General features: G+C 45.5%; 41 protein-coding genes and 1 pseudogene. 21 read left to right on the forward strand and 21 right to left on the reverse strand.

What is annotated here, in order from left to right:
* Positions 1-349: 349 nt before the first annotated feature.
* Together QUA62_RS22520 and QUA62_RS22525 are read left to right on the forward strand one after the other, a co-directional pair.
* Positions 350-2,419 (forward strand): Eco57I restriction-modification methylase domain-containing protein, encoded by a 2,070-nt coding sequence (locus QUA62_RS22520; RefSeq protein ID WP_333406841.1) that lies wholly within the window; start codon positions 350-352, stop codon positions 2,417-2,419.
* A 128-nt stretch (positions 2,420-2,547) separates the two neighbouring features.
* Positions 2,548-3,912, forward strand: coding sequence for an MFS transporter (locus QUA62_RS22525; protein WP_333406843.1), 1,365 nt, complete (start codon positions 2,548-2,550; stop codon positions 3,910-3,912).
* Positions 3,913-4,124: 212 nt separating this feature from the next.
* Here the strand turns inward: QUA62_RS22525 and QUA62_RS22530 are convergent, their stop codons facing one another.
* Together QUA62_RS22530 and QUA62_RS22535 are read right to left on the reverse strand one after the other, a co-directional pair.
* Positions 4,125-5,483, reverse strand: coding sequence for a calcium-binding protein (locus tag QUA62_RS22530; RefSeq protein WP_333406845.1), 1,359 nt, complete (start codon positions 5,481-5,483; stop codon positions 4,125-4,127).
* Between the two features lie 214 nt (positions 5,484-5,697).
* Entirely contained in the window at positions 5,698-7,059 is a 1,362-nt protein-coding gene (locus tag QUA62_RS22535) for a calcium-binding protein (RefSeq protein ID WP_333406847.1), read from the reverse strand.
* 135 nt (positions 7,060-7,194) lie between these two features.
* Between QUA62_RS22535 and QUA62_RS22540 the strand changes: the two genes are divergently transcribed.
* The 4 genes and pseudogenes from QUA62_RS22540 (at position 7,195) to QUA62_RS22555 (ending at position 9,967) form a co-directional block, all read left to right on the forward strand.
* Positions 7,195-7,398, forward strand: coding sequence for a hypothetical protein (locus QUA62_RS22540; RefSeq protein WP_190663521.1), 204 nt, complete (start codon positions 7,195-7,197; stop codon positions 7,396-7,398).
* A 4-nt stretch (positions 7,399-7,402) separates the two neighbouring features.
* Positions 7,403-7,939, forward strand: coding sequence for a GNAT family N-acetyltransferase (locus tag QUA62_RS22545; RefSeq protein WP_333284453.1), 537 nt, complete (start codon positions 7,403-7,405; stop codon positions 7,937-7,939).
* Between the two features lie 337 nt (positions 7,940-8,276).
* Complete coding sequence (locus QUA62_RS22550) at positions 8,277-9,023, forward strand: HEAT repeat domain-containing protein (RefSeq protein WP_333284451.1); 747 nt, start codon at positions 8,277-8,279, stop codon at positions 9,021-9,023.
* A 41-nt stretch (positions 9,024-9,064) separates the two neighbouring features.
* Positions 9,065-9,967, forward strand: a pseudogene (locus QUA62_RS22555) (Rpn family recombination-promoting nuclease/putative transposase).
* A gap of 125 nt (positions 9,968-10,092) precedes the next feature.
* On the opposite strand, the gene QUA62_RS22565 reads toward QUA62_RS22555, so the two are convergent.
* The 6 genes from QUA62_RS22565 to QUA62_RS22590 form a co-directional block, all read right to left on the reverse strand.
* On the reverse strand, positions 10,093-10,866 hold the full coding sequence (locus tag QUA62_RS22565; protein WP_333406849.1) for a class II aldolase/adducin family protein: 774 nt from the start codon (positions 10,864-10,866) through the stop codon (positions 10,093-10,095).
* Positions 10,867-10,998: 132 nt separating this feature from the next.
* Entirely contained in the window at positions 10,999-11,733 is a 735-nt protein-coding gene (locus QUA62_RS22570) for a hypothetical protein (protein ID WP_333406851.1), read from the reverse strand.
* A gap of 61 nt (positions 11,734-11,794) precedes the next feature.
* Complete coding sequence (locus tag QUA62_RS22575; RefSeq protein ID WP_333406853.1) at positions 11,795-13,054, reverse strand: NAD(P)/FAD-dependent oxidoreductase; 1,260 nt, start codon at positions 13,052-13,054, stop codon at positions 11,795-11,797.
* Positions 13,055-13,066: 12 nt separating this feature from the next.
* On the reverse strand, positions 13,067-13,225 hold the full coding sequence (gene rd / locus QUA62_RS22580; RefSeq protein ID WP_333406855.1) for a rubredoxin: 159 nt from the start codon (positions 13,223-13,225) through the stop codon (positions 13,067-13,069).
* A 337-nt stretch (positions 13,226-13,562) separates the two neighbouring features.
* Positions 13,563-14,330, reverse strand: a complete 768-nt coding sequence (locus QUA62_RS22585) for a ChaB family protein (RefSeq protein WP_190739058.1) — start codon at positions 14,328-14,330, stop codon at positions 13,563-13,565.
* A 379-nt stretch (positions 14,331-14,709) separates the two neighbouring features.
* Positions 14,710-14,844 carry a hypothetical protein gene (locus tag QUA62_RS22590; RefSeq protein WP_333284441.1) on the reverse strand — a complete coding sequence of 45 codons (135 nt, stop codon included), beginning with the start codon at positions 14,842-14,844 and terminating at the stop codon, positions 14,710-14,712.
* A 79-nt stretch (positions 14,845-14,923) separates the two neighbouring features.
* On the opposite strand from QUA62_RS22590, the gene QUA62_RS22595 reads away from it, so the two are divergent.
* From QUA62_RS22595 to QUA62_RS22610, 4 genes are all read left to right on the forward strand, one after another.
* On the forward strand, positions 14,924-15,598 hold the full coding sequence (locus QUA62_RS22595; protein WP_333406857.1) for a polysaccharide deacetylase family protein: 675 nt from the start codon (positions 14,924-14,926) through the stop codon (positions 15,596-15,598).
* 133 nt (positions 15,599-15,731) lie between these two features.
* Positions 15,732-17,837, forward strand: a complete 2,106-nt coding sequence (locus QUA62_RS22600; protein ID WP_333406859.1) for a M10 family metallopeptidase C-terminal domain-containing protein — start codon at positions 15,732-15,734, stop codon at positions 17,835-17,837.
* 185 nt (positions 17,838-18,022) lie between these two features.
* On the forward strand, positions 18,023-19,504 hold the full coding sequence (locus QUA62_RS22605; protein ID WP_333406861.1) for an S-layer homology domain-containing protein: 1,482 nt from the start codon (positions 18,023-18,025) through the stop codon (positions 19,502-19,504).
* A 629-nt stretch (positions 19,505-20,133) separates the two neighbouring features.
* Positions 20,134-20,808 carry an acetoacetate decarboxylase family protein gene (locus QUA62_RS22610; RefSeq protein ID WP_333284433.1) on the forward strand — a complete coding sequence of 225 codons (675 nt, stop codon included), beginning with the start codon at positions 20,134-20,136 and terminating at the stop codon, positions 20,806-20,808.
* A 225-nt stretch (positions 20,809-21,033) separates the two neighbouring features.
* Here the strand turns inward: QUA62_RS22610 and QUA62_RS22615 are convergent, their stop codons facing one another.
* Positions 21,034-21,513 carry an orange carotenoid protein N-terminal domain-containing protein gene (locus QUA62_RS22615; protein WP_190663533.1) on the reverse strand — a complete coding sequence of 160 codons (480 nt, stop codon included), beginning with the start codon at positions 21,511-21,513 and terminating at the stop codon, positions 21,034-21,036.
* 285 nt (positions 21,514-21,798) lie between these two features.
* On the opposite strand from QUA62_RS22615, the gene QUA62_RS22620 reads away from it, so the two are divergent.
* Positions 21,799-22,386: a Uma2 family endonuclease gene (locus QUA62_RS22620; RefSeq protein ID WP_172186032.1), complete on the forward strand. Its 588-nt coding sequence runs from the start codon at positions 21,799-21,801 to the stop codon at positions 22,384-22,386.
* Positions 22,387-22,472: 86 nt separating this feature from the next.
* Here the strand turns inward: QUA62_RS22620 and QUA62_RS22625 are convergent, their stop codons facing one another.
* Positions 22,473-25,604: an MFS transporter gene (locus tag QUA62_RS22625; RefSeq protein ID WP_333406863.1), complete on the reverse strand. Its 3,132-nt coding sequence runs from the start codon at positions 25,602-25,604 to the stop codon at positions 22,473-22,475.
* 515 nt (positions 25,605-26,119) lie between these two features.
* Complete coding sequence (locus QUA62_RS22630; protein WP_333284427.1) at positions 26,120-26,425, reverse strand: hypothetical protein; 306 nt, start codon at positions 26,423-26,425, stop codon at positions 26,120-26,122.
* Between the two features lie 85 nt (positions 26,426-26,510).
* Here QUA62_RS22630 and proS point away from each other — a divergent pair, with 85 nt between their 5' ends.
* From proS to QUA62_RS22645, 3 genes are all read left to right on the forward strand, one after another.
* On the forward strand, positions 26,511-28,316 hold the full coding sequence (proS, locus tag QUA62_RS22635; protein WP_333406865.1) for a proline--tRNA ligase: 1,806 nt from the start codon (positions 26,511-26,513) through the stop codon (positions 28,314-28,316).
* Between the two features lie 358 nt (positions 28,317-28,674).
* The gene (locus QUA62_RS22640; RefSeq protein ID WP_333406867.1) at positions 28,675-31,647 is read left to right on the forward strand and encodes an adenylate/guanylate cyclase domain-containing protein; all 2,973 of its coding nucleotides are present in this window, start codon (positions 28,675-28,677) and stop codon (positions 31,645-31,647) included.
* A gap of 115 nt (positions 31,648-31,762) precedes the next feature.
* Entirely contained in the window at positions 31,763-33,823 is a 2,061-nt protein-coding gene (locus QUA62_RS22645) for an adenylate/guanylate cyclase domain-containing protein (protein ID WP_333406869.1), read from the forward strand.
* An 84-nt stretch (positions 33,824-33,907) separates the two neighbouring features.
* On the opposite strand, the gene rpmB is transcribed toward QUA62_RS22645, so the two are convergent.
* From rpmB to rppA, 5 genes are all read right to left on the reverse strand, one after another.
* A complete protein-coding gene (gene rpmB / locus QUA62_RS22650; protein ID WP_015177569.1) occupies positions 33,908-34,144 on the reverse strand; it encodes a 50S ribosomal protein L28 in 237 nt (78 codons plus the stop codon).
* 172 nt (positions 34,145-34,316) lie between these two features.
* Positions 34,317-36,305, reverse strand: coding sequence for a molecular chaperone HtpG (htpG, locus tag QUA62_RS22655; RefSeq protein WP_333406870.1), 1,989 nt, complete (start codon positions 36,303-36,305; stop codon positions 34,317-34,319).
* Positions 36,306-36,571: 266 nt separating this feature from the next.
* Positions 36,572-37,903 carry a two-component system sensor histidine kinase RppB gene (rppB, locus tag QUA62_RS22660; RefSeq protein WP_333406872.1) on the reverse strand — a complete coding sequence of 444 codons (1,332 nt, stop codon included), beginning with the start codon at positions 37,901-37,903 and terminating at the stop codon, positions 36,572-36,574.
* 192 nt (positions 37,904-38,095) lie between these two features.
* The gene (locus QUA62_RS22665; RefSeq protein WP_333406874.1) at positions 38,096-38,329 is read right to left on the reverse strand and encodes a hypothetical protein; all 234 of its coding nucleotides are present in this window, start codon (positions 38,327-38,329) and stop codon (positions 38,096-38,098) included.
* A 138-nt stretch (positions 38,330-38,467) separates the two neighbouring features.
* Complete coding sequence (rppA, locus tag QUA62_RS22670) at positions 38,468-39,157, reverse strand: two-component system response regulator RppA (protein ID WP_333284413.1); 690 nt, start codon at positions 39,155-39,157, stop codon at positions 38,468-38,470.
* A 206-nt stretch (positions 39,158-39,363) separates the two neighbouring features.
* Between rppA and QUA62_RS22675 the strand changes: the two genes are divergently transcribed.
* The 3 genes from QUA62_RS22675 to QUA62_RS22685 all read left to right on the forward strand — a co-directional run bounded on the left by QUA62_RS22675 (position 39,364) and on the right by QUA62_RS22685 (position 42,588).
* A complete protein-coding gene (locus tag QUA62_RS22675) occupies positions 39,364-40,368 on the forward strand; it encodes a multicopper oxidase domain-containing protein (protein WP_333406876.1) in 1,005 nt (334 codons plus the stop codon).
* A gap of 160 nt (positions 40,369-40,528) precedes the next feature.
* Entirely contained in the window at positions 40,529-41,557 is a 1,029-nt protein-coding gene (locus QUA62_RS22680) for a helix-hairpin-helix domain-containing protein (RefSeq protein ID WP_333406878.1), read from the forward strand.
* 77 nt (positions 41,558-41,634) lie between these two features.
* The gene (locus QUA62_RS22685) at positions 41,635-42,588 is read left to right on the forward strand and encodes an FTR1 family protein (RefSeq protein WP_333406880.1); all 954 of its coding nucleotides are present in this window, start codon (positions 41,635-41,637) and stop codon (positions 42,586-42,588) included.
* A gap of 106 nt (positions 42,589-42,694) precedes the next feature.
* Here QUA62_RS22685 and QUA62_RS22690 read toward each other — a convergent pair whose 3' ends face one another.
* From QUA62_RS22690 to QUA62_RS22705, 4 genes are all read right to left on the reverse strand, one after another.
* Entirely contained in the window at positions 42,695-43,174 is a 480-nt protein-coding gene (locus QUA62_RS22690) for a hypothetical protein (protein WP_333406881.1), read from the reverse strand.
* Positions 43,175-43,213: 39 nt separating this feature from the next.
* Positions 43,214-46,327, reverse strand: coding sequence for an efflux RND transporter permease subunit (locus QUA62_RS22695; protein ID WP_333406883.1), 3,114 nt, complete (start codon positions 46,325-46,327; stop codon positions 43,214-43,216).
* A gap of 90 nt (positions 46,328-46,417) precedes the next feature.
* Complete coding sequence (locus tag QUA62_RS22700) at positions 46,418-48,364, reverse strand: efflux RND transporter periplasmic adaptor subunit (protein WP_333406885.1); 1,947 nt, start codon at positions 48,362-48,364, stop codon at positions 46,418-46,420.
* 313 nt (positions 48,365-48,677) lie between these two features.
* Positions 48,678-49,409, reverse strand: coding sequence for a DUF305 domain-containing protein (locus QUA62_RS22705; RefSeq protein ID WP_333406887.1), 732 nt, complete (start codon positions 49,407-49,409; stop codon positions 48,678-48,680).
* Positions 49,410-49,732: 323 nt separating this feature from the next.
* Between QUA62_RS22705 and QUA62_RS22710 the strand changes: the two genes are divergently transcribed.
* The 4 genes from QUA62_RS22710 (at position 49,733) to gloA (ending at position 53,085) form a co-directional block, all read left to right on the forward strand.
* Positions 49,733-49,927 carry a heavy-metal-associated domain-containing protein gene (locus QUA62_RS22710; RefSeq protein WP_333406889.1) on the forward strand — a complete coding sequence of 65 codons (195 nt, stop codon included), beginning with the start codon at positions 49,733-49,735 and terminating at the stop codon, positions 49,925-49,927.
* A 36-nt stretch (positions 49,928-49,963) separates the two neighbouring features.
* On the forward strand, positions 49,964-52,219 hold the full coding sequence (locus QUA62_RS22715; RefSeq protein ID WP_333406892.1) for a heavy metal translocating P-type ATPase: 2,256 nt from the start codon (positions 49,964-49,966) through the stop codon (positions 52,217-52,219).
* Positions 52,220-52,345: 126 nt separating this feature from the next.
* The gene (locus QUA62_RS22720) at positions 52,346-52,582 is read left to right on the forward strand and encodes a hypothetical protein (RefSeq protein ID WP_333406893.1); all 237 of its coding nucleotides are present in this window, start codon (positions 52,346-52,348) and stop codon (positions 52,580-52,582) included.
* Positions 52,583-52,656: 74 nt separating this feature from the next.
* Positions 52,657-53,085, forward strand: a complete 429-nt coding sequence (gene gloA, locus QUA62_RS22725; protein ID WP_333406895.1) for a lactoylglutathione lyase — start codon at positions 52,657-52,659, stop codon at positions 53,083-53,085.
* A 111-nt stretch (positions 53,086-53,196) separates the two neighbouring features.
* On the opposite strand, the gene QUA62_RS22730 is transcribed toward gloA, so the two are convergent.
* Positions 53,197-54,972: a hypothetical protein gene (locus QUA62_RS22730; RefSeq protein ID WP_333406897.1), complete on the reverse strand. Its 1,776-nt coding sequence runs from the start codon at positions 54,970-54,972 to the stop codon at positions 53,197-53,199.
* Between the last annotated feature and the right edge of the window lie 308 nt (positions 54,973-55,280).

Consider the following 55,280-nt stretch of genomic DNA (forward strand, 5'->3'; position numbering starts at 1 on the left):
CTTTCTTTTTCATTTTGATTGGCTTCCATTTGCTTTCTTTCCTTTCATTTATTATCAAACTTTCCTATTTTACCATAGAAATTTATATTTACATCTCAAATGGAATTGCTATACTATCTAAAACTTCATTCCAGTTGATAGTTGTCATAACTTACACCTAGAGACTTAAGTAAAATCATAACGCTTGGTTTGAGTTTGTGTCATCCTTAGCTACCTCCCGCTCTAGCTATATGAACAGTCAACATACTTTTGGATAAGTTATATATTTTATAGTCCGCTTGACATTTTTGCACATCGGTGAAATTTTGGGCGAAAATACACTGAACTCGCGATCGCACTTTTTGAACAAATGATAGTACAGAACTTTCAAACCCTAGCCCTTCCGGGTAACAGCTACTCAACTGCAAGCAATTTACTCGATCGAGTAGATGGCTGGCGCCAAGAAGCAACCCGAAAGTTGCAGCAAAGCCAGAGAGGAGAAAAAGGACAATTTTTAACACCTTCCTCAGTGGCAAGTTTGATGGCGGGAATGTTTGAATTTAACTGTCCCGATATATCGCTTTTAGATGCCGGTGCAGGAAGTGGTTCGCTGTTAGCAGCAGTTGTTTGCGAACTTTGTCAGCGCCCAAACAAACCGCGCAGCCTGCACGTTACAGCTTATGAAATTGACCTTATTTTGATTGAATACCTCAAGCAAACTTTAGAATTGTGCAGTATTGAATGTCAGCGTTGGGGGATATCTTTTACCTGTGAGATTCGCGAAATAGATTTCATTCAAGACAGCGCCGATATGTTGCAGCCCAATCTATTTACACAACCAGCAAAACGGGAATTTACCCATGCAATTATCAATCCTCCCTATGCCAAAATAGACGCTAAATCCAAAGCCCGAACCTTGCTGCGTTCTATAGGACTAGAAACCAGCAATCTCTACGCTGGCTTCACAGTTGCAGCAGCTCACCTGCTCAAACCAAACGGTGAATTAGTGTCGATTACTCCCCGCAGCTTTTGCAACGGTTTATACTTTCGAGATTTCCGCAAAGTATTCCTTCAAATGATGGCTTTACGCCAAGTACACATCTTTGAATCCCGACAGTTGCCATTTCGCGATGATGCGGTGCTGCAAGAAACTATTATTGTGCGCGCCACCAAACAAATAGAACAGCCAGATACTGTACTAATTACCTCAAGCAGCAGCGTGGGCGACGACCTGGTATTGTCTCACCAACTGCCGTATACCGCCCTAATTAATCCCAATGATTCCGAGCAATTTATTCGGATTCTACCGGATTCGGTCAGCCAGAAAGTAGTCGATCAAATGGCTCAATTTATTTGCACCCTAGAGGAATTAGGTTTAACAGTTTCTACCGGGAAAGTTGTAGATTTTCGTGTTCGCTCTGACTTGCGGCTAAAACCTGAGAACGGTACAGTTCCGCTGATTTATCCCGCACACTTCTCGGCTGGCGGTGTTGAATATCCCACAGCAACGAGAAAGCATCAAGCTTTAGCTGTCACGGCAAAAACTGCTGCACTCCTCGTACCTAACGAACATTATGTTTTGAGCAAGCGCTTCTCCTCAAAGGAAGAGAAAAAGCGAATTGTTGCAGTTGTCTGGGATGCCAATAAGATTAATAGTTCTAGCGTTGGTTTTGAGAACCATTTGAATTACTTTCACCAACAGGGACGCGGATTAGACCTCACCCTCGCGCGGGGATTGGCCGTTTATCTAAATTCGAGTTTGGTAGATGCGTTTTTTCGACTGTTCAACGGACACACTCAAGTTAATGCTACGGATTTACGCAATTTGAAGTATCCTAATCTAGAGCAATTACTTTTACTTGGCGCTCAAATTGGAGAAATATTTCCTACACAGCGGGAGATCGATCAACTCGTCGAGACACAACTGCTTAACGCGACCAATCCGTTAGAAAATAGCCCAATGACAATCAAGAACCGTATTGATGAATCTCTAGAAATACTTGCAGCGCTGGGTTTTCCAAAAGGTCAGCTTAACGAACGTTCCGCCTTAACCCTTCTGGCTTTGCTTGACCTCAAGCCAAAGGAAGCTTGGGAATTGGCAAAATCTCCACTTCGGGGAATCACACCAATTATGGAATTTATGGAGGAGGAGTACAGTAAAAAATATGCACCAAATACGCGGGAAACTGTGCGTCGCCAGACTGTGCATCAGTTTCTAGATGCAGGTTTAATTGTTGTTAATCCTGACAGTCCAGAACGTCCGGTGAATAGTCCAAAAACTGCATATCAGATAGAAGAAAGTGCTTTGGAACTACTGCGAACCTATGGCACTTATGATTGGGACAAGAATGTTCGCGCTTACCTCGTTCATTTTAACGGAGAAAATTTTTTGCAGGGTTATTCCAAAAATAGAAATATTTGTGAGTCAGAAGGCTGCTAAAATACACTGTTTATATGGCTGCCGCTGGGATCGGAATGACATATACTGTGATGCAAGCGGTTTAATTGACCGGAATTGTCGATCGCACTCAGTAAATCAAATAAGTAACTAGGTAAAATATCTCTGCAATGGAAAAAAAGCATAACGCTGGATTGTGGGTATCAGTATTATACTTCGCTCAAGGTCTCCCTTACACCGTCGTTAATTTAATGTCGGTGATTTTTTTGAAAGGTATGGGAACCAGCAACGAACTCATCGGATTAACAAGTCTGTTGTCTTTTCCTTGGGTTTTAAAAGGTTTGTGGGGGCCCGTCGTTGATTTGTATTCCACCAAACGCAAATGGATTTTAACAACCGAAATCATTTGTGCTTTTCTGTTTGCTTTCCTAGCTTTTGGCGTATTAACGCCGGCACCGATTATTATATCGCTTGTTATCTTTACGGCGATCGCCTTTGTGTCAGCTACTCACGACATCGCCATTGACGGATTTTATTTAAACACTCTCAATAAAGACCAGCAAGCCTTGTTTGTCGGGGTTCGCAACACGGCTTATAGAGGTGCTGTCATTGCCGGTAGCGGTGTATTGGTGTTCTTAGCCGGGAAACTGGCCGAACAGCATTTAGTCACCGGAAGTACAGGCGACACCAAAATATATCAAAACATTCCACTGTCACTTTTCGGTTCGGATTTTAGCGTGTCTGCGCTTAACTACGGATGGGCGACAGCCTTTGGCATTTGTGCGATTATGTTTGTGCTGATATATCTCTTTCAGCGGTGGTATCTTCCCTATCCTAGAAATTACGATCTAGAATCCGGCGCCCCCCAGCAAACAACAAGCTTTATCGAAGCATTTAAAACTTATTTTCAGCAAGATAAAATTGGTTGGATTGTGACTTATGTCTTGATTTTTCGCTTGGGCGATGCCTTGACGTTTAAAATGGCTCCGCCATTTTTAATGGATAAAGTGGAGAAAGGAGGATTAGCAGTTTCTACATCGGACATGGGTCTGTTATCGGGTACGATCGGGGTAATTTTTCTGTTAATAGGAGGGTTACTAGGCGGCTATTTGATTGCCAAACAAGGATTGAAAAAATGGATGTGGCCGACGGCAATTCTGCAAAATTCGACTAACGTGCTGTATTGGCTGTTGGCAATAAATCAACCGGGGATTGAATGGGCTTATGCTGTAAATTCGATCGAGCAATTTACTTACGGACTTGGCGTAGCTGCCTATACAGTCTTCTTGATGCGGACTGTCCGCCCTGAATACGAAGCATCTCACTATGCAATTACAACGGCTTTTATGGCTGCAGGAGTGCTGATTCCGGGCGTTTTTAGCGGCTACTTGCAGGCGAATCTCGGCTATCAAAATTATTTTTTGATGAGCGCGCTGGCTGTGATTCCCGGTATGCTAACCATTTTCTTTCTGCCCCTAGAAGATGAGAAAAAATTAGCATCCATGCCCAGGCCTGGACTGGACGATTTCGATTAATATCAAGTCTAGTCGTTATAACTATAAGATTCGGGCGGGGGTGGGTTGAGCAATATCTGCACTACTTTTTCGATATTCAGCCGAACCTGCCCCTACAGGAATATGGATGTTTTTAATCGCTAACTGGTATAAATTGTGCGTGCCTTCATAAAATAAAATAAGGACACAACAATGTTGTGTCCCTACGGAATATCTGTATTGCCAGCGCCCAACTAAATCGCAATAAAATCAGTGGCTGTTAGCGGACTACTTAGAATGCTAGGAATACTGGCAAGAAGTTCGCCGTTACGGGCAATTTCAATCGTCGTTGAAAAATCGCCTTCAGTAACTCTCAGTTGGTTGAAGGTCAAACCTCCGCTCAAACCGATTAAATCTTGACCCTTTTGAAAGTCTACAAGTGTATCTGTACCGGCACCTACTCCTAACACCAATACGTCGCGTCCAGCGCCACCAATTAAGAGATCTGTACCCCCTGCGCCCATGAGCGTATCGTCTCCTTCTCCCCCGATCAAATTGTCATCGCCTTTGCCACCTAATAGCAGATCGTTGCCGGTGCCACCGCTGATAATATCGTTGCCTTTGTTGCCGCTGAGAGTGTCGTTTCCCCCATTGCCAGTGATAATATCGTCCGCTGCCAAACCTGATGCTGTATTGTTGGCATCGTCGCCGACTAAATTATTAATTTGGGATACATCGAGAGCAGTTTTCATTGCTACAACGTTTCCTAAAAAGGAGGTTCCCGGAGTGGTTCTTAATTGCTCTAAACTGCTGCGCGATTCCAGCGATGTTCCCAAGGCTGGCAGTGCAAAATCTAAGCCCGCTAACAGCTCTAAATAATCGGAATCTGTGAAAGTGAAATCCGGGCGGTTCAACTGGTCTACAGAGATTTCAGTCTGAGTCAAGCCGGGAGGAGGAGAACTTAACAAACCGCTTTGGGTGTGCTTGTCTAAGACAAGTAGCGGGTCAATAATCGGGTTAGTAAATGTTTGAAGAACTACTTTTCCTGGGAGAAAAGCTTCACCTCCCAAACTCACAAAATCGCCGCTAACGATGTAGTGAGTTACATTTTTTCCGGCACCGACTTTCTGCTTGAATGTATTGACAGTGTTTTGATCAACTCCGGGAGAATTGAAGGTGACAACATCTCCGATAGTAGAGGTAAATTCAGTGGCGGCTAGTTGCGTTATGGCGCCGCCCAAGCTGTGTCCCAGAAGGTCTGGTGGCAAGCGGCTGGGGTTTTTTGCTGTATCTTGACTGATTTGTGTCAGCCAATTTCCTAAGGCTTGTTTGTTGGCTTCAAATTGGTTGAAACCGGCGCCGCGCTGGTCTGCGTTGGCAAGATCGTCTACGGGCGAGTCGGTGCCGCGAAATACTAAAACCGGCGGTTTGTCTGGGGTGGTGGAAATTAAGCCGATCGCGTGAAATCCAGTCGCGGGATCGTCAAAAGTGCGATCGATTTGGTAGCCAGCAGCGCTCAAACCTGTTTGAACTAAGGTTTGGGACTGGGGGTTGTTATCTATGTAAACAAGTTGCTTGGCTATAGTTTCGTAAGCGGCGGGGGATGAGGGCATATTTTTTTATTTCCTGTCGTTTGATGGGGAATTAGTTTTTCAGCTACTTAACTAAGTTTACAATAAACTTCGTTTATTAACCATATTAATTGGTCATTTTTAGTGGCTTTTTAGGGGTAATTTAAGCGCTATTTTTTTGTTACAAACAACAAATACCCTACCAAACCAACCCTGTTTAGCGGCACCAAAACTATACAGTTTTATCGCTCTCAAGCTATACAAAATCTACCCGCGTAATATCGCTTGCCACTACCCCTCTGAGAGTAGCAAGAACTTCACCAGTAATCGGGATAGTAATTAAAGCTCCGTCACCCGCTTGGGTTACTCTAATTTGAGGAAAAGTTAGACCCCGCGACAGTGTAATTAAATCTGCACTATCTTGAAAATCTACAATCACATCGGCCCCGCCGCCGGATTCCAATACAAAGCGATCGCGCCCCGCGCCGCCCATTAAAAAATCGTTGCCAAACTCGCCGGAAATCAAATCATTTCCGTCGCCACCGTCAAAATAATCGTTATCTCTGCCGCCGTACAAGAAGTCGTCGCCATCACCACCGGTGATGCTGTCATTACCTCGATTGCCTCTGAGAGTATCGTTACCGCGATTGCCGATAACTGTATCCTCTCCAGGGCCGCCAGTAGCAGTATTGTTGCGATCGTCCCCTAATAAATAATTCGGTTGCAAGGGAGCTAAACCGTATTGCATTTGTCTGATTAACTGCACAAAAGAAAATTCTGGTGCTGTTCTCAAACTCTCTGCACCGCCTCTGGTTCTGATTGGGATGGACACATTGGCCAAGGGAAAATTTAGGGCAGCGATAAATTCGTTAAAATCGGAGTCGTTGTTATAAGTAAATTCGGGACTGTTTAATTGTTCTACGGAAATTTGCCTCTGCAAAAAACCCACGGGCGGAGTAGTTAACAAATTTTCAGTTCGATGTTTTGCCAAAACAGTTAAGGGATTAATACTCGGGTCTGTAAAACTTTGGATAAATACTTTACCCGGGATAAATGCTTCCCCAAACAAGCTGACGAAATCTCCGCTGACAATGTAGTGAGTGACATTTTTGTTGCCTGCCCTGCTGAGATTTCTCCGAAAAGTGGTGAATGTACTCGCTGACACTCCCGGAGAGTTGAAAGTAAAGATATCGCCGGTCAGAGATGTGTATTCGGTTGCTACAATTTGAGCGACTGCTCCGCCCCAACTGTGCCCGATGACATCGGGCAATAATTTGCTGGGGTTTTTACCTGTATCTTGACCGATTTCTGTTAGCCAGTTTTTGATATTATCTTTGTTCTTTTCAAATTCAGGTAAACCAATGTCCCGCGAGTCGGAAAAGATAGCGTCGCCGTCGATGAAGTCTGTACCTTTAAATACGAGGGCTGGCGGGTTTTCGGGATTGGATGAACCGAACCCGATCGCATAAAAGTTTGTTTCTGGGTCGTCGAATATGCGATCGATATAGTAGCCATTAGTATCTAGGAAACGCGAAACTTCATTTTGTGCGTTAGGTTTTTGATTTAAAAAAACAATTGACTTAGCCAGAGCTTCATAAACAGCAGGCGAGGCACTCATAATATTAGATTTGGTGGTTGTTGGTATTTGCGAACGCTCTCTTCTTGAGCTAAGTGTCCAATAGGAGCCATTATAGCTGACAAGATTTTATGGTAGACTTGATAATATCAACTCAAGAATCTAGTTTTTGCGGTTATGGCTATCATTCGTCAATACATTGCTCCATTTATAGCGATATTAGTATTTTTTGCGGCTCTGGTAGCAGTCAGCGCTCGCATCTTTTTGCCGGCTGACATGGCGGCCCCGGCACCGATTGAGGAAGCGATCCCCCAAAAGCAAGCGGCAGTAGTGAATCCAATTTTCTTGGGGCTAAATTATTCCGCTTTGCGTGTCCGGTGAGCTGATGTCTGCTCAATTAATACCGGGCTACGGGCTGCGCTCAGGATCTGGACTCGATCGGGCAAAACTGGTAAAGTTTATGCACCGGACTTACCGAGAGCTTTACCCGGATGGGGAATTGGAACATTTGGCTCAAACTGTCGAGCAGTATTTTTCTAACCAGACGCCGGTTTGGTGGGTAGAGTGCCAGAAAAACAGCCAGGAAGAGGCAGAAATTTTGCCGGTGCTTCCCTCGCAGTATCTCAATCCACAATCTCAAGTCCAAAATCTGACATCGGTTGTCGGATGTTTGTGGTTGGGAAATGCGATCGACCAAACCACCGGAGAACGCTACGCTCACATTTTTTTGCTGTACGTAGCACCGGAACATCGCCGTCTGGGGATCGGTGCAGCTTTAGTTATTCATGCTGAAAATTGGGCGCGGGAAAGGGGCGATCGGCAAATTGGTTTGCAAGTATTTCTGAGCAATCAGCCTGCGGTGAATCTCTATCAAAAATTAGGCTATCAAAGTCATTCCCTCTCCATGCTCAAATCCCTTTGAAATATAAATTATACTGGTTTGGAATCAGGGCTAAAGTCCTGATTCATCCCAATTATGAGGACTTCAGTCCTCACTACCAACTTAAGTAACAGCAGAGATATTCGTTTGTAGTAAGGATTTTAGTCCTGATTCATCCAAATTATGAGGACTTCAGTCCTCACTACAAACTTAGGTGACAGCAATTGTGAGGACTGAAGTCCTCGGTACCAACTTAGGTGACAGCAGAGGTATTTGTTTGTAGTAAGGTACTGCGCGTGCACCCTACAATTATTGACTGCTGAGTGCTGAGTGCTGACTGAGTTGCTTAGGAGCATCCTCTGTGCGGTAAAGTTTTTTTATGAACAATAACGACTACTCCAACGCCCTTGATACTGACACGGAACTGGAAAGCCCTTTGGATCAAATTTATGAATCCGAACCCCCGCTGCCAGATCCCGAGGAAATGCTGCCTTTGCTGGAATCCCCGGAACCTCAGCACCGGATGATTGCGGCGCGGGCTTTTTGCGAACTGCAGGACGATCGAGCAATTTCGCATTTAATTAATTTGTTGAGAGACGGTTGCCCCCTGGTGCGGGTGAGCGCAGCTTATGCGTTGGGGCGAAATCCGAGTCCCGATGCTGTGGAACCGCTGATTCTTCAGCTTAACTGCGACTGGAACGGTTACGTTCGCAAAGGGGTAGTTTGGGCCCTGGGAAATTGCAGCGACCACCGCACTTTGCCATCTTTAATTGATGCTCTGAAAACTGATATTTCGGCGGTGCGTTTGTGGGCGGCGAGTTCTCTGGGTCAAATGGCAAAAGTTGGTTACTCTGTGGTGATTGCTGCGATTCCGCCGTTGATTGAAGCGCTGCGGGGAGATTCTGTATCTGCTGTGCGAAGTAATTCCGCTTGGGCGATCGGGCAACTGGCCCGGGAATTGCCGAATAATATAGTGTACGCTGGGGCGATCGATGGTCTGATTGAAGCTTTAGAAGAAGATGAAGATATGGGCGTGCGGGAAGATGCTAAATCTTCACTCTTGCGAGTCGGCGACCCGCGCGGATTGCAGATAATTGAAGACTTAGAAATGGAAGGACTTTTGTGATATCATTACCACAATTAAACACCACTTACTAATTCCCAATTATCAATTTCATCAATCCCAAGACAGAATTTGGTTTCAAAAAAATCTTTGCTTCGCCCCAGAGCAAAGACATTTTGATTAGCTTCCTCAATGCTCTGCTCTATGACGCACAGCCAACCATTGAAGATTTAGAAATTATTGATCCTTACGCCGCGCCGAGCGTTACTGGATTAAAAGACACTTACCTGGATGTTAAAGCCAAAATTACAGGCAACAAAACTGTGATTATCGAAATGCAGGTAATAAATGTAGAAGCTTTTACTAAACGGGTAGTATACAATGCCACCAAAACCTACGCAACTCAACTCAGACCCAGGGAAGGATACTCTAAATTAAATCCTTTGATTGCTTTAACAATTACTGATTTTGTTCTGTTTGAAAATACCGAAAAGTTTCTCACTCATTTTGTATTTAAAGAACTCGAATAAAACTTCGAGTATTATAACAGAGAAATCGAATTAGTGTTTGTCGAACTGCCCAAGTTAAACAAAGAACTAGAACAAGTCGAAAACATAATTCAAAGCTGGATTTATTTTATCAAAAATGCTCCTCTATTCGACGAAATTCCTGAAAAGTTTGCATCAATTACCGAAATTCAAACAGCTTTTTCCATCGCCAGCAGAACTAATTTAACCCTTAAGGAATTAGAGGAATTGGAAAAGCGGGAAATGTTTTTTGAAGACCAGCGCGGTGCTATTATTAAAAGCCGCCAAGAAGGCATAATTGAGGGGCAAACAGAATTAATATTGCGTCAAATCGCGCGGCGCACTGGCGAAATCCCACCAAAAATTCAAACTCGCATCCAGCAGCTATCTCCCGAACTATTGGATAATTTAGGAGAAATCTTGTTAGATTTTACCAGTCAAGAGGATTTGATAGCTGGGCTTGAATCGGCTTCAGCATGAATTTATAACTTTTGCACTCCTGATACTAAATCCGGCTTTAATACCCCCTTTATTCTTTAGCCGCAGCAGGCGAACTTTGTTTGTGTAGTAGCGGTTTCAACCGCCGAGTTTCCACCGCCGAATTTCTAATCTAATAGGTCGGGTTCCCGGCGCACTATCATGTCATAAAGCGGTTGAAAGCTAAACCATCCCATCCGGTGAGACCCTACTTGCTGCTGTGTAAAACGCGCACATTCTGGCTTGATGAGAATGGGTTTTCCCGCAGCTTCGGCCATTAACTGCGCTTGACAAGAACGTTCCATTGCAATAAACCACCAAGCTGCTTCATCTACTGTTTGACCTACTGTTAACAGTCCGTGATTTTGTAAGATAACGGCTTTTTTGTTACCTAAAGTTTTGGCGATGCGTTTAGCTTCTTCGATTTCCAAAACAACTCCGGTGTAATCGTCAAATAAAGCTTGGTCTTCATAAAAAGAACAAGCATCTTGCGTCAGCGGGTCAAGCAGGCGGCCCAAACTCGACCAACTTTTGCCGTAGGGAGAATGAGCGTGGGCTGCTGCGATTACGTCGGGGCGGGCGCTGTGCACTTGGGAATGAATGGCAAATGCTGCTTCGTTTACGGGTTTATTTCCTTCAACAACTTCGCCTTTGTGGTTGACTAAAATTAGGTCGCTGACTCGAATTAAACTAAAGTGCATTCCAAAAGAATTGACCCAAAAATGGTCGAGGTGTTCGGGGTCGCGGACGGTGATATGTCCGGCCACTCCTTCGCTGAATCCGAAGCGGGCAAATAATCGAAATGCGGCGGCTAAACGTTGTTTGCGGTGGCGGCGTTCTTCTTCAAGTGAGTTGAATGTTGGGGGTTGAAAAGTGACTTTTGGGATTTTTAGGGCAACCATATATTTTATTAGTGAAAAGACAGGAGGCAGAGCCTCCGAATCGGCATTCCCAGTCAGAGACTGGGAACGAGATAAATTTTGAATTGGGAAATTTGAATTGGGAACTGTGGGTCAGGCATCTTGCCTGCCTTACTAAACTGCGATTTCACTGAGGCGCAAACCTGCTATGTTTTTGCAGTCAAAGGTAGCGTTGTTGCCGGGGTGACGTTCTATTAATTCGATGATTTGTCCGGCGGGGTTTTGCAGAAACCACTGGGTTAATGAGCCGGAGTTTAAAGGACGCTCTGATAGCGGTTTAAAGTTTTTGTTTTGCCATATTTTAGCAGCATTCTGCACGTTTTCGACTCGAATCGCGACGTGGTGAACTGCTTCTAATCCTCTTTCTTGCTGGAAGCGGTCTGTTTGGTCGCCGGCTGCGTGGGGCGCATCTAATACTACTAAGCCGCCTGCTGGCATTAATAAGGTCATTAAATGCAGCCACAAGTCGGAGGGAACATTAATGTTTTCCGCACAAAAGTTGAGCGGGAACAAGTCGGGGCCTTCAACTGTTTTGGCGCCGAAAGGGCGGAAAGATGCGGCGTAGTTTTCGAGTTCGGTTCGGCTGGAAAATGTGATGACAAAGTGGTCGATTGAAACTGCTTCGCCGTACAGGTTTGTCTCAAAAATCCAGTTGGTTAAAAATTCAGGATTTGTAAATTTTGGGTTAAGTTCCACCAAGCCATTTTTTTCTATCAAAGGCGAGTCCAGATGGCTGTCAGTGGGGTTCGGGAATTTTAAGGTTTTCAGCTTAACGTTTTTCATGTGTTTGACCCCGATGTGGAAGGAGGCAAAACTGCGAATTTCTTCTACAGGCTCAACAGAAATCACATTTTGTGCCTCTTAATTCAAAAATAACACAAAATTTAATAATTGCCCGTCTAAATCGAGTTCATTTGCCGATCGCCAAACCGGCCAACCACGCCGTAGTCCAAGCACTTTGGAAGTTGAAACCGCCCGTTACGCCGTCGATATCCAAGATTTCGCCAGCAAAGAAAAGTCCGGGACAGCGGCGGCTTTCCATTGTCTTGAAATCGACTTCTTTGAGGTTGACACCGCCGCAGGTGACGAACTCTTCTTTAAATGCCCCTTTTCCTGCAATCTGATATTCGCCTTGAACGAGTTCTTGCAGGAGGCGATCGAGGGTTTTGTTAGATAAGTCTGCCCAGCGTTTTTGCTCATCAATGCCGATCGAACTTGTCAAACGTTCCCAGAGGCGGCGCGGCACCGGAAACGGACAGCTAGAGACAATCAATCGGTGCGACAACTGCGACTTAACTGCTAGCAGTTGCTGCCGCAAAACTTCCGCATTGTACTGGGGAAGCCAATTAATCAGCACAGATGTTTTATAATGGCGATCGTGCAAAAATCTCGCACCCCAAGCCGAAAGTTTGAGGACAGCAGGCCCGCTCAAACCCCAGTGAGTAATTAGCAAAGGCCCGCTTTGTTCTAATTTAGCTCCCGGCAATTTCACCTTAGCATTAGGAACAGAAATTCCAGCTAATTCTTTGATTCTGCTGTCGGAAATATTAAAAGTAAATAGAGAAGGAACGGGCTGTTCTACAGTATTACCTAACTCTTTTGCCCACTTATAACCCGAAGGATTGCTGCCTGTAGCCAGAAGAATGCGATCGCACTTCAATTTCTCCCCGGATTTCAACTCAATTTCAAAACTAGGGGCGGTGTCTCCGTGTTCGCCCTCTGCGGTATTGCCCGTTAATTTATTTACTGAAACTACTGCATCACCGGTGCGAATTTTTACGCCTGCATCCTCAGCAGCCCGGATCAAACAGTTAACAATTGTCCCCGAATCGTCGGTGGTCGGAAACATTCGCCCGTCTTCTTCTGTTTTCAACTTCACACCGTGACCTGCAAACCATTCTACAGTATCGCGCGGTTGAAATCGAGTAAAAGCACCGCGCAGAGCTTTCCCACCTCTGGGGTAATTCTGCACTAAAACACCAGGGTCAAAACAAGCGTGAGTAACGTTGCAGCGCCCGCCGCCCGAGATGCGAACTTTTGCCAGGAGTTGTCGGCCAGCTTCTAGTAAAGTGACGCGGGCCTGCGGGTAGGTTTTGGCACAGGTAATTGCACTAAAAAAACCTGCAGCACCGCCGCCGATAACTGTAATTTTGAGGATTCGATCGGACAAATTTTTTCTCGCTTATTCTGGTTCAAAATCGGATTTTTTCGCCCCACAAGTGGGACAAACCCAATCGTCGGGGATATCTTCAAAGGCAGTACCGGGCTCTATGCCTCCGTCGGGGTCGCCTACTTCTGGATCGTAGACGTAAGTGCAAACTGTACAAACGTATTTTTGCATTTGCTTAACTCAATTTTATATTGTAAGCCTATAGATTGTACTTGACAACGCAACCTAGTGCAATATAGCAATCCTACTAAATGAGTCGTAAATTTTTTACCCCACCCCAACCCTCCTCGAACCCGCTCGCTCGGGAGTAAGAAATTCACAAATGATGCGAGGATTGCTATACCACTTTCAAAAAGTAATGAGACTTTCCGTAATTTCCAAGTCTTTACGAAGTAAGTCTTGCACAATTATAAAATCTAAAATCTAAAATCTAAAATCGTCAAAGCCTCCAGAACCGCCGTTCTAGAGGCTTGATTGTATTTTTTATTAGTTTAGTGCGATTGCCAGACTAGACTTTCGCTAAAGGCTTGGTCCAAACGCCGTTTTCATCTTCTTCATACTGCTGGTGAATGGCGTCCCAAGCGGTGTGTTCGGCTTGTATCGAGTCGTTGCTTTCATCAAATGCGGCGTTGTATGATTCCATAAAGGTTTTTTGAGCTGCTTCCGACAGGTGCGATCGCACTTCTGGAGACAAATCTGCCGGACTATTGCAGCGACCTTTAACGGCGCGCGGCAGGGTCATCTCGCTAACTGAAACTTCTTCGCCGCCTGCACTTTCTAGCAAGAGTTGAAATTCGCCCGATTTATCTGCGGGAACTTCTGCCATCACGAGAAATTCGCCTGCTTCAACGCGGGTTTGATAGATAGTTGCTTTGTCTTCGGGCATTCCCAAAGTGACTAAAGCGGAAACTAGACCAGCACCGGCCGAACCTGCGATCGCCCCGCTAGCTGCACCCAACAGTGCAGCACCCAGCGGGCCCGCCGAGACTACTGTACCGACAAAGGGAATAACCAGCAGGCCGACGCCAGTTAGCAAAGCCAAAAAAGAACCGAATAAGGAACCAAAAATCGCCCCGCTTCGCAGACCGCCTAAAATCACATCTTTTTTAGTAAGAAAGCCGGCAATTCTAGTTTTAGACTGAAAGTTTTTTCCCATGACTGAGATGTGGTCGCGGGAAACTCCGCGATCGAGCAACCGCCGAATTACACCGTCTAATTGTTCTTCTTCCTTAAAGACGGCTGAAACTGTGCGTTCGGCTAAATATTCCTCGGTCATTTTTCCTCCTTGATGATTGGTCGATTAGTTTTGATAGTGTTCAGTATAGGAAGACACGGTAGGGCGCTCGCATCGACCGCGAGATAGAGGTCGATTTATCGGATATAGTTTGAGGATCTATCAAAAGAGTTAAAGATTTTTTGAAGTGCGATTGCTCATCTATTAGAGACAGTTTTTCAGATATAAAATAACCTTTTAACTATTGCTATTTTATTATATTTTAACTGCTCCAATTTATCGTACATTCCGATTACAAGCACTTTTCATCAGCGTTTTATGCTGCTATATCTGCGTCAATTTTGTCTGGCTTCGCCTAATATTAGGCTAGTACACCATAAATTTGCGATCGAGTCAAATGCGGTTTTTCATCAATAATTTTTTATGGAGTCAGCCCAGCATTAAAATCAATAGTAATATTTTTTACGGTAATTCGGGTTTTGGCAATGCGGGGGCGGCAGTCGCCAGTTCCCGGCGTGCTGACAATTAGCGTTCCAATCTCAACCGTAGTTGTCATATTTACCTAGATTGAGTTAACTTTATTTTATTGTAACGCAGCTTCATTTCTACCCGATCGCATTTATCAAGGTTAATCAATGCCACTAGCACCCCTGTTTCCTGTCGTTCATCCCATCCTCAAATCTGCTTTTCCCAGATGTCTGTGGACGGGAGATATCAACAGCCGAGAAATTGCCCTCACATTTGACGACGGGCCGCACCGTCAGCACACACCTCAACTGTTAAAAATTTTAGATAAATACGACATCAAAGCTAGTTTTTTCTGGCTAGGTTTTTGCGTGGACAGGCATCCAGAAACGGCTAAAGAAGTGTACGATCGCGGACACTGGGTCGGCCTCCACGGCTATCAGCATATATCGTTTCCAAAACTCAAAACACACGAACTAAAACAAAGTTTAGAAGACACGCAAAAAGCAATTGCCAAAGCTTGCGATTTAGACCCAAAATTAATCCTGGACGTGCGGCCGCCCAACGGCATTTTTACGCCGCGAACATTAGAGTTATTGCAACAGTGGGAATATCGCCCTGTAATGTGGAGTGTCGTCCCGGAAGATTGGGTGCGGCCGGGGGTTAAGAAAGTTATTAGTCGCATCGTGCAGCAAACTGAAAACGGATCTATTATTGTACTGCACGACGGCTATTGCGGCGGCGAAGATGTTGCAGCTTCGGCGGATAAAATAATTCCATTGCTTTTGTATAAAGGTTACAAATTCGTGACAGTCGATCGCCTGTGGCAACAAATTTCTGCCTAATTGTGTCAGTGCGATCGCTACTCCGAACAAAGAAACCGGGTTTTTTAACCGAGATTAAGGGGTTTCAGCAAGTATTGTAATTAAAAACTCCGGTTTCTTGCCAAAAGTTCAATTTAGCAAAGAGGACGCGAAGATGGCACTAAAAGCAGACACTTTTTATAACCCGCCGCGCTTGGTAGGAGACGACACATCGGAAAATCTTACGCTTTCCGTGGGACAGCTTGCTAATTTTCCTGGTGGAGCCTGGTTGTTGGGCCCAGAGGATACTGTAACGGGTTCCTCAGATGCAGAATTGATTCTGGGGAATGCCGGTGACGATCGCATTTTTGGCAATGACGGCAACGATTCACTTTACGGCGGTAAAGGCGACGATTCGCTGTTAGGAGAAAATGGTGATGACTTACTCAAAGGCGAAGTAGATAACGATACTCTTATCGGTTTAGCCGACGACGACATTTTGCGGGCAGGCAAAGGTAACGATGCACTGTTTGGCAGCTTCGGCAACGATACTCTCAACGGCGATACTGGTGTAGATACTCTCACCGGAGACGAAGGTAATGACGTATTTGTACTCACAAATAAACTCGGCGGTTCTACTGTTGCTCTAGCGGATACTATTACTGATTTTGACAAGGGCGAGGATAAAATTGCCTTAGCAGACGCGCTTGTGTTTGAAAATATCAGAATTTTGCCGGACTCTCAAAATCCAAACGATACTGTAATTCAGCAAGATACAGGGGAGTTTTTGGCAGTTGTAAAAGATGTTAGCAGTAGCACTTTAGAGCGCTCGGACTTTCTCGTTCCCGGCAGGTTAGCTTTTAGCGCCAATGATTTCATAACCAATGAAAGCAATATTTCCAATACTGTCACCGTGACTCGCACAGACGGCAGCGACGTTGCGGTCAGCGCAACAGTAACGCTGGATTATCCCAATCCATTTGTTGGGGCCAGCCTTCGCCCCTCAAACTTAAACGCTGCCTTTTTCCCAGTCAAGTTAGGTACGGTCAATTTTGCCGCTGGAGACACTACACCTAAAACTGTTAATATTCCTTTAGTCGATGATGCAATTCGTCATTATCCTCGATCGGCTTTGCTGACATTGACCGAACCCACAGGCATCACGAATATTAGCACGCAGAATACAGCTACATTAAAAGTTCTCGACGATAACAAACCGCCCTCTCCGATTCAAACCTTCGATTTCGTCAATGCGATCGCAGCCGACGGCAATAGACTGCTCCTCGGAAGCATAAGCATTGACAACAAAGCTCCAGGATCTGCTCGCTTGTTTGACACTAATACGGGGAAGTACCTCCAGACTTTTGGGCCACCTACACAATCTGTTTCCTTTGGTAACAACGTCGCTATAGCTGATAATAAAGCCCTGATTTCATCTGGCGGCAACGAATCATACCTGTTTGATACGAATACAGGTGCACTACTGCAAAGCTTCAGCACTGGGGATACCAAACCTTTTAGCTCCGGCACTGCTAGAAAAGTCGCCTTTGTGGGTAACAACGTCCTGATTTCTCCCACTCCAGACTTACCTTTCAGTTATCAAACAGTGGCTCCTGCATACGTGTTTGACTCCAATACAGGCGCGCTACTGCAAAGCTTTTTTAGTCCCATCCCTAGAAATCTTTTTCCGGTTGAATATGCAAATGCTGTCGGAAACAAAGTTGCGATCGCAGCCTCATCAAAACAACCGTTGGAAACATCCATTAATTCAGCAGTTTATCTGTTCGATAGCATAACAGGTCAACTCCTCCAAACTTTGCCAAGCCCAGATCCTGCTGACAATAGTGCTACTTTCGGTATAGCGATCGCAGCAGTTGGTAACGATATTCTCATAGGAGCGCCATTTGCCGATCGCGGTAGGGGTGCAGCGTACCTGTTTGACGGGAATACAGGCTCATTAATCCGAAAATTTTCCAACCCAAACCCCCCCGATTCCAACTTATACACAAACGATGGTTTCGGAGGTAGCTTGGCAGTTACAGGCAGTGATATTCTGATTGGAGCCAGCTCGTACGAGTCTCAAGGCGCTGTATATCGCTTTAACAGTACAACAGGACACCCGATCGAGACTTATTTGGGTACAGATTTTGGTTCCGTTTTGGGTAATGTTCAACCAGCTAGTTCCTTTGGGGATAACATCGCGATCGCAGGTGACAAAGTTGCTATCAGCTATTCTATTCCACGGTTCCGTGTATCAGGCGCTACTGCTGCTTTGTTTTAGCAGAGATAGTCAGAAACGAGGGTTTTTTACAATAGGACTTACGCATTCCCACCAAATAAACCGGGTTTTTCACCTAATTTGAGGGCTACAGCCAAAGATTTTCGTAAAAAAACCCGGTTTCTTTAATATGAGTGCATTAGTGCTGTAGGTTTTGGTATATTTGCGAATTATGAGGAGGCTGTTATATGGTTCGATCGCACAAAAGTCAAGCTGTAATTGCTTTCGTCGTAGCTTTGGGGATAATCATCGGGAATTTAATGTTTCCGGACCTGAATGTAGCGCCGGCATTTGCTCAAGCCAAATTTAAGGATGTTAACGACCATTGGGCGCAAGCTTGTATTGAGGAGTTAGCAGAGAAAAAAATTATCAGTGGCTACTACGAAGACGGCACTTTTCGCCCGAATCGCCCCGTCAGCCGCGCTGAGTTTGCGGCGATGGTTCGCATGGCTTTTCCCGATGCCAAAACCGTCCGCGCTCCGATAGACTTTGCAGATATTCCTACAAATTACTGGGGTTTTAAAGCAATTCGAGAAGCTTATCAGACGGGTTTTATGTCTGGATACAGTGGCAGTATCTTTAACCCGACTTTGAATATTACCCGCTGGCAGGCTTTGGTAGCTTTAACCAGCGGCTTGAAATATACACCTACGGGATCGGCGGCTGAGGTTTTGGAGGCGACTTTTGAGGATGCGCCGCAAATTCCCGAACTGGCAAGAAATGCGATCGCCGCCGCCACAGAAAAACAACTTGTGGTCAATTATCCTGCTGTTAAACAGCTAGAACCTACTCGGAATGTTACTCGCGCCGAAGTCGCAACTTTTTTCTGTCAGGCGCTCGCCAAACCCGGCCAAACTGCCTTAGTTCCTGCCGAATATATTGCCCAAGTTCCGGCGAATATCGGCCCGCCGAGAACAACAGAAATCTCGGAAGCGGGGAAAGTTAGGGCGGAAGTTTCTTTCGTAAAAGAAGCAGAAAATGCTAAAAATCTCCGCATCAGAATTATCCGCGACGGTAAAAGTTTATTAGAAGAACCCGTGCTGATTCCGACTCGTTCCCTAGTAGATAATCCCGACAAAAGAGCCAGCGAAGAAATATCAGAAGGACGTTTTTTATCGCTGCGAATTCGTGATTTGGACGGCGACAAGGAACCGGAAGTGCTGGCAGATTTGGTGTCAATCAAAAGCGGCGTCCGCTGCTGCAATTATTCGTTTATTTACCGCTACGACTCGGCAGCTAACAAATACACTCATGTCAAGCATTTCTGGGGCAATGTGAGTTACGAAATAGTCGATTTTGGCAAAAATGATATCCCAGAGTTTAAGAGTCAGGACGGCAGATTTTCCGAGGCTTTTACAAATTACGCTGATTCTCGCTTTCCGCTGCAAATTTGGCAGTACCGCCAAGGTAAAATGCAAGATGTTAGCAAAGAGTATCCGGTGGAAGTATACACGAATTCTGCTGAGCTTTGGCTAGAATCTAACAAGCGTTTGAGTGATAATGGAGATGTGAAGGGGGTTTTGGCGGCCTTCATGGCGAACAAGTATGTCATGGGCCAGGAGGCGGAAGGTTGGCAGTTGTTGGAGAGAGTTTATCAAGGACGCGATCGCACTGAATTCTTTGGGAAGTTGCGGGAGTTTTTGGTAAGTACGGGTTATGCGAGTAAGTAGATTTGCAGGTCTTTAAGCGCAGATGAACGCGGATTAACGCGGATAGTGTCTGTAGGGCGGGTTTTACGAATAATATCTAATTTTAACTAACAATATTACTAAACCCGCCCCCACACAACAGATAACCCACGTCAATTTTTACTTCGATACTCATCCAAAAAATGTACATGATCATTTACCCCTTTGTGGGGGCTGGTTTATTTAAATCTTTAGTTACAGCCACGTATTGTGGGTAAAAACTGCTCTTACAGATAGCAGGAAAGTTGACATTTCGATTTAAATCGCCGAGTTATATATAAAAATAATTTCCCACCACACTTTAGTATTAAGCTAATCCGCATTTTAATTGCATGGTAAAATAAATTTTCACTCTTGTGGGGGGGCAGGAGATCCCGCCCTCAACATACAATTTAAATGCACAACAGCTTATACGTCCCGATAGTACCGTAAAATACATACTTTTTAGCAGCTAAATTCCCTATTCAAATATTCATCTAATTTAGGCCCACATATTAATTTGTTTAAATAGACTAAATTTACTAACAATGTGTGAAAAAATGCAAAGGGCTGTCGCTTTTGAGACCCTAAGCTAAAATAAAGATAAAATCTCAGATATTTAATCACTGAAAATGGTATACCCACCTGCACCTTGGAATCTGCAAGGTTATGCTGTTCAGACTTTACAATTGGTAGATGTGGCACGAGTGCGCCCCTTGGTTCCCTCTGAGTTAGAAATAGTCTCTTTATTGCCAGGAAAAACCCTAGGTGGCATTTATATATCCTCCTACGGGTTGGGTTCGGTGATGGAGTACAATGAGTTAATTGTAGTTAGCGCGATCGCCAATTATGCAGGAAAATGGGGCGCTTGGGTTTCCCATATCTACGTAGACAACCCTAACTCGGTAGCCGGCGGACGGGAAATTTGGGGACTTCCTAAAGAATTAGCTCAATTTAGTTGGGAAGGCAGCGATTCGGTAAAGGCCGCACCCCTAGGCTACCGCGTCACAGTTAGCCAAGAAAACCGTCAACTGTGCAGCCTCAATTACAGCAAGCAAACTTTAGCCTTACCGCTGCCTTTTAGCGGAAATGTTTTCAGCGCTGACTGCCGCAATTTGCTGTTGTTTAAAGGAGGATTACAGTCTCGCAGCGGTTTGATTAAAGGCGAATTAGAAGTGGCAGAAGAAAGTCCTTTTGCCAGTTTAAACTTAGGTCAGCCCTTGCTAACAGTTGCCTGCGAAGATTTGCGTTTAACAGTCGGTGCGCCGGAAGTTGTGGGAAACAGATCCCTTGAATTCAGTTATTAGCTGTAAAGTGCGGAGCTTCGCCGTCAACCTAAAAAAACAGAACAGCCAGAAACCCGGTTTCTTGAAGAAGCCGGGTTTCTGGCGCGGCCTATTAGTTTGAGCTACTTACTAATCTTTTTGAGGACTTACGCATCAAACGGCTAAAAACCGGGTTTCTTCCTAAATGCGTCGTTGCCACACGCAATATTCTCCGAGAAACCGGGTTTTTTTTCGTAAGTCCTATTTTTAAATGCCAGCGCCCGGAGCGGCTTCAGCACCCATTACTAAAACTGTACCGCGAAGGAAATCAATTTGTTGCTGAAAGTCCATCGCCTGAACCTTTCCTAATAAAGCTTTGCCTGCTTCTGGAAGTTCATAGTCGGGAGGCATGGGTATAATAGTTCCTTCGTCCATTCCTACTGCTAAGAAATACCAAAAAGCCAGCTTAGTTTCAGGGCTCATCGAGCCGTACATCCGGCTGATTTCAGTATTGGCTTTTGAGGCAATGTCGCGCATTACTTGTAGTTGTTCTTCGTGCGGCAGCGGTTTGACTTGATCGAACAAACCTTGAGCGATTTCGGAACCGGAAGCACCGGGAGCCGCTGGTGTTATTGACTTGCCCATTTCGGTGTAAACAAACCACAGCAAACCTAATTGGTCGTCTACACTCAAGCTCTGAATATCTGCTTTTCCTTGGTCGTAAGCACCGGAAGTAGTAAATGTCATTCAAGCCTCCAAAATAATATGTATTGCTCAGCTTTCTTATTTAGAAAACTTTTTTTTTGCTACTTAGTTAAAGTACCTAATAAATAGTGAGGCTAGAATCTTGCTTAAGGCAGATATGATCCCGGACATAAGTTCGTCGAGTAAACTCACCAAAATTTGGGAAATGTGCAACCAAAGGATGACGCAAATTTGACAAGATTGTTGTGAGCGGTGCTCCTGATTAGCATTGTTTAGCCGATCGACGATCGCCTATAATCGCAACAGACCTGTATAGAGGTGGCTGTTATGTCGATCGCAACTGCAAAACGCTTCACCATAGCGGAATATCACCGCCTGACAGAACTGGGGTTCTTTGGTGAGGACGATCGAGTTGAGTTAATTAATGGAGAACTTGTGAAAATGGCAGCTAAAGGTACCGCTCACGAAACCTGTCTGAGAAGATTATTGCGGGAATTAAGCGCCATAGTAGCAGAGCGGGCAACTTTACAGTGTCAATCTCCCATCGTTTTACCGACAAACAGCGAACCTGAACCTGATTTTTCGCTCGTACAAAATCGCCCTGACGACTATCTATCCTCTCACCCCTGTCCAGGGGATATACTGTTGCTGATTGAAATTGCAGATTCTTCTTTGAGTTACGACAAACAGGTTAAGCTCCCCCTTTATGCTGAAGCCGGAATCTCTAACTATTGGATATTTAATTTATCACAAACTTGCTTGGAATGTTACAGCGAGCCGTATCAGAATGCCCCTGGCCAATTTGGTTATCGCAGGACGCTGATTTTTCTGCCCAACGAGTCTGTTAATCTGCCTTATTTTCACGATTTGGCGCTCGATTTATCGAGAGTGTTTCCGCCAACTATAGAATCCTGAAGGACTCTGATATTATTCCAAAGAAAATAGGCCGGCAAACAGCCGGCCTAGAATCAGGAGAACTTTATTTCAAACTCGTTGAAAATCTAGCTAAACAAACCCGAAATCCCGCCGACTGCTATTGCTCCAGCCAAAGCCGAAACCACCACAGAAGTCAGAGCCGTACCGAACAGCCACCAAGCAGCAGTTGCTGCGGCTTCGCGCGCATCTTCTGCTTGCTGCTTGGTCTTTTTCTTGAGCTGTTTAATGCGTTTTTTGGCTTCATTTTGCAGGCGCTCCGATCGCAATAAAACGCTGTCCCGGGCTCCTTCCATTTGGTCAACAATCCGGTGCGCGTCAGTCTCGGAAATATCGGAACGAGAACTCAGCAGGGCAACTAAAGTACCGCGATCGAACTCGCCTAAACGCTCTTTAATCGCGTCAAATCCGGCCTGCGGGTCGTCAAACACTTTGCGGAAGTCCCGCTTGATGCCTTCGTAGTTGAGCTCTGGTCGATCGAGCGAATTGAGGTAATCCCGGATTTTCCCGAAGATACCATCCATTGCTGACTGAAACTTGTCCTGAACCATTTGAACTTGTTCGACAATTTGGTTGCGGACAGATTCAATTTGGTCGGCAATTCTGTTAGCTTCCTCTTCCGAGATGTCTTCCCGCTGCGACAGCAATGCTACCAGAGTCGATCGATCGAAGTGCTTCACGCGATCGCCCAAACTTTGCATCCCCATTCCCGGCTCGCTAAACAGCAACTGCAAATCGCGTTTGATGCTTTCTGGATTGAGTTCTTCCTTGTCCGTATTCCGCAAGTAATTTTCCAAACTGCCTTGGAAATCCCGGACTGTTTTTTGAGCGCGAGAAGCCAAGCGGCGGGGCGATTTCACGATGCTGCGAATCGAATCTTGCACGCGATCGATCGTCCGATCGATCTGTTCTTCGCTCAAATTTTCCCGCTGCGACAGCAACTTGACTAAAGTTTCGCGATCGACCTGAGAAAGTCTATCCCGAAGTGCCAAAGCACCCTCTTTGGGATTTTCAAACAATTGGGTCAAATCCCGAGTGATACCTTCTGGATCGAGTTCTTCCAGGTTTGTATTCCGCAGGTACTCGCCAATTTTTGCAGTAACTTCCTCGTACTGTTGCTTAGCCCTATCTGCCACCATTTGCGGCGCGTGGATAATGTTATCGCGCACAGATTCCATCCGGTCGATCGCCTGATTTATCTGTTCTTCGCTGAGGTCTTGGCGCTGTGACAGCAACTGCACCAGCGTATCGCGGTCGAATTGAGACAAGCGTTCTTTCAGCGATTTAAATCCGGCTTCCGGGTCGCTTAACAGGGTTTGAAACTCGCGCTCGATAGCTTCAGGATTGAGTTCTTCCTTATTAGTATTGCGGAGATACTCTTCTACCTTTTGCCGCAATTCTTGCGCTTTCGATTGCGCTTGCTCTTGCAATTCTTGAGCTCTAGAAATCACGCGATCGCGCGAACTTTCGAGGCGCCCGATTAACTGATCGGCTTCCTCTGGACTGAAATCTTCTCGCTGACCCAGCAACTGCACCAAAGTATCGCGGTTAAATTGCGAAAGGCGATCGCGCAAAGCCTCAAAACCAGCATCCCGATCTTCCAAAAGCGCTTGGAAATCCCGCTCGATACCTTCAGGATTCAATTCTTCCTTGCCGGTCGATCGCAAATAATTCTCAATCCGGCTCCGCAAATCTTGAGACTGTTCTTCACCAGCCGCAGCTTGCACAATTTCCAACACTTCTTGGCGGACACCTTCAAGCTGTTCGGCAATTTCCGTCACCTGTTCCGGAGCAAACCCCTCGCGGCGGCTCAGAATCCCTACAAAATAATCGGGATTAAACAGCTCTAACTGGCGCAAAACTGCCCCAGGAGAGGCTTCCGGGTCGTAAATCACATCCCTAAATTCTTGCTTGATTGTCTCCCGGTTGAGATGCCAAGGTTGGGCATTCATCAAGTAGTTTTCCACATCAGCCTTAGCTGTATTGAAAGGCAGCGCAGGCACTTTGTCGCCCACCTTAGAAGCCAAAGATTTAGCTTGTTCCGTCCCTTTGGCTGTCAGTTGCTGCAACTGACCAGTGATTTTTTCAACATCCAAATCAGACAAATCCGTCCGCGACAAAACAGTGTTCACAAGAGAACCCACACCCAACTGCATTGCTCGCTTCATGCCGCTGCTGGATTCCGATTTGTTTTCCCTACTTTCGAGAATTTGAGACAGCTTGGCGTTGAGTTCGTCAGACTTCAGCAAATCGGGAGCCGCAAACTTGAGAAAATCAACCAACTCTAAATTTGGGTCTTTCTGCTCTTGCTGCTTGCCGAAAGTTTGCTTCCAAACGCCTTCGAGTTGGTCAGAAATTTGATTTATTTCCTCTGCAGAAAAGTCTGTGCGACTCTTAACTAAATCCACAAAAGTCTGGCGGTTAACATTCTTCAGAAGGTCGCTTCCCGCAAGAGATTTGATATCTGCATCGCCCAGCAACTTTTCAAATTGACCGCGAATTTCCTTAACATCTAGTTTCGGTAACTGCAAAGAACCCACATAATCTTGCAGTGTTTCGCGAATGCTATCCGGGTCTACCGCCGAACTCAACTCGCGGCGTACAGCGGCAACAGATGCCTCTACAGTATTGACCATTTGGTCGTTGGCCATCTTGCCGCCGATCGCAGCACCAGCAGTACCCATGACACCTTGAACCCCTGAAAAAGCAGTTTTTATCAAGGAACCGATCATGGAACCGACGGCGCTAGAACCGAGCCACACCAGCGTTAAAAAGTACGCCGACCAAATGACTACACCAATAATTGCCGCTCCGTCTACCGAGGCAATTGAAGTTAGTTTGACGGCCAGAAAACAAGCCAAAAATAAAGCCAGGTTAACGGTGACTAAAATCCAACCCCCGACTAAACCTTCGATTTTCCGAACTTTAGTGCCTAAACTTTCGGACTCATCATCATCGTCACCGTCGGGTAAAGCCTCGTCCCAATTTGAGATTTTGGCGGCGATCGAGAAATTTGTTAACAGGAATTGGAAGCCGAAAGCCATAATGACTCCGGCGATTAATGCCACGAAAAACTGCGGGCTTAAAAACATCAGCCCTCCGAGATCGGGGTGTTCAAATGGCACATCTATTTCTACTGGCATTTGGGCAATATTGAATTTGGGACTGTACAGCGACATTAATAACTCGCTTTCTAACATAAATTACCTCCTACACTTTTATGCCGAGTTAGGCATAGCGAAAATTGACCCCAACTTTATTTATAGGGGATTTTGTAATCTTTAGATGGTGGTTTGTTTTGGTCAGGCTTAATCTTACGGAAGCCCTTATTAGTGAAATTTGGATGAGCCGTAAATCACTTTTCTAGTGATCTCATCCTTAATTGTTATTATGCCTGCAGAAGGTAAAAAATAAATCCGTCTAAAGTCAGAAATTAGTTTTTATGCGACTGGTAGCAGCAGAGTTCGCATAAAAGGGGCAAGTTTGAGGCGGGGGGCGATCGCCACCCATTATCAATAGTAGTAAAGTGATCTTCGGTGCACCCAGATATCGTATAGTGCGTTACCGATTTAGGATTCAGTTTGATTTTTAGGCTCAAAACGAGCTAATAATTCCGAGCGCTCGATCTGCATAATCACTCTGGTGCGATCGAGGGTTTCTAAATCTAATTACAGGCAATTCAACAAACATGATATCGGGTGCGCCGCCGCCTAGGCTACGAATTTTTGCCGCAGCATTTACCCTCACAGTTCCGAATGCTGCGAATACAGCCGTACTCCTCGAAACGTTGACTGTGTTTGCGAACAGTAGGATAGGCCAGTAAATTGAAAGGAATTCCGGTTAGTTTGTAAAACAATCGACCAGCAGCATGAACAATATCCCAAATTTCGCTTAAATTAGGTTCTCGAACAAATTCTCCTATTTCATCTTTTAAGGCAAGCCACTGAGATTGCACCGTAGGAGAGTGACAATTATCAAATACTGCCATACCTTTTTCGTAGTTTGCCCAAATTTTATTCATATATTTAATCAAATCCGGCTCACGTCTGATAATATCAGAAGTTAATCTAAGATTACAATCATCCGGTATTTTAAGGAAATCAGCCATGCGACTCTCTCAAATGCTTTTTGTTACCCTGCGTGAAGACCCGGCAGAAGCAGAAATTCCCAGCCACAAACTATTACTCCGTGCCGGATACATCCGGCGCATCGGTAGCGGTATTTACGCTTACCTCCCATTAATGTGGCGAGTTCTCAAAAAAGTCTCTCAAATTGTGCGCGAAGAAATGGACGCTACCGGCGCTCAAGAATGCCTCCTCCCGCAATTGCAACCAGCCGATTTGTGGCGGGAATCCGGCCGCTGGGATACCTATACTCAAGCTGAAGGTATTATGTTTGCAATGACAGACAGGCAGCAGCGAGAATTGGGACTGGGCCCAACGCACGAAGAAGTAATTACTACAATTGCTAAAGATATGATTCGTTCCTATCGGCAATTGCCTGTACATCTATATCAAATTCAAACTAAGTTTCGCGATGAAATTCGCCCGCGTTTCGGGTTGATGCGCGGTCGCGAATTCATTATGAAAGATGGCTATTCTTTCCACACTAACGAAGAAAGCCTGAAAAAAACTTATCAGGATATGGCTCAAGCTTATAGCAATATGCTGCGCCGATCTGGCTTGCAATTCCGAGCAGTAGATGCTGATTCGGGAGCAATTGGCGGTTCTGGTTCCCAAGAGTTTATGGTGTTGGCTGAAGCGGGCGAGGATGAAGTTCTTTATACTGAAGACGGTCAGTATGCAGCTAATGTGGAAAAGGCTGTATCGATGCCGGCTGATGCGGAACCGTCGCCCTTTGCAACTTTTGAAAAGCGGGAAACGCCGGGAACTGAAACAATTGATAAACTTTGCAAGTTTTTGAAATGTTCTCCGACGCAAGTTGTCAAAAATGTGCTTTACCAGGCTGTTTACGATAATGGCATTACAGTCTTGGTATTGGTAAGCATTCGCGGCGACCAAGAGGTGAATCAGGTAAAGTTGCTGAATGAATTGACGAAGTTAGCGGGCAATTATCAAGCTAAAAATGTTTTATTTTTGACTGTTCCGGATGCGGAAGCTCAGCGGAAATGGGCTGCTAAATCTTTACCTCTCGGTTATATGGCTCCCGATGTTGCTGATGATTATATCGCTGGGAGCAAGGAGGTAAACTCTAAGTTTTTGCGTTTAGTCGATCGCACTGCAGTGGACCTGACAAACTTTGTCACCGGTTCAAACGAATCAGGATACCACGTTGTCGGAGCCAATTGGAACAAAGAATTTCTCCTGCCAGCAACGGTTGTGGGTGTCAGAACAGCCAAAAAGGGCGATCGGGCAGTGCACAACCCCGAACAAACCTTGCAAAGCGCCAGAGGCATCGAAGTCGGCCACATCTTCCAATTAGGCACAAAATACTCCCAAGCAATGGGCGCCACCTACACCAGCGAACAAGGCGAAGAAATGCCCTTTGTGATGGGCTGCTACGGCGTCGGCGTGTCGCGGCTAGCTCAATCGGCCGTAGAACAATCCTACGACAAAGACGGGATAATTTGGCCAGTGGCGATCGCCCCGTATCACGCCATCATTAGCATCCCCAATATTTCCGACGCCCAACAAGTAGAAGTCGCCGAAAAACTCTACGCAGAACTCAACCAATCTGGCATTGAAACCTTGCTAGATGACCGCGACGAACGGGCCGGAGTTAAATTCAAAGATGCCGATTTAATCGGCATTCCCTATCGGATTGTTCCGGGTCGTTCGCTGAAAGCAGGCAAAGTTGAAGTCGTGGAAAGAGCAACTCACAAATCCCACGAAATTCTCATTGATGAAGTAAATTCTACGTTGAAACAGTGGATTGAAGCCGCCGTCAGCTAAGACTTTTTAAGCAGTAAGGTGCGCGCTGCACCTAGATTTAGGATCGCAATCTGCGCGGTGTACACCCTACATTAGCTCCCCTTTTGGGAGCATCTCACTGAAAGCACTCCAGCTAGAAATTGGAGTTTGGAGGCAAGAGACAGGAGGCAGGAGGCAGAATGCAGGAGGAAAGAGGAAGAAAGAAGAAGCCACAAGAAGTGTTTTTACAAATATGAGATGCTCCCCCCTCTTCCCTCTTCCTTCTTCCTTCTTCCCTCTTCCTGACATCCATTACATCCGTTACATCCGTTACATCCGTTACAGAATCCGTTGCCGAACTTCCTTCTGATGTGAAATTATCTAAAACTTAAAACTCGATATGAATCTGAACCTAAATCAGTTTCTTCGATTCCCTCAATCCCGAATTGGGCGGTACTTAGTTCAAGTAACTGTCGTTGCTGTCGCTTACGCCGTGGGGGCGAGGCTAGCAATGTCAATTCAAGGTGTTAGTCCCTTCGCTTCCTCGGTGTGGCCGCCCGCAGGAATAGCACAAGCTGGACTTTTATTGTTTGGAAGAAAAGTCTGGCCTGCCATAATTTTGGGTACATTTCTGCTAAATTTTGTTAACCCAAATGAACAGATATTCGCGGTTTGGCTGGGAGGAAACGCCGGGGCCATTCTGCAAGCTGTTTTTGCAGTAACTGCCCTGGGCTGGATGGGGTTTCGTCCATCCCTCGATCGCTTGAAAGATGTAGTTAATTTAATCTTGTTTGGTGGTCTAATTTCTACTCAAATCAGTTGCACTATTGGCGCCTTTTCCCTATATTTAGCGGGCAAAGTAGATTTGGCAGAATATTGGTCGGTTCGATGGGATTGGTGGTTGGGAGACACAATGGGAGTTTTAATTTTAACTCCCTTAATCCTAATATTTTTTCGCCCTAAAGTAACCGCCGCTCGTTTAAAAAGAAAAACAGACCGCCAGCAAAGATATCTAATTTGGCGGGCAGTATGGTTAATATTATTAATAGGGATGAGCTGGCTGGTCTTTGTCTCGAAAAATGAAGCTTCTATTTCTCGTTATCCCCTGGAATATTTGCCGTTTCCTTTGATAATTTGGTCAGCCCTCCAATTCGGTCAACGAGCCGCTGTCCTAGCATCGTTCATTGTCTCAAGCATCGCAATTATGGGCAGTTCTCAGGGAGGGGGGCCGTTCATAGCCAAAGCCGACAATATCACTCAGGCTATCTTATTTTTGCAAGCTTTTATGGCTGTAGTTACAATTACCTCGCTCTTATTGGCAGCGACAGTAGCTGAACGCGCCGAGGCAGAAAATTCCCTGCGAGAAAGCGAAATTAAATATCGAGAATTGGTGGAAAATGCTAGCAGCATTATTCTGAAATTGGATGCTAACGGCAATATTACTTTTTTTAACGAATTTGCGGAAATATTTTTTGGCTACACTCAGGAAGAAATCATTGGTAAAAATGCACTGGGAACAATTATTCCACAGACAGACCTCGAAGGGAAGAACTTAGAGTTGGTTTATAATGAAATTTTACAAAATCCCGATCGCTTTACCAGCTATGAAAATGAAAATATCCGGCGCAGTGGCGATCGCGTTTGGGTATCTTGGGCAAATAAACCGCTGGTTGGTTCAGCGGGAGAAATCCTGGGAATCCTCTGCATCGGCACAGATATCACCGATCGCCGAAAAGCTCAAATAGCGCTGCAAAAGCTGAATGAAAAGCTGGAAATCCGAGTTGAAGAGCGGACAAATGCCCTAAAACAAAGCGAACTTCAGCTACAGAAACAGAAATCGGCATTAATTGATTTAGCCAAAAATAAAGCGCTGAATCAAGGCGACTTAACAAAAGCGCTTCAACAAATAACTCAAACTGCTAGCCGTACTCTGGAAGTTGCCCGATCGAGCGTATGGCTGTACGATCGCACTAAATCCAAGATGGAGTGCCTGGATTTGTTCGATCGCACTCTCAACCAGCACTCACACGGTTTGGAATTAGCAGCAGCAGACTATCCTGTCTATTTTCAAGCACTGGGAGAAGAACGCGCAATTGCTGCCTTTGACGCGCAAAAAGATTTTAGAACTAGAGAATTTGCAGAATCTTACCTAATTCCCTTGGGCATCACTTCTATGCTAGATACGCCGATTCAAATAGGCGGAGAAACAGCAGGAGTTATTTGTTTGGAACACGTAGGAATCCCCCGCCCTTGGACGATTGAAGAACAAAGTTTCGCTGTTTCTCTAGCAGACTCTGTAACTTTCGCAATGGAAGCGCGAGAACGCCAGCGGGCTGAAGAAGCGCTGCGGCAAGCTGAAGAAAAATACCGCAGCATTTTTGAAAATGCGATCGTCGGCATTTTTCAAACTACCCCAGATGGGCGATATCTCAGCGCCAATCCTGCTTTGCTTCGCATTTACGGTTATAGTTCACGCGAGGAATTGGTGGGCACACTAACTGATATTAGCCAACAACTTTATGTTGACCCCGATCGCCGCGCCGAGGTTGTCCGCTTAATAGAACAACAAGGCAAAGTATCGGATTTTGAATCTCAAATTTACCGCCGAGATGGCAGCATAATTTGGATTTCCGAAAATACTTATACCGTGCGCGATTCCTACGGAAATTTGCTTTATTACGAAGGTACTGTTCAAGATATCACAACTCGCAAACAAGCTGAGGCAGCTTTACGCTTAGAACAAGAAAAATCCGATCGTCTCCTACTCAACGTTTTACCGCAAGCGATCGCCGATAGATTAAAACAAGACCAAAGCATCATCGCCGATACTTTTGCCGAAGTAACAGTATTATTTGCAGATATAGTCGGTTTTACTCAAATTAGTTCCCAAATTTCTCCCTCCGAATTAGTTTCCTTGCTTAACGATATTTTTTCCACATTCGATCGCCTAGCAGAAAAGCACGGATTGGAAAAAATTAAGACGATTGGCGACGCTTACATGGTAGTAGGAGGATTGCCAAGGCCCCGCAGCGATCATGCAGAGGCGATCGCCCAAATGGCCCTGGATATGCAGCAGGCAATGATTGACTTCAGCAATACCCACAACAAAACTTTCAGCATCAGAATCGGCATCAACAGCGGCCCAGTTGTCGCCGGAGTAATCGGTATTAAAAAATTTATTTACGATTTGTGGGGAGACACAGTTAACACCGCTTCCCGCATGGAATCTCACGGCTTGCCGGGGTGTATTCACGTAACAGAGCCAACTTACGAGCGATTGCGAGAAAAGTATTTCTTTGAAAACCGCGGCGCGATCGAAGTCAAAGGCAAAAGCCAGATGAAGACTTATTTTCTTACAGGTATCAAGTTATAGCATAAGGAAGAATGAAGAAGGAAGTAGCAATATAAGAAATCCTGTTTCAGAATTAATAAGTTCTTGCTCTTCGGGCGCGGTTGCTATAGTTAGTTAAAAAAATATAACACTCAGTATGAACCCCCAAAAAATTCAGTTTCTGCGATTTCCTCAATCTAGAAATTGGCAAGACTTAGCAAAAGTAGCTGCCCTGGCTTTTGCTTACGCTTTGGCAGCAAAAATAGCAGTTTCAATCCCAGGGGTAAATAAATTAGCTACCTGCGTCTGGCCACCCGCAGGAATTGCACAAGCGGCAATTTTATTATTTGGCCGACGTGTTTGGCCGGGAATAGTTTTAGGCGTAGTTTTTTACGAGACTATTAACCTTAAGGTATCCTTAACACTTGCAACGATTAGTGCCTTTTGCGCTTGTTTACAAGCTTTATGCGCCTTTACTTTGCTGCAACAGCTAAAGTTTCGCCCCTCACTCGATCGGCTGATCGATGTAGTCAATTTAATTTTCTGCGGTGCTGTAGTTGCCACTCAAATTAACTGCACTCTCGGGACGCTTCGCCTCTGTGTAACTGGTTTAGTTGACTGGAGCGAATATTGGCACATTCGATGGAATTGGTATCTCGGAGATACATTAGGAGTTTTAATTTTTACTCCCCTGCTGTTGATTATATACAACCGCCAACAAGCGCCAAGCCCTTCACCAATTACAGGTTCTCAAACAATTGTAAATCGCATCGGTGCCGGAATATGCCTGCTGTTATTAGTAACAGTCAGTTGGCTAGTATATAACTCAAAAAGTGAAGGTAGTCTCTCCGGTTATCCCCTCGAATACTTGCCATTTCCCTTAGTAATTTGGGCAACCATTCAATTCGGCCAGGGGGGGGCTGTTTTAGCATCTTTCATTGTCTCCACTATCGCCATTTGGGGCGGTTCTCAGGGAGGCGGCCCCTTTATTTCAAAAGCCGAAAATATCAATCAGGCAATCTTATTTTTGCAGGCTTTTATGAGCGTAATTGTAGTTACATCGCTGCTGTTGGCCACCACTGTAGCCGAACGCGCATCAGCAGAGGATTCGCTGCGGCAAAGCGAAATTAAGTATCGGGAATTAGTCGAAAATGCTAACAGCATTATTTTAAAACTAGATACGGAAGGAAATATTACTTTTTTTAACGAATTCGCACAGATTTTTTTTGGTTACGATGAAAAAGAGATAATTGGCAAAAACGCAGTGGGAACCATCATTCCCCAGAGAGATACAAGAGGAAATGACTTGGCAGCAAAGTTGAGAGATATTTTGCAAAACCCAGAACAATACACGGGAAATGAAAATGAAAGTATCCGGCGCAGCGGCGATCGCGTTTGGGTATCGTGGGCAAATAAACCGCTGTTTGACGCGGCAGGAAACTTCGCGGGAATGCTGGCAATCGGTACGGATATCACAGACCGCAGGCGGGCTGAAATGCAGCTTGTAAAGCTGAATGACGAGTTAGAGTTTAGAGTAGAAGAACGGACTAATGCTCTTAATGATACTTTAAAAGCGCTGCGATATCAGCAGGAACAATCCGATCGCTTGCTGTTGAATATTTTGCCTGAAGAAATAGCAAATCGGTTGAAGCGGGGAGACAGCACGATCGCAGACACCTTTGCTGATGTTACTGTCTTATTTGCGGACATAGTAGGCTTTACTCAACTCAGTTCGCGAGTTTCTCCAACGCAATTAGTTGCCTTGCTGAATGACATCTTTTCGACATTTGACAACCTAGCAGAAAGGCACGGATTGGAAAAAATTAAGACGATTGGCGACGCTTACATGGTAGTTGGAGGCCTCCCCATTCCTCGCCCGGATCACGCAGAAGCGATCGCAGAAATGGCTTTGGATATGCAGCAAGCAATTATTGACTTCAGCAATACCCACAGCCAAGCTTTCAGCATCAGAATTGGCATCAACACAGGCCCGGTTGTAGCCGGAGTCATCGGTATTAAAAAATTTATTTACGATTTGTGGGGAGACACCGTTAACACCGCTTCCCGCATGGAATCTCACGGCTTGCCGGGGTGTATTCAGGTAACAGAGACAACTTATCAGCAGTTGCGAGAAAAGTATTCCTTTGAAAACCGCGGCGCGATCGAAGTTAAAGGCAAAGGCCAGATGACTACTTATTTACTGAAATGCCGAAAATAGCTTTAGTAAAGGTTTTTCTCTAAAAGTAAGGGCGATCGCACACTTGAAAGTGCGATCGCCCTCATTTTAATTTAGCCAAGTTTTTTAAAGCTTGTACAGGTTAATTCCAGCTTCCTTCGCCATGATTTCCAAACCCTTGTTTTGCAAGGTTTTAATCGCTTTTGTAGAAAGGTGCAATCTTACCCAGCGCTTCTCCTGGGGCCACCAAACCCGCTTCCACTGCAAATTGGCGTCTTGCAATTTGTGAGTGCGGTGGTGCGAGTGAGAAACTGCAAAACCGTTATTCGCCTTCTTTCCCGTTAGCTGACATTTCCGTGACATATTGCGCTCCAGATTACCGTTTTTTGCGTGCAGCCTTTTATTATATAGCAACAGCGCAGAACCCCCCTAGCCCCCCTTGTTAAAGGGGGGGCAAAAAACACCCGATCGCCCGCTCAGCAATAGAAATAAACTCTTACTCCCCCCCTTAGCAAGGGGGGGTTGGGGGGGGTAATTACATTGCACGTTCAGTCAATTTTGTCAAGACTTGATTCGATCGCTCGACAAAATCCTTCATCCCTTCAGCATCGAAACCCTTCTGGGCCATCAAAGCCAAGTCGTAAACGTGGTGACAAATCATACTCGCCAACTGACTTGACGGAGACTCCCCGCCGCCTTGAATAATCGCACCCTGACTCAAACTCGCCAGATTTTGAATCAGCGGGTGAGACGTATTCACCAGCAAAACGTGGTCTTCGGGGAATTCGGCCGCTTGCTGCTGCAAAAGCGCCGTCATGTCGCGCATCCGGCGCAAAGCTTCCGGCAAAAGTACGATCGCAGGTGGCGTCGCCTCCGCAGAGTCAGACTTCAAAGCTTCTGTGCGAATGTTCACTTTCGGCTTATTGAGAGCTTTTTGGAACATCTCTTTAACTTGTTCGCTGCGAGTCTTATTCGTCGCCGGATCGACAATTTCCGCTTCTTTTTCTTTGTCAATTAGCGTTTCGTCGATGTCGGAATCAACCCGCGAGAATTTGACATCTGAGTATTCTCTTTCCAAGAAGCTGATAAAGTGCGTGTCGATGAAAGAATCCATAAACAGCACTTCTAAACCTTGGCTTTTGTGCATTGCCACGTAAGTTGCTTGAGAGGCCGGATCGGTACAATAAAACACGCGATTTTCATGACGTTTTTGATTGCGTTCCAAATACTCTTTCAGCGTCGTGTAAGGTTGCGTCGAAGTAGAAGTTTCCGACTTCGGAGTGACATCTTGCCACAAATCTCCTTCCTCAGTTTGCACCTGAACTTCGGGCGTTACTGTTTCTGGCTTGTCCGCTGTTGGCTCGTAGGTGCTGCGGTAGATTAAAATATCTTCGACTTGCTTTTTGAACTTGTCATCGTTGAGAGTTCCAAACTTGACAAAAGTGCCGATATCTTGCCAGCAGCGGATGTATTCGTCACGGTCGTCGCGGTAGAGTTCTTTCAGGCGATCGCCCACTTTTTTCGCAATATAATCAGCGATTCTCCGCACAGTGCGATTGCTTTGCAAAGAACTGCGAGAAACGTTCAGGGGAATGTCGGTACTGTCAATAACTCCCCGCAGCGGCATCAAAAATTTCGGGATAATTTCTTCGCAGTGGTCGCTGACAAAAACCTGGTTGCAGAAGAGCTTAATATTGCCTTGGGTAACATCGACATCCGGCCGCAGTTTTGGAAAGAAAAGAATCCCGTTGACAATGAAAGGATAATCTGTATTCAGGTGTACCCACAACAGCGGCTCGTCTTGGAACGGGTAAAGGTAGCGGTAGAGTTCCAAGTAATCTTCTTTTTGCAAATTGCTGGCTGAGTCCCGCCAAATTGCTTTGTGCTTGTTGAGTTCCTCTCCCTCAAATTTGATGGGAACTGGCATGAAATCGCAGTAAGTTTTGATTAACTGCTTAATGCGAGTGGGTTCTAAATATTCTTGTTCTTCGTCTTGGAGGGTAAGAGTAATAGTAGTGCCGCGTTCCGTGCGGGAAGATTCTGATAGTTCAAAAGCGGGAGACCCGTCGCAAGACCAGTGTACTGCTTGGGAGCCTTCTTGGTAAGAAAGGGTGTCTATATCTACTTTCTGAGCGACCATGAAAGAAGAGTAGAAACCGAGACCGAAGTGACCGATAATTGCGTCGTCGCCACTGCCTTGGTATTTTTGAATAAATTCTTCAGCGCTGGAGAAAGCGACTTGGTTGATGTATTTTTTTACCTCATCGGCGGTCATGCCGATCCCGTTGTCGGTAATTGAGAGGGTTTTGTTTTCTTTGTCGATCGCTATGTTGATTTGCGGTTCGCCCATGTCGCCGCCGTATTCGCCGGAACGGGAAACCATTTTGAGTTTGGCAATGGCATCGACGCCGTTAGAAATTAGTTCCCGCAAGAAGACTTCGTGGTCAGTGTATAGCGACTTCTTGATAATCGGGAAAATATTTTCGGTATGGATTGAGATTGTTCCCTGTTCTAAAACTGTCATAATTTTTCTCTCTGATGACTGCTAATTGCTTAGAAATAGCTATTTAATGATTTTCGGCGATCGTGTTCTCTTGTGCAAAAGGGATTACCACAAAAAGATGATTCGGTTTTCCCCACATCTTGGACAATTCTCAATAAGCCTTTCACGGGCTGGCTAGAAAATCCCAACTCCTACTCCCCACAAGATAATTCACTTTTTGTGGAACAGGCCAGAAAGACCTGTTAAGCGAAGATCGTGCAAGATGTCAGTTTCCCTCACATAGTAGCTCACAAAGGTAACTGCAGGAGAAAGGTGCTGCCGCAACCCAATTCGCTGCGGGCGCTGAGGCTGCCGCGGTGGGCGCGGGCTATGGTTTGGGCGATCGCCAATCCCAGTCCCGAACCGCCGGTATGGCGCGATCGATCGCTGTTGACTCGGTAAAATCGATCGAATATTCGCTCTAAATCTGCCGCCGCCATCCCAATACCGGTATCTTGAACCTGAACGATCGCCTCTTGGTGGCTGCAATCTAAAATAACTGTTACTTTGCCGCCCGCCGGAGTGTATTGAATGGCATTAACAATTAAATTAGCAACTAAGCGATAAAGTTGGTCGGAATTGCCGACAACATTTAATTGCTGCTGCACTCGCACTTCGGATGTTAACGCTACCTTAGAAGCGATCGCCATTGCGGCTAATTCCTCGACTAAATCGCTCACCAAGTCATTCAAACAACACAATTGAGGGCGATCGCGTATCGCTTGATTATCCATGCGAGCCAGCAGCAGCAAATCAGCCACTAACTGAGTCAATCGTCGGTTTTGGCGATCGATCGTCCGCAAAATTTCCCGCGCTTCTTTTTCATCTAATTGAGGCGTCAACAGCGCCGATTCTACAGTCGCCTGCGAAGCCGCTAAAGGCGTCCGCAATTCGTGGGCGGCATCCGCTGTAAACTGTTGGATTTGTCGGTAGGAAGAATAAATCGGTTTCATGGCCAATCCTGCCAACAACCAACTAGCAAAGCCTATCAAAATCAATGCTGTAGGCAATCCTAATTTCAAAACCCATTTCACTGTACTGAGATAATCATTGAAGTCTTGCAGGCTGCGCCCAACTTGAAAATATCCCCAATCTTGCTGTGTTTGGGTGTGTAGCGCTACAGAAATTTGGTGGTAAACATTGCCTTTGGTGTCAGTTATTGTTTGCCAGTATTGGGAGTTAAATTCTGGTGGTAATTCTTCGGGATAAGCGCCTGCTGTAGCAATTAATTTCCCGGAATAATCAAATAAACGAATATAGTAATAGCCTTGGTTGATAGCGCTTAAAATGTGGCGGCTTGGCAACTGTTCTTTAATGCCTTTAACTCCAATTAGGCGGAGGTTGGGCAAAAGTTCGTTTACTATTGGCTCCAAGCGTCCGGGCTGCTGCAATTTGAGTTCTAGGCTGTCGTGTAGCGTCCCCGCTACGGATTCTAATTCCCGGTCTATGGCTACCCAGTGAGCGTGGGCGATCGCCTTGTATACGCCAAATCCCAACAAGCTTAAAATCAAACCCATTACTGCTGCATAGGAAATGGCTAATTGCCAGCGAGTCCGGTTAAATAGTTTATTTTGATTCATTTAAACTTAGATTTTATATAATTGTTAAGAACAGGCAAGATGCCTGTTCCACAAAGTTAAATTTTACTCATTTTACTCGTTTCCAGGCTCTGCCTGGTAACTCATATCCAGAGGCTCTGCCTCCAATTTTCAGGGAATCTCTTCGAGGCAGAGCCTCGGTAAATCGGTTTCCAGGCCGAGCCTGGAAACCAGTTAATTTTCATGTTTTAGGAGTTCTGCATATTCGCTTATTCCGAGTTCCGCAAGTTGTCGGTCTTCTTCGGCAAATTCGCCGTAGAGTGCAGCTAAGTTAGTTTCATCGATTGCTGCAATAGTAGCTAATCTGGCACGGAATTTTAGGAAGGCAATAAATTCAAATACTTGTTTTAGTTGTTGTAGATCGAGATTTTCTAACTCTTGTTGGATTAAATCTTTCATAGCAGTCATTTTTACGATCGAGTTTTCTATATTCTACGGATTCCCAGATTCGGGCTGGGAAGCCCTAGAATGCTTAAGAACAGGCAAGAGGCCTGTCCCACAACAATTAAATTTTCTTGTGGGGGCAACCGGAGAACCCGGCCTACTTTAATTTCTCATGCGGTATCCGACGCCGTGAACGGTTTCAATTAAATTCGCGCCGCCTACCGACTCAAGTTTGCGCCGCAGCAAGCGCACTTGAGCTGCTACCACATTGCTAAAGGTATCTGCACTCGCCTCCCATAGCTGATTCCGAATTTGGTCAGTGGTGATAATTTGGTTGGGATGTTTCATCAAGTATTCTAGCAGTTGAAACTCTTTGTTTGTTAAAGCAATTATCTGGCTGTTGCCACTTCGATCGAGATGCCACACAGTTCGATTCCCGCAGTCCAAAACCAGATTTCCTACCTGTAGCTGTTGCGGTTGAATTTGGGGCGCTCGCCTTTGCAAAGCCCGCAATCTTGCTAACAGTTCCGCCATCCCGAACGGTTTAACTAAATAATCGTCAGCCCCGGCATCTAGTCCGGCAACTTTATCTTCCATTCGGTCTTTGGCTGTTAGCATCAAAACGGGCAGAGCGCTATTTTTAGCACGCAATCTCCGCAGCAGTTCCAACCCTGACAATCCTGGTAGCAACCAGTCAAAAATAGCCAGGTTATATTGCGTCCAGTGACTGTCTAAATATTCCCAAGCTTCATTGCCATCTAGGGCCCAATCAACTATATATTTTTCCTGCTTTAAAGTGCGGTCGATCGCTTTCCCTAAATCTGGCTCATCTTCAACTAGCAAAACTCTCATAACTCTAATTTATAGCGCTAAATCCTTATACATTGTTAGCGATCGGCAGCATCTACCCCAATCTTTAAGCTCACATACTGAGATGAAATCAGCATGAAATTTTCTGAATTCGCAGAAAAAGAGAACAGTTGACAATGATTGACAACAAGCTAGTAATGTCTTATAATCAAGTACCAGTGATTTTTTGAGAAAAATTTTCAATAAGTATGACAGATTTATCCGATCGTCCCGCCATTAAAAAGGCTGGGCGCTGGAGTCGCCGCCAACTGCTACAGCTAGGAATAGCTGGGGCTGGGGTAGCGGGCGGCGCGATCGCACTTCAAAATTTGACTCGCAAACCGACATCAGCCGCGAGAATACCGCCCATCCCCGCAGATGCACTCACCGTCAGCAATATCAACCCGATGCAAATTGCGCGGGATTTTGATTACGGCACGGTGACGCGCGAAAACGGGCGCACGGTACGCGAATTTCGCCTGGAAGCTAATACTTCGATCGTCCAACTTAACAGCGCGGTCACTTTCAACACCTGGAACGTCAACAATCGCGTGCCGGGGCCGACATTAAGGGCAACAGAGGGCGATCGTATCCGCGTCATTTTTTATAACAAAGCCGCAGATTCTCATTCGCTGCACTTTCACGGCGTTCATACCAGCGAAATGGATGGCGTTAAACCAGTGAAACACGGTTCGGTATTTATTTATGAATTCGATGCCAATCCCTACGGAGTGCATCTATATCACTGCCATATTGAGCCCGTAACTCGCCATATAGGTAAAGGACTCTATGGAATGTTCATCATCGATCCGCCAAAACCCCGCCCTCCCGCCGATGAAATCTTGTTAATCATGGGAGGATACGACGTAAACGACGACAAAAAAAACGAGCTTTACGCTTTTAACGGGTTGCCCAATTATTACATGAACAACCCGATACCTATTTACCGAAATCAGCTAATCCGGCTGTACGTTCTCAACCTGATTGAGTACGAAGCGGCAGTGACTTTTCACCTGCACGCCAACTTTTTTGACGTATATCGCACGGGAATGACTTTGACTCCCAGTGAAAGAACCGATGTAATCACAATGGGAGTAGCTGAACGGCATATTTTAGAATTTACCTACGGCTACGCTGGAAAATTTATGTTTCATCCCCATCAAGATGCGATCGCCGAAGCAGGCTGCATGGGTGTATTTGAAGTCATCACTTAAACCACATCCTGCTACCAGGGTGCACCGATTCAAATAAAGTATGAAATTATTTGACAAGCTCGATCGCAAATAGGTAGAATGAATAGCTCGCAAATAATTGAGAATTATTCTTAATAACTTGCGAGACCAAATGCACATAACGTAAAAATTAGCAACTGCCATGTTATCCACATTTCGTTTATTACCTACAGTCACTGCTACAGCCATCCTCGTTGCTCTTGCTGGTTGCGCTTCCCCCACAGCCAGCAACACCGACAGCACACCCTCACCCGCTGCCACAGCCAGTCCCGCATCCACAAGCGGTCACAGCGGGCATCACGGGGGCAAAGGCGGCATCAACATCAATACTGCCATTCTTTCAGAGTTAGATAAACTCGAAGCCAAGTTAGGAGTGCCGGCACTTTCTAACAAAATTCAAGCCAGCCGCCCTTACGGAAAAGTCGAAGAATTGGTTTCAAAAAATGTCATTACTCAAGCGCAATTCGACCAAATCAAAGACTTGGTAACTATTGAAAATGTGGTGCTGACAGGCGAACCCAAAGATGTAGATTACATGACTAAACTTGGCTTGATGAAAGGGCATCTTTTCGTAGCCCAAGAACTCTTGGATCAAGGCAAACCCGACCAGGCAGAACCGCACATCGGGCATCCAGTCGAAGAAATTTATGCCGATGTGGAAGATCAGCTAAACGAGCGTAAAATTCCTGAATTTAAGGCTACTTTAATTAAATTGCAGGATTTAGTTAAAGCGGGTGCAAAAGATCCGGCTCAAGTGAAGGCGGAATTTGACACATCAATGCAAGCAGTTGATGGAGCAATTGCCGCCCTTCCCGAAACGCAGCGAAAAGATCCGAAATTCGTGCTGCAAGTGATTAACGGCTTGTTGGATACAGCTAATTCCGAATACGGAGCGGCAGTTGCTAACGGCAAAATTTCCGCAATTATTGAATACCAAGATTCGCGGGGTTTTGTCATGTACGCGGAAAGCCTGTACAAAGATATTGCCGAGCAAGTGGCTAAAACTAGCCCCGAAACCGACAAAGCAATTGTTGCCAACATGACTGAACTGAAGGCAAATTGGCCAACTGCGATCGCGCCAGCAGCCCCCGTAAAAACCACGGAACAAGTCAACCAGCTAGTTAAAGCGATCGAGAACGACAGCCAAAAAGTTCTCAAACCAGCCTCTTAAAAAAGTTAACTGAAACCGCCAACGGTAATTGGTAAAAAAAATACCAATTACCTCCCGATATTACCTCAACTAAAAAGATGAATTTTAGCGAAGCATTGCCCACATTTGTAATTACTCTCCGCGAAGGAGTCGAAGCCGCCTTAGTTGTCGGAATCGTTCTCGCTTGCCTCAAAAAGTCGGGACAAAGCTATTTAAGCCCTTGGGTTTTTGGGGGTGTTGGGCTTGGACTTATTGCCAGCGCTTTGATAGGTGTACTGTTGGTCTGGACAATGCAAATTTTGTCCGCATCCAATCAGCCTTTTGCACCGATTATGGAATTGCTGCTAGAAGCAATCTTTGGGCTGATAGCGATCGCAATGCTGAGCTGGATGCTGATTTGGATGACCAAGCAAGCGCGATTTATGAAAGCCGAAGTTGAAGGCGCTGTGAGTGCCGCCTTAACGCAAAATTCTCATGCCGGTTGGGGCGTATTTAGTTTAGTTTTTATTGCTGTTTTGCGCGAAGGGTTTGAAACTGTTTTGTTTGTCGTCGCCAAGTTTCAACAAGGCATTATTCCAGCCCTCGGCGCTTTGGGCGGCATTCTCTCAGCCACCGGACTTGGTGTCCTGCTGTTTAAATGGGGAGTCAAAATTAATATCCGCCTGTTTTTCAAATATATGGGCATTTTATTGCTCTTCATTGTAGCAGGCTTAGTGGTATCTACTTTGGGACTTTTTGACAGCGGGATGAATATTTTATCGCAAACAAATCGCGAATCAGCAGCACTGTGTTTCTATTACGAAAGATTTACTAAAATCCACTCTTGCATTCTCGGGCCGATGGTCTGGAATACCTCGCAACTGCTTCCCGAAGACAAGTTTCCAGGTTTGTTGTTGAGTGCGCTGTTTGGCTACACGGATAAGCTCTATGTCGTGCAGGCGATCGCTTATTTCGTCTTTTTAATTACCGTCGGCGGCATTTACTTTCAAAGTTTGGCAGGTCGAGTGTTTTTCCCGTTCAAAAAAAACTCAGGTAACGAAATAGGAAATTAAGTGCGATCGAAATACGATCGGCTTTTTAGTGGAAATGCAGGAGGCAGTTGTTTGTTGCTAATAACTAATGCGCCCATAAGTTAGAGCGCATTAGGAAATCAGCTATCTATTGATTGAAGGTAAAACGACCGTCAACTTTTTCTCCGTTAATATCCGCAGTCACTTTCACGGGATAACTTCCTGCATCTTTGCCGGGAAACACCACAGCGTAATGTTTGCCCTCAGCATCATACTTGAGAGCTAGGGTTTGCTGCTTTCCATTCGGCAACTGCACTTGAGCCGTCACTTTGGCGTTAGGAACTGGTTCCTTTTTCTCCCCTTTTTGCAAAAAAACATCTAAATGAGTTCCGGTAGCTTCTTTTTCAGGTACAAACTCTAAATAGTAAGCTCCAGACTGTACAACTTGCCCCCCTTGAGTTGCTGTTGCAGGAGCAGTGGCGGGAGCCGAAGATGCAGGTTGAGAGGCGACAGGAGAGGAGGCTGGACTGGTATTTGTATCGCTTGCTTGGTCGCCTTTATTACAGGCTACCAAAAATAACAATCCTACACTACCTAGAACAATTAAATTTGATTTGAGCGATTTCATTGGTTTGACTCCTTGCTGACTGACACTAATTAGAAAATATCACACATTAACTCTCTTCCCCTCTTCAATAACTGCCTGAGGTTCTTGAGGTAGTAAAATTTTCCCAAATTGATCATACAAAGCTGGCAAAACTAACAGAGTTAAGGCTGTAGAAGTAAATAATCCTCCTAAAACTACTACTGACAGCGGTTGCAAAATTTCCTTGCCCGCCCCGCCTTCAAAGACTAAAGGTGCTAAACCCAAAGCTGAAGTTAAAGCGGTCATCAGGATGGCGTTGAGCCGTTCCATCGAGCCTTTTATAATTGCTTCCTTAAAAGGCATTCCTTCGGCAAACTTAGAGTTGTAGTTGTCTACTAAAAGCAAGCCGTTGCGGGTGGCAACGCCAAATAAAGTCACAAAGCCAACTAAAGAAGCTACAGAGATGATGCCGCCTGTCAAAGCTACCGCAATTACTCCTCCCACTAATCCGATCGGCAAATTAATCATAATCATAGCAGTTGAAGCGATAGACTTGACGGACAAGTACATCAATACTGTAATTACCAAAAAGGCGATCGCGCTAAATATCATAATATTTTGCGAAGCCCTTTGTTCGGCTTCAAATTGACCGCCGTACTGGATAAAATAGCCAAAAGGCAACTGCACCTCTCGTTTAACTTTAGCTTGAATTTCATTCACAACCGATCGCAAATCCCTACCTTTAGCATTGGCCGCCGCCACAATCAACCGGGAAACATTCTCGCGGTTAATCGTATTTGGGCCAGTACCGTATTTTACTGTAGCAACTTGGGCGAGGGGGATTTTGTTGCCGCTTGGAGTATCAACCAACAAATTCTGAATAGTTTCTAAGTTATTTCTAGCTTCAGGCTGCAACCAAACCACTAAGTCAAAAGTTTGCTGCACCTCCAAAACTTGAGAAACAACTTTGCCGTTTAAAGCTGTCTCAATTATTTCAGAAAGCTCTCCGATTTTCAAACCGTATCTACCCGCCGCTTGACGGTTAAACTTAATTTGAATTTGTTGCACTGGCACCTGCGGTTCGAGTTGCAAATCCACAATTCCCTCAACTGTTTTCATTTGCTCTTCAACTTTGGCACCGATGCTGCGAAGTTGATCCAGATCCGGGCCAAAGATTTTGACAGCAATCTGACTTCTGACACCAGATAAAACCTCATCCATCCGGTGAGAAATAAAACCGCCGATATTTGGTGCAACTCCCGGCAATCTAGCAAATTCCTGCCGCAGCGACTCCAAAGTTTTCGGCCTGTTTTTCATGCCTGCCTCGCTCAAACCGATATCAATGTGAGCTAAATTGACTCCCGCAGCATCAGCATCACCCGGAGCTCTGCCCGATCGCACTTGCACGTATTCAAACCTGGTATCATCCTTAAGTGCATCTTCAATAGCAAAAGCCGCGCTATCTGTTGTCTCCAAAGACACCCCCGGATAAAGCAGAATAGTATTCACCAAAGTTTGCTCCTGAAACTCAGGCAAAAACACCCGCCCAAAAGATGGCAAAATAATTAATGCAGCCACCATGCTAGCAGCCGCTAAAGCTAAAATAATTCCCGAATAGCGCATTGACAAATTTATCGAAAAATGATATATTTTTTTGCAAAATCTCGGCAGCCAAGGTTCCGAAGCATTCATGCGTTTGTTAGGCAACAAAATAGCGCAAAGAGCCGGAGATATTAACAGCGATTCTAGACTAGAAATTACAACAACTACCAAATAAGTAATGCCCATAGGCGTAAAAATTCGACCTTCTACACCGGGCAAAGTAAAAATTGGCGAAAACACCACAATCCCAATTACAGTCGCTCCAATTAAAGAATCGCGCACCTCTTGACTGCCGTCAAAAATCACATCCATCACCGGACGCGGATGAAGAGAAGACGTATTTTCTCTCAAATTGCGGTAGGTATTTTCCGCATAGACAATAGCATCGTCGATCGCAGTGCCGATCGCCACCGACAAACCCCCCAAAGTCATCGTATTCAGCCCCAGCCCCAGCCAATACATCGCCAGCAGCGCCAACAGCCAAGTCAGAAAGAAATCCAGCAAAACAACCGCCAGAGTGCGCCAATTCATCAAAAACGGGATCAGAATAAGGGTGACGATAATACTGCCTTCAACTAAAGCCGATCGCACATTCTCCACCGAGGAATTAATATATTCTTCCTGTCGAAAAGTCACAGTAACTTTAATATCTTTTGGCAGAGCTTGCTGCACCTCAGCCATTGCTGCCTCAACCGCTTTAGTTACCGTCGGAGTATCAGCAACTGGCTGTCTGTTTACCATCACAATCACAGCTTTTTTGCCGTTAAAACTGCCATCGCCCCGCTTGATTGCAGCACCAATCTTGACATCAGCGACATCAGCAATTCTGACGGGTGTTCCGTGGCGAGAGTCGATCGCCGATTGCTGCAAATCTTCCACAGACTCAATCCGCCCCACCCCCCGGATTAAAGTTTCTCGATCCGGCGTAATTAAATACCCCCCCGGCGCATTAACATTCGCAGCCGCCGCCGCTTCAGCTACTTGCTGCAACGACACATTAAAAGCTTTCAACTTGGCAGGTTCTACTAATACTTGATACTGCCTTTCTTCGCCTCCGTAAGCCACGACTTGAGCAACCCCAGTCACTGCCAAAAGCCGATTTGTGACTTGCCAGTCAACCAGACGGCGCACTTCCATCAAAGGAGTAGTTTCCGAGGTAAAAGCATAGGTAATAACAGTGCCGACAGGAGAAGTTGTCGGAGAAATTTGCGGTGTTTCTACCCCAGCCGGGAGTTTGCTTTGCGCTTGCTGCAACCGTTCTGTTATCAACTGCCGCGCTTGATAAATTTCAGTTCCCCAATCAAAGATTACCTTAACCGCAGAAAGGCCCACCGCCGAAGATGATCGCACTGCTGTTACCCCAGGAGTTCCGTTAATTGCACTTTCGATCGGTAGTGTTACCAAAGACTCGATTTCTTCCGGTGCGAGACCCGGTGCTTCGGTTTGAATTTCGACTTGCGGGGGTGCAAAAGGAGGGAAGACATCAAGCGACATTTGGGGGATGATAGAAAATGTCCACAGACTAACAATAATGGTGGCGACAACGACTAGCCAGCGGCGGTTAATTACCCATCTGAGAATTGTGCTGAACATTTAATAATTTGGGAATTGGGCATTGGGCATTGGGCATTGGGCATTGATAAAAACAGCTATCCGTGTATCCGTGACTTCCGTGTCGTGCTGTTACTTTAAACTCTTGACTTCTGCGTCTTGAGTTTTAACGTGATAGTTGTCATTGTGTAACAGCAGTTCATTGTGCAACGGCGATGCAGAGTCGGAAAAACTATTGTTTCCGGCATGGTTTCCAGAATCGGCTGCTATTGCTGGCAATTTGCGCCGATTTCCCCACAACACGCCGGCTGTGAAAGTCAGGGATGCGATCGCAACTCCTCCCCCTATTCCCGCCCACCATAAAGACACGGGTAAATTATTAAAATTAACCTCTGTTAGCTTGGGAGATGTCTCTTTTTTGGCCTCGTCTTTTGAGGGCTTGCTGTCCCCCCGCAAAGATTGTGCGTAAAGTTGAGGTGCTCGCTGCGTTACTATCAAATCTCCCTCGAATAAACCCCTCTTAACTTCAACTAAATCTCCGGCAGTTTGACCCAGTTCAATTTCAACCGCTTGATAAGCATTGCCATTTTGGACGTAAACGGTTTTTTTCCCGCTAACATCCACTACCGCCGCACTCGGAATTGCTAAAATATTTGTTGCAGTTTTGTCGGTTAAAATCTCCAACTCAGCAAACAGTCCTGGCTTTAATTCGCCGTTAATATTATCTAGTTCTGCTTTCACCGGCACAACCCGCGTTTCTCCTTCCACGGATGACCCAATTAAGGCGATTTTTCCATTGAAAGTGCGATCGGGTAAATTAGCGACTTTTACCCTGACTTCCTGACCCTGTTTTACTTGATTCAGGTCTTTTTCGTAAATATTGGCTGTGGCAAAAACGCGGCTGTCATTTAACAGACTCATCAACGGTTTTTCAGCGTTTACTGACTCTCCTGGGGTGATTTCGCGATCGGCTACCGTCCCCGAAATCGGAGCAACTACGGTAACGAGTCCTCGATCGTTGGCAACAGTTCCTAATTGTTGGAGCCGCGCTTGATAGGCTGCGTCAGCCAAGCGAATGCGCGACTGAGCGACTTCGACGGCAGTTTTGCCGCGTTTGACTTGGTTCTCGGCTTCTAGGACTTCCCGGCGGCTCTGAGCTCTGGTAAGTTGAGCTTTTGCTTCTGCTACTCTGCCTTGAGAATCGCGCAATTCCCGCATTGGGAGGTCTACTTCGGCTTGTTTAATTTCGGTTTGGGCTTTGATAACTTCAGGACGGCTTTTGGCCTTAGCAACAGCGGCTTGTGCTTCGGCGAAGTGGGCTTGCGATTCCAGCATTGTGCGCCGCGCCATCGCCCCAGATGCCGCTAATTCTCGATCGCGCTCGAACTGTTCTTTAGCAACAGTTAATTCTGTTTCTGCCCGCGCTATTTCGGCTTGCGCTATTTCAACTTGACGCTGATAATTTTCTTTAGCTGCTTGCACAACTGAACGATTGTTTACTAATTCTTGTTCTTGTTGGTACTGCTTTGTTACCGCGGCCAATTGGGTTTGGGCTTGGGCGATTTCTGCTGCGGATATTTGAATTTGGCGATCGTAATTTTCTCGTGCTAGTTTTAGATCGCCTTCCGCTTGCTGCAAATCTGCCTCAGCTTCGGCACGTTTCGAGAGAGATTCAACCCGCAATTGTCCTAATTCTGAACTCGATAAAACCGCAAGGGCTTGACCTTTTGACACTTTGTCCCCAGGCTTAACCAACAACTCTACTACTTTCCCAGCAACAGGAGCCGTCACTTCAACTTTTTGGTTGGGCAAAGTTTCAATTTGTCCTGTGGTTTTGATGCCGATATCTAGTCGCTGGCGAGCAGCAGGGGAGACTTTAATTCCTAATCGTTTTGCTGTTTCGGCATCAACAGAAATAGCAGCAGGAGTTTGAGTTGTTTCGCCGCTTTGGTGAAATTCATCTCCGTGTCCCGCGTGGGCAAAAACAGCGGCGGGAGACGTTAGGAACGCGAGGCTCAGGAGTAAGCCAGAAAAGCGGCAGAGCTTTATTGGGGAGGCGAAATAGTGGCAAGAGTGCATGATTGAGTAGGGGCGAATCTGAACTCACCGATCAGTTTGGCAGACCAATATGAAATCAGGATGAAATAGGTTAAATCAACATCGTTTATCTAGGGCGAGTTCACCAATATATTTAATATCACAACCTTGATATTCATAAACCCGCCACGAGGCGGAATATATCACCCGATATGATGTTATAAACTACCCCGAAAAACCGCAGATTGAGACGGGTTTACCAACAGGGCGGGGCGGGTTTATCTTTTTTACTTACGATTTATATTTGAGTGAACCCGGCCCTACAGATATTAGGCTAAATTCCCGCGCCGACTTTCTACTGTTTATACCAAGCTTGCCGCCACTGTTTCATTTGCTCAATTTCTTGCTTTTGCGAACTCAGAATCTCTTGAGATAATTTTGTCATTTCTGACCGTTTCGATTTCTTCAAAGCATCTTCAGCCATCACTACAGCTCCCTCGTGGTGAGGAATCATCGCATTGATAAATCGCAAGTCAAATTGGTCGTCAGCCGCCCCTAAATCCATGCTCATCATCATGCTTTGCATTTGTTCGGGAGTCATTGCCATCATGTGACCCATTGGAGCGTGATAAGCCATCGGGGTACTGCTAGCTTTGGGATACCAAGCTTTTCGCCACTCTTTCATTTGATTGATTTCGCGGTTCTGAGCAGCAATAATGTTATTTGCTAGATTTTTCATTTCCGGACGTTTGGATTTATTGAGTACCTCTTTAGCCATGTTTACAGCACCTTGATGGTGTACTGTCATGCCATCAATAAATCGCAAATCGTAGTCGGCATCAGCCGGGCCTAAATCCATTGACATATTGTGATTCATGCCATGATTCATGCCATGATTCATGCCACCCATGCCGCCGCCTTGTGCCACGTCTTGCTTCTTGTTTGCTTCGGTTGCAGCCGTAACATTTGGGGCTTGACTTTCGCTGGAAGGGGCTTTTGAACAAGCTGCAAGCACTCCGCTGGTTAAAGCGGCTGCGGCGGTCAATATCAGGGCTGCAAAGCCTGTTTTTAATGAAATTGGTTTCATAGATTTTTATATGCTTAAAACTGCCATTTATCTTCAGCTTTCCACATATAAATGAAATTAGGATGAAATTTTTGAGTCGGAATTGTAAATAATTATTGCTGTGCCGCCGATCGCACTCAAATTTAAGATTTACAGAACTCAGTTGAATCTAATTATGTAGGGTGCACAGTGCGTACCTTACCCCTAGGGGTAGCGTGTCAAACCAGTTTTTTCATAATTCCTGATTTATTTCGCAATTCCCCTTGACTCTCCAGTGTACAGGAGACTTTACAATGGAGTTAATTCATTGATTGAGCAGAGTAGTTTCTGCTGAGGTTCAAATTATGACTTTACAGCTAAAAGTTCCTAAGATGGCTTGTTCTGCTTGTGCGACTACAATCACAAAAGCAGTCCAAGCCATTGACTCAGTTTCAACGGTTGAGGCGGATCTCAAGACAAAAGTGGTCACGATTCAAACCGCTAAGTCGGAAAGTGAAGTTAGGAAAGCGATCGCATCGGCGGGCTATCCAACTATTTAAAGACAAAGGGTAAATGTCTCATTGAGGATGGCATATATGGACAATCTCACACTTAAATTGCGGGGCATGAGTTGTGCTTCTTGTGCTTCCTCTATCGAGCAAGCAATTCAATCTGTTCCTGGCGTAATTGAGTGTCATGTCAATTTTGGGATGGAACAAGCAAGCATCCAATACGACTCCAAGCAAACCAACTTAGAAACAATTCAATCGGCGGTTGATGATGCGGGATACCAAGCTTTGCCACTTCAAGAAATGGCGGCGACAGAGGATGATTCCGAACAAGCCGATCGCAAATCTGAATCTCAAACCTTGCAGCGGAAACTCTGGACAGCAGGTATCATAAGCATCCTGCTGGTTGTGGGCGCTATTCCAGCGATGACCGGCTTGCACCTGCCATTTATTCCCGCATGGCTGCACAATTTTTGGCTGCAATTAGTCCTGACATCCCCCGTACAATTTTGGTGCGGCAAATCGTTTTATGTAGGAGCTTGGAAATCCCTAAAACGGCGGGTGGCGACAATGGATACCTTGATTGCCTTGGGAACGAGTGCTGCTTACTTTTATTCTGTATTTGTGACATTTTTTCCCGGTTTCTTGACTGCCCAAGGTTTGACTCCTAGCGTTTACTATGAAGTAGCTGCCAGCGTTATAGCCTTAATTTTGTTGGGAAAAACCCTAGAAAATCGGGCGAAGGGAGAGACTTCGGAGGCAATTCGCAAACTCATGGGTTTGCAAGCGAAAACGGCTCGGATAATTCGCAACGGGGAAGAGTTGGAACTGCCGATTGCCCAAGTGGAAATTGGCGATGTAGTGCAGGTGCGGCCGGGAGAGCAAATCCCCGTAGACGGAGAGGTAATTGAGGGTGCTTCGACAGTAGACGAAGCCATGGTTACGGGAGAAAGTTTGCCCGTAAAAAAGCAGCTTGGCGACGAAGTTATCGGAGCCACAATTAACAAAACTGGCAGTTTCAAGTTTCGGGCGACAAGAGTTGGCAAAGATACATTTTTAGCTCAAATTGTCAAGATGGTGCAGGACGCACAGGGTTCAAAAGCACCGATTCAAAAGTTAGCCGACCAAGTGACTGGTTGGTTTGTACCCGCAGTAATTGCCGTCGCTTTAGCTACTTTTATTATCTGGTTTAACGCGACTGGAAACATCACTCTAGCCACAGTAACAATGGTGGAAGTGCTGATTATTGCCTGTCCGTGCGCTTTGGGTTTGGCGACTCCGACTGCTGTGATGGTGGGAACTGGTAAAGGTGCAGAAAATGGGATTTTAATTAAAGGAGCCGAAAGTTTAGAATTGGCTCATAAAATCCAAATTATTGTCTTAGATAAAACTGGGACTCTCACCGAAGGCAAGCCGACTGTAACTGATTTTGTGACAATTAGGGGAACGGCGAACAGCAATGAGTTAAAGTTGCTGCAATTGGCTGCGTCTGTAGAGCGAAATTCGGAGCATCCTTTGGGGGAAGCTGTTGTGAGGTACGCTCAATCTCAAGAGGTGAATTTGACTGATGTTAAGGATTTTGAGGCGATCGCGGGAAGTGGTGTTCGAGGGGTTGTAGGCGGAAAGTCGATCGCCCTGGGAACGCTGAGGTGGATGCAGGAACTAGGCTGTGACACTGAATATCTGGAACTGCGCGGGAGAGCTTTGGAAGCTGCGAGCAAAACGGTTGTTTGGATGGCCTCCGAGGGCAAAATAGAGGCAATTCTGGGGATTGCGGATGCCCTCAAACCGTCGTCAGCGCAGGCGGTGAAAGCGCTTCAAAAGCTCGGTTTGGAGGTGGCGATGCTGACGGGGGATAATCGCGCGACTGCAGAGTCGATCGCCCAATCCGTGGGCATTACTCGGGTTTTTGCCGAAGTTAGACCCGACCAAAAAGCAGCTCAAATTCAAGCCCTGCAAAGGGAAGGAAACATTGTGGCGATGGTGGGAGACGGGATTAACGACGCGCCGGCTTTGGCCTTAGCAGACGTGGGAATTGCGATCGGCACCGGCACCGATGTGGCGATCGCAGCCAGCGACATTACCTTAATTTCAGGAGATTTGCAAGGCCTAGTTACCGCAATTAAACTTTCCCGCGCCACCATGCGGAACATCCGCGAAAATCTGTTTTTTGCGTTTATTTATAACATCGCTGGAATACCGATTGCCGCTGGCATTTTGTTCCCCATTTTTGGCTGGCTGCTAAATCCAATTATCGCCGGTGCAGCAATGACTTTCAGTTCAGTCTCTGTAGTTAGTAATGCTTTGCGATTGCGGAATTTTAAACCCAAATCTATTGCCTAAATTAGGAGTTTTCCAAAAATCTATGGTGCCCCACCCTACCTGCACACAGATATAAGGTGCGCTATACGCACCATTCCCCGATTTATCAAAGAAAATCTCTTGCATAAACTAGGAGAAATTTAAAAAATGTTGAAGCAACGTCAAATCTTAGGAAGCCTCGGCACTTTAGGAATTATGCTCGGAATTGCATCGGGAGTTCGAGCCAATCAAATATCAATCCATCCTGCCAAATCAACCGCTCAATTTCGGCAGATCGAACAGCCGTTAAGTTTAAAAATTGGCGTAACAGCAGGCGGATTGACATTAATTGGTTTAGAACTGTGGTGGTTTTTGTTCAGTAAAAAGCAAGCTAAAACCAGGTAAACTTTGCCGGCGCGGTTTTTTCCAGCGAGATATCGCTAAAATTGAGGAAGCTTAAAAAATTTGGAGTGAGCTAAATGAAACTACTACACACGATGCTCCGAGTCGGCCATCTGGAAGAATCCCTCAAATTTTACACCGAGGTTCTGGGCATGAAATTGCTGCGGCAAAAGGACTATCCAGACGGTAAATTTACTCTGGCTTTTGTCGGTTACGGCGACGAATCAGACACTACAGTTTTGGAATTAACATACAACTGGGGCGTCACAGAGTACAATTTGGGAGATGCTTACGGTCATATTGCGATCGGCGTGGACGACATTTACGGTACTTGCGAAGAAATTAAAGCTCGTGGCGGTAAAGTCAGCCGCGAACCCGGCCCGATGAAGCACGGTTCAACAGTCATCGCTTTTGTGCAAGACCCAGATGGATATAAAGTTGAATTAATTCAACTGGCAAATCAAGGTAGCAATGCCCAGAAAGTAAGTGCGGCGAGCGCATCTTAGAGTTCGTCCTCCTAGTCCTGGTAGGGTGCGTCAGAAACAAACTTTTTGAGTTAAGCTGAAACTCTTTCTGTGACGCACCCTACTGAGGGGATGTAGGGGTTTTCAACACTTTTAATTCGATCGCACCGACGGTACAAACTGCTGCAAGTAACTCTTTTGCCACAAAATAGAAAAACTGGTGCCTATTTGGCTTAAGCTATCAAATTGAGGAATTAATTTAGATTCTCGGCGCTTTTCTAAAGCAGCGATCGCCGAAAAAAATACAGCTAATACTAACAAAAATACCACCATCACAATAAATAAAATAGTCCAATAAACTACAAATTCGCTTGTGTAGCTGACGGTAAACATTGAGTTAATCACTGAATCCGATACATACAAGAGCAGCCCTACTGAAAACCACACCCCCAACAATACCCATGTCCACTTAAACATATCTGTGGCCGTCTTATTATTCTTAGACACTGAAACTTCTACATCTCTAATTAGGCTGTTAATTTTGGATGTGACTTCATACAAAGTATATTGCAAAGAATCTCTGATAGAATTTAGCTCGTTGTCGAGGTTTATGCACTGCTCGGAGGTGCTTTTGTCAAAACTGAGGTTTTGGAGTTTCTTGCGGTGCACAGACAGTTTATGGCCTAGGGTGTAATCCCATTTTTGCAGCCGCTCTATAGTCAAATACAAAAGTTCCCTATTAGCATCTAACAAGCTCTGGCAATCTACGATCGACTTAACTAACTTGCTGAGATTGTTGATCTGCTCGTCTACCGTATTTTGGTCTTCACTCTGTTTAGCTGACAAGAAACTTGCCATCTCGACATCCCGATCGCCGCACAGCGACAAAGCCTCACTATACACCTTGTCAATTTCGATTTTATCTCGATACAGTGACGCTTTGCACTCCTCTATTTCGGGAATAGTCAGACATTCTAAGGGCTGATTCTTTACTACATTAAATTTATATACTAGGGCTGTCAGAATCAGCGCCGATTTCCGGTCAAGCTTGTCTTTGTAAGGTTCTAAAATAATTGCAGCTAGATTTTTGACTCTCGCTTCCGGGTGGTGCAGGAACTCAAAAATTTTGGCAAGTATTTTGGAGAATTCCAAGTCATTAAAATTATTTTCCGCAGCTTCCAAAAAGTTGGTTACTGCTGCATCCTTTTTGGGATTCAATTTGTACGAGCCCGTAACTGCGATCGCCGCAAATACTCTCTCGATCCAAAACAGATATTCTTCGCAATCCATTGGCATACCCGGCAGCAGCCAGCTCGGGCCGTACACCCAAAAATCTAGACAATTCTCATATTCCTTACTGCTGTCATTTCTACTGTCGCCCAAAGCAAATTTGTTGATTGCTAACAGTTTAATTTGCTCTTCTACAACCAGCCGCTCTATTTCCCCTGCATTGATTGTGACATTGACAGCACATTCCTTGTCTTGTCCTTGCCCTGCTTCATCCAACCAAATTGACTTAATACTAACAGCCGCAGACCACCGAATTAAAGGAGTCGATCCCCCTCGCGCTTCCTGTTCTAACGCCGCCAGCAGATTTTTGCTAAAATCACTTGCTCTACCTTCTCTCTCACTCGATCTCAGCTCATCTCGCACCCTCCCCAATGCCTGAATCCCCAAAGCGCGAAACAGCAAATTCGGATGCGGTTTTCTGACGGGTTCGGGTATATTTTCTCTGAATATTCCGCTTTTCGCTACGCCCACAACTTCAGCAAAAGGCTCGCTGCCGCACTGTTGCAGGATTTTTTCAACTATGTTTATTCTTTGCCAGGGTTGAGTATATTTATTGAGAATGAAGATTAGCGCTGTGCCGCTGCACCCGATCGACTCAGGGATGCTACTGCGATCGACTTTCCACAGATTCCTCGTCATAATTGGTCGCCATGACAATTGGTAGATATGGACGCCATTCTTTGATGCTGAATTCAACTTTACATCTACTGGGGCTTTTTGTCAATATGAGTCCTGGACGCTTAGGGAGTTAGAAACCCGGTTTCACGGGTAAATTTCTCCTAACTAAAGCCCATATTTTTCTTATAAACCGGCTTGAGCAAGGCAAATGTGCGTCCAGAACTAAATATATAATTTTGCAGTGATCGGTGAGTATCGGCTCAATAAGTAGGGGGAGCAGTTATTCTAGTTGCCAAGACAAGCCCAAGGGATGAAGAGAAGATGTTTCG

Origin of the sequence: Microcoleus sp. MON1_C1, from assembly GCF_036701945.1 — a bacterium.
Classification (GTDB): domain Bacteria; phylum Cyanobacteriota; class Cyanobacteriia; order Cyanobacteriales; family Microcoleaceae; genus Microcoleus.

Coding starts and splice junctions, on each gene's coding strand:
- QUA62_RS22520 (WP_333406841.1), top strand. CDS start 350: ATGATAGTACAGAACTTTCAAACCCTAGCCCTTCCGGGTAACAGCTAC.
- QUA62_RS22525 (WP_333406843.1), top strand. CDS start 2,548: ATGGAAAAAAAGCATAACGCTGGATTGTGGGTATCAGTATTATACTTC.
- QUA62_RS22530 (WP_333406845.1), bottom strand. CDS start 5,483: ATGCCCTCATCCCCCGCCGCTTACGAAACTATAGCCAAGCAACTTGTT.
- QUA62_RS22535 (WP_333406847.1), bottom strand. CDS start 7,059: ATGAGTGCCTCGCCTGCTGTTTATGAAGCTCTGGCTAAGTCAATTGTT.
- QUA62_RS22540 (WP_190663521.1), top strand. CDS start 7,195: ATGGCTATCATTCGTCAATACATTGCTCCATTTATAGCGATATTAGTA.
- QUA62_RS22545 (WP_333284453.1), top strand. CDS start 7,403: ATGTCTGCTCAATTAATACCGGGCTACGGGCTGCGCTCAGGATCTGGA.
- QUA62_RS22550 (WP_333284451.1), top strand. CDS start 8,277: ATGAACAATAACGACTACTCCAACGCCCTTGATACTGACACGGAACTG.
- QUA62_RS22565 (WP_333406849.1), bottom strand. CDS start 10,866: ATGGTTGCCCTAAAAATCCCAAAAGTCACTTTTCAACCCCCAACATTC.
- rd (WP_333406855.1), bottom strand. CDS start 13,225: ATGCAAAAATACGTTTGTACAGTTTGCACTTACGTCTACGATCCAGAA.
- QUA62_RS22585 (WP_190739058.1), bottom strand. CDS start 14,330: ATGACCGAGGAATATTTAGCCGAACGCACAGTTTCAGCCGTCTTTAAG.
- QUA62_RS22590 (WP_333284441.1), bottom strand. CDS start 14,844: ATGACAACTACGGTTGAGATTGGAACGCTAATTGTCAGCACGCCGGGA.
- QUA62_RS22595 (WP_333406857.1), top strand. CDS start 14,924: ATGCCACTAGCACCCCTGTTTCCTGTCGTTCATCCCATCCTCAAATCT.
- QUA62_RS22600 (WP_333406859.1), top strand. CDS start 15,732: ATGGCACTAAAAGCAGACACTTTTTATAACCCGCCGCGCTTGGTAGGA.
- QUA62_RS22605 (WP_333406861.1), top strand. CDS start 18,023: ATGGTTCGATCGCACAAAAGTCAAGCTGTAATTGCTTTCGTCGTAGCT.
- QUA62_RS22610 (WP_333284433.1), top strand. CDS start 20,134: ATGGTATACCCACCTGCACCTTGGAATCTGCAAGGTTATGCTGTTCAG.
- QUA62_RS22615 (WP_190663533.1), bottom strand. CDS start 21,513: ATGACATTTACTACTTCCGGTGCTTACGACCAAGGAAAAGCAGATATT.
- QUA62_RS22620 (WP_172186032.1), top strand. CDS start 21,799: ATGTCGATCGCAACTGCAAAACGCTTCACCATAGCGGAATATCACCGC.
- QUA62_RS22625 (WP_333406863.1), bottom strand. CDS start 25,604: ATGTTAGAAAGCGAGTTATTAATGTCGCTGTACAGTCCCAAATTCAAT.
- QUA62_RS22630 (WP_333284427.1), bottom strand. CDS start 26,425: ATGAATAAAATTTGGGCAAACTACGAAAAAGGTATGGCAGTATTTGAT.
- proS (WP_333406865.1), top strand. CDS start 26,511: ATGCGACTCTCTCAAATGCTTTTTGTTACCCTGCGTGAAGACCCGGCA.
- QUA62_RS22640 (WP_333406867.1), top strand. CDS start 28,675: ATGAATCTGAACCTAAATCAGTTTCTTCGATTCCCTCAATCCCGAATT.
- QUA62_RS22645 (WP_333406869.1), top strand. CDS start 31,763: ATGAACCCCCAAAAAATTCAGTTTCTGCGATTTCCTCAATCTAGAAAT.
- rpmB (WP_015177569.1), bottom strand. CDS start 34,144: ATGTCACGGAAATGTCAGCTAACGGGAAAGAAGGCGAATAACGGTTTT.
- htpG (WP_333406870.1), bottom strand. CDS start 36,305: ATGACAGTTTTAGAACAGGGAACAATCTCAATCCATACCGAAAATATT.
- rppB (WP_333406872.1), bottom strand. CDS start 37,903: ATGAATCAAAATAAACTATTTAACCGGACTCGCTGGCAATTAGCCATT.
- QUA62_RS22665 (WP_333406874.1), bottom strand. CDS start 38,329: ATGACTGCTATGAAAGATTTAATCCAACAAGAGTTAGAAAATCTCGAT.
- rppA (WP_333284413.1), bottom strand. CDS start 39,157: ATGAGAGTTTTGCTAGTTGAAGATGAGCCAGATTTAGGGAAAGCGATC.
- QUA62_RS22675 (WP_333406876.1), top strand. CDS start 39,364: ATGACAGATTTATCCGATCGTCCCGCCATTAAAAAGGCTGGGCGCTGG.
- QUA62_RS22680 (WP_333406878.1), top strand. CDS start 40,529: ATGTTATCCACATTTCGTTTATTACCTACAGTCACTGCTACAGCCATC.
- QUA62_RS22685 (WP_333406880.1), top strand. CDS start 41,635: ATGAATTTTAGCGAAGCATTGCCCACATTTGTAATTACTCTCCGCGAA.
- QUA62_RS22690 (WP_333406881.1), bottom strand. CDS start 43,174: ATGAAATCGCTCAAATCAAATTTAATTGTTCTAGGTAGTGTAGGATTG.
- QUA62_RS22695 (WP_333406883.1), bottom strand. CDS start 46,327: ATGTTCAGCACAATTCTCAGATGGGTAATTAACCGCCGCTGGCTAGTC.
- QUA62_RS22700 (WP_333406885.1), bottom strand. CDS start 48,364: ATGCACTCTTGCCACTATTTCGCCTCCCCAATAAAGCTCTGCCGCTTT.
- QUA62_RS22705 (WP_333406887.1), bottom strand. CDS start 49,409: ATGAAACCAATTTCATTAAAAACAGGCTTTGCAGCCCTGATATTGACC.
- QUA62_RS22710 (WP_333406889.1), top strand. CDS start 49,733: ATGACTTTACAGCTAAAAGTTCCTAAGATGGCTTGTTCTGCTTGTGCG.
- QUA62_RS22715 (WP_333406892.1), top strand. CDS start 49,964: ATGGACAATCTCACACTTAAATTGCGGGGCATGAGTTGTGCTTCTTGT.
- QUA62_RS22720 (WP_333406893.1), top strand. CDS start 52,346: ATGTTGAAGCAACGTCAAATCTTAGGAAGCCTCGGCACTTTAGGAATT.
- gloA (WP_333406895.1), top strand. CDS start 52,657: ATGAAACTACTACACACGATGCTCCGAGTCGGCCATCTGGAAGAATCC.
- QUA62_RS22730 (WP_333406897.1), bottom strand. CDS start 54,972: ATGACGAGGAATCTGTGGAAAGTCGATCGCAGTAGCATCCCTGAGTCG.